General features: G+C 40.1%; 38 protein-coding genes, 1 pseudogene and 1 riboswitch. Of the genes and pseudogenes, 24 read left to right on the forward strand and 15 right to left on the reverse strand.

Features of this window, described 5'->3' with window-relative positions; translation table 11 throughout:
* The 7 genes from HMPREF9455_RS21660 to HMPREF9455_RS13965 all read left to right on the forward strand — a co-directional run.
* Positions 1-478, forward strand: a 478-nt coding sequence (locus HMPREF9455_RS21660; RefSeq protein WP_006800356.1) for a hypothetical protein, incomplete at its 5' end; no start/stop codon positions are given.
* Complete coding sequence (locus tag HMPREF9455_RS13935) at positions 475-1,686, forward strand: hypothetical protein (RefSeq protein ID WP_006800357.1); 1,212 nt, start codon at positions 475-477, stop codon at positions 1,684-1,686. The genes HMPREF9455_RS21660 and HMPREF9455_RS13935, both read left to right, overlap by 4 nt.
* Before the next feature lie 14 nt (positions 1,687-1,700).
* Positions 1,701-2,858, forward strand: coding sequence for a hypothetical protein (locus tag HMPREF9455_RS13940; protein ID WP_006800358.1), 1,158 nt, complete (start codon positions 1,701-1,703; stop codon positions 2,856-2,858).
* 131 nt (positions 2,859-2,989) lie between these two features.
* Complete coding sequence (locus HMPREF9455_RS13945) at positions 2,990-4,117, forward strand: hypothetical protein (protein ID WP_006800359.1); 1,128 nt, start codon at positions 2,990-2,992, stop codon at positions 4,115-4,117.
* A 215-nt stretch (positions 4,118-4,332) separates the two neighbouring features.
* A riboswitch (cobalamin riboswitch) is annotated at positions 4,333-4,508 on the forward strand.
* 111 nt (positions 4,509-4,619) lie between these two features.
* Positions 4,620-6,611: a TonB-dependent receptor plug domain-containing protein gene (locus HMPREF9455_RS13955; RefSeq protein ID WP_006800360.1), complete on the forward strand. Its 1,992-nt coding sequence runs from the start codon at positions 4,620-4,622 to the stop codon at positions 6,609-6,611.
* 83 nt (positions 6,612-6,694) lie between these two features.
* A complete protein-coding gene (locus HMPREF9455_RS20765) occupies positions 6,695-8,374 on the forward strand; it encodes a YncE family protein (protein WP_006800361.1) in 1,680 nt (559 codons plus the stop codon).
* Positions 8,375-8,377: 3 nt separating this feature from the next.
* Positions 8,378-9,511 carry an ABC transporter substrate-binding protein gene (locus HMPREF9455_RS13965; RefSeq protein WP_006800362.1) on the forward strand — a complete coding sequence of 378 codons (1,134 nt, stop codon included), beginning with the start codon at positions 8,378-8,380 and terminating at the stop codon, positions 9,509-9,511.
* A 63-nt stretch (positions 9,512-9,574) separates the two neighbouring features.
* Here the strand turns inward: HMPREF9455_RS13965 and HMPREF9455_RS13970 are convergent, their stop codons facing one another.
* From HMPREF9455_RS13970 to HMPREF9455_RS13990, 5 genes are all read right to left on the reverse strand, one after another.
* Positions 9,575-10,210 (reverse strand): YiiX/YebB-like N1pC/P60 family cysteine hydrolase, encoded by a 636-nt coding sequence (locus HMPREF9455_RS13970; RefSeq protein ID WP_006800363.1) that lies wholly within the window; start codon positions 10,208-10,210, stop codon positions 9,575-9,577.
* Positions 10,211-10,251: 41 nt separating this feature from the next.
* Positions 10,252-12,279, reverse strand: coding sequence for a TonB-dependent receptor plug domain-containing protein (locus HMPREF9455_RS13975; RefSeq protein WP_006800364.1), 2,028 nt, complete (start codon positions 12,277-12,279; stop codon positions 10,252-10,254).
* Between the two features lie 132 nt (positions 12,280-12,411).
* Positions 12,412-13,020 carry a hypothetical protein gene (locus HMPREF9455_RS13980; protein WP_006800365.1) on the reverse strand — a complete coding sequence of 203 codons (609 nt, stop codon included), beginning with the start codon at positions 13,018-13,020 and terminating at the stop codon, positions 12,412-12,414.
* A gap of 98 nt (positions 13,021-13,118) precedes the next feature.
* Positions 13,119-15,530, reverse strand: coding sequence for a TonB-dependent receptor (locus tag HMPREF9455_RS13985; RefSeq protein WP_044216360.1), 2,412 nt, complete (start codon positions 15,528-15,530; stop codon positions 13,119-13,121).
* Between the two features lie 76 nt (positions 15,531-15,606).
* Positions 15,607-16,008, reverse strand: a complete 402-nt coding sequence (locus HMPREF9455_RS13990) for a Fur family transcriptional regulator (protein ID WP_006800367.1) — start codon at positions 16,006-16,008, stop codon at positions 15,607-15,609.
* 347 nt (positions 16,009-16,355) lie between these two features.
* Between HMPREF9455_RS13990 and mgtE the strand changes: the two genes are divergently transcribed.
* Positions 16,356-17,747 (forward strand): magnesium transporter, encoded by a 1,392-nt coding sequence (gene mgtE / locus HMPREF9455_RS13995; protein WP_006800368.1) that lies wholly within the window; start codon positions 16,356-16,358, stop codon positions 17,745-17,747.
* 116 nt (positions 17,748-17,863) lie between these two features.
* On the opposite strand, the gene HMPREF9455_RS14000 is transcribed toward mgtE, so the two are convergent.
* Entirely contained in the window at positions 17,864-19,438 is a 1,575-nt protein-coding gene (locus tag HMPREF9455_RS14000) for an NAD(P)/FAD-dependent oxidoreductase (protein ID WP_006800369.1), read from the reverse strand.
* Positions 19,439-19,591: 153 nt separating this feature from the next.
* Positions 19,592-20,887, reverse strand: coding sequence for an MFS transporter (locus HMPREF9455_RS14005; RefSeq protein ID WP_006800370.1), 1,296 nt, complete (start codon positions 20,885-20,887; stop codon positions 19,592-19,594).
* Positions 20,888-21,485: 598 nt separating this feature from the next.
* Here HMPREF9455_RS14005 and HMPREF9455_RS14010 point away from each other — a divergent pair.
* From HMPREF9455_RS14010 to HMPREF9455_RS14020, 3 genes are all read left to right on the forward strand, one after another.
* On the forward strand, positions 21,486-22,676 hold the full coding sequence (locus HMPREF9455_RS14010; protein WP_006800371.1) for an L-serine ammonia-lyase: 1,191 nt from the start codon (positions 21,486-21,488) through the stop codon (positions 22,674-22,676).
* Between the two features lie 223 nt (positions 22,677-22,899).
* On the forward strand, positions 22,900-24,927 hold the full coding sequence (locus HMPREF9455_RS14015; RefSeq protein ID WP_006800372.1) for a transketolase family protein: 2,028 nt from the start codon (positions 22,900-22,902) through the stop codon (positions 24,925-24,927).
* Positions 24,928-25,042: 115 nt separating this feature from the next.
* Positions 25,043-25,495 (forward strand): RpiB/LacA/LacB family sugar-phosphate isomerase, encoded by a 453-nt coding sequence (locus tag HMPREF9455_RS14020; protein ID WP_044216366.1) that lies wholly within the window; start codon positions 25,043-25,045, stop codon positions 25,493-25,495.
* A 201-nt stretch (positions 25,496-25,696) separates the two neighbouring features.
* Here the strand turns inward: HMPREF9455_RS14020 and HMPREF9455_RS14025 are convergent, their stop codons facing one another.
* Positions 25,697-27,031: a deoxyguanosinetriphosphate triphosphohydrolase gene (locus tag HMPREF9455_RS14025; protein WP_006800374.1), complete on the reverse strand. Its 1,335-nt coding sequence runs from the start codon at positions 27,029-27,031 to the stop codon at positions 25,697-25,699.
* A 936-nt stretch (positions 27,032-27,967) separates the two neighbouring features.
* Between HMPREF9455_RS14025 and HMPREF9455_RS14030 the strand changes: the two genes are divergently transcribed.
* A complete protein-coding gene (locus HMPREF9455_RS14030; RefSeq protein WP_006800375.1) occupies positions 27,968-28,441 on the forward strand; it encodes a carboxypeptidase regulatory-like domain-containing protein in 474 nt (157 codons plus the stop codon).
* Between the two features lie 63 nt (positions 28,442-28,504).
* Positions 28,505-29,920 (forward strand): DHA2 family efflux MFS transporter permease subunit, encoded by a 1,416-nt coding sequence (locus HMPREF9455_RS14035; protein WP_006800376.1) that lies wholly within the window; start codon positions 28,505-28,507, stop codon positions 29,918-29,920.
* A 23-nt stretch (positions 29,921-29,943) separates the two neighbouring features.
* Here the strand turns inward: HMPREF9455_RS14035 and HMPREF9455_RS14040 are convergent, their stop codons facing one another.
* Both HMPREF9455_RS14040 and corA read right to left on the reverse strand, forming a co-directional pair.
* Entirely contained in the window at positions 29,944-31,104 is a 1,161-nt protein-coding gene (locus tag HMPREF9455_RS14040; protein ID WP_006800377.1) for a tetratricopeptide repeat protein, read from the reverse strand.
* Between the two features lie 68 nt (positions 31,105-31,172).
* Entirely contained in the window at positions 31,173-32,249 is a 1,077-nt protein-coding gene (gene corA, locus HMPREF9455_RS14045) for a magnesium/cobalt transporter CorA (protein ID WP_006800378.1), read from the reverse strand.
* Positions 32,250-32,472: 223 nt separating this feature from the next.
* Between corA and HMPREF9455_RS14050 the strand changes: the two genes are divergently transcribed.
* Positions 32,473-34,119 (forward strand): sulfatase-like hydrolase/transferase, encoded by a 1,647-nt coding sequence (locus HMPREF9455_RS14050; protein ID WP_006800379.1) that lies wholly within the window; start codon positions 32,473-32,475, stop codon positions 34,117-34,119.
* 60 nt (positions 34,120-34,179) lie between these two features.
* On the opposite strand, the gene HMPREF9455_RS14055 is transcribed toward HMPREF9455_RS14050, so the two are convergent.
* Both HMPREF9455_RS14055 and lgt read right to left on the reverse strand, forming a co-directional pair.
* Entirely contained in the window at positions 34,180-35,382 is a 1,203-nt protein-coding gene (locus tag HMPREF9455_RS14055) for an FprA family A-type flavoprotein (protein WP_006800380.1), read from the reverse strand.
* Between the two features lie 80 nt (positions 35,383-35,462).
* Positions 35,463-36,518: a prolipoprotein diacylglyceryl transferase gene (gene lgt, locus HMPREF9455_RS14060; protein WP_044216408.1), complete on the reverse strand. Its 1,056-nt coding sequence runs from the start codon at positions 36,516-36,518 to the stop codon at positions 35,463-35,465.
* Between the two features lie 469 nt (positions 36,519-36,987).
* Here lgt and HMPREF9455_RS14065 point away from each other — a divergent pair, with 469 nt between their 5' ends.
* The 4 genes from HMPREF9455_RS14065 (at position 36,988) to HMPREF9455_RS14080 (ending at position 42,159) form a co-directional block, all read left to right on the forward strand.
* Positions 36,988-38,955: a glycogen debranching enzyme N-terminal domain-containing protein gene (locus tag HMPREF9455_RS14065; RefSeq protein WP_006800382.1), complete on the forward strand. Its 1,968-nt coding sequence runs from the start codon at positions 36,988-36,990 to the stop codon at positions 38,953-38,955.
* 94 nt (positions 38,956-39,049) lie between these two features.
* Positions 39,050-40,309 carry a glycosyltransferase gene (locus tag HMPREF9455_RS14070; RefSeq protein ID WP_006800383.1) on the forward strand — a complete coding sequence of 420 codons (1,260 nt, stop codon included), beginning with the start codon at positions 39,050-39,052 and terminating at the stop codon, positions 40,307-40,309.
* 16 nt (positions 40,310-40,325) lie between these two features.
* Positions 40,326-41,867 carry a polysaccharide deacetylase family protein gene (locus HMPREF9455_RS14075; protein WP_006800384.1) on the forward strand — a complete coding sequence of 514 codons (1,542 nt, stop codon included), beginning with the start codon at positions 40,326-40,328 and terminating at the stop codon, positions 41,865-41,867.
* Positions 41,868-41,961: 94 nt separating this feature from the next.
* Complete coding sequence (locus HMPREF9455_RS14080) at positions 41,962-42,159, forward strand: hypothetical protein (protein ID WP_006800385.1); 198 nt, start codon at positions 41,962-41,964, stop codon at positions 42,157-42,159.
* Between the two features lie 63 nt (positions 42,160-42,222).
* On the opposite strand, the gene HMPREF9455_RS14085 is transcribed toward HMPREF9455_RS14080, so the two are convergent.
* Entirely contained in the window at positions 42,223-42,972 is a 750-nt protein-coding gene (locus tag HMPREF9455_RS14085) for an RDD family protein (protein WP_006800386.1), read from the reverse strand.
* A 211-nt stretch (positions 42,973-43,183) separates the two neighbouring features.
* Between HMPREF9455_RS14085 and HMPREF9455_RS14090 the strand changes: the two genes are divergently transcribed.
* Genes HMPREF9455_RS14090 through HMPREF9455_RS14115 form a run of 6 tightly spaced genes read left to right on the forward strand, consistent with a single transcriptional unit; the run spans position 43,184 to position 49,465 of the window.
* Positions 43,184-44,146: a stage II sporulation protein M gene (locus HMPREF9455_RS14090; RefSeq protein ID WP_006800387.1), complete on the forward strand. Its 963-nt coding sequence runs from the start codon at positions 43,184-43,186 to the stop codon at positions 44,144-44,146.
* The gene (locus HMPREF9455_RS14095) at positions 44,133-45,020 is read left to right on the forward strand and encodes a DUF7847 domain-containing protein (RefSeq protein WP_006800388.1); all 888 of its coding nucleotides are present in this window, start codon (positions 44,133-44,135) and stop codon (positions 45,018-45,020) included. Before HMPREF9455_RS14090 ends, HMPREF9455_RS14095 begins: the two co-directional genes overlap by 14 nt.
* A 31-nt stretch (positions 45,021-45,051) precedes the next feature.
* Positions 45,052-45,780, forward strand: a complete 729-nt coding sequence (locus HMPREF9455_RS14100) for a hypothetical protein (protein WP_006800389.1) — start codon at positions 45,052-45,054, stop codon at positions 45,778-45,780.
* Positions 45,770-47,149 (forward strand): DUF4350 domain-containing protein, encoded by a 1,380-nt coding sequence (locus tag HMPREF9455_RS14105; RefSeq protein WP_006800390.1) that lies wholly within the window; start codon positions 45,770-45,772, stop codon positions 47,147-47,149. The genes HMPREF9455_RS14100 and HMPREF9455_RS14105 overlap by 11 nt, the downstream gene beginning before the upstream one ends.
* 10 nt (positions 47,150-47,159) lie before the next feature.
* Entirely contained in the window at positions 47,160-48,134 is a 975-nt protein-coding gene (locus HMPREF9455_RS14110) for an AAA family ATPase (RefSeq protein ID WP_006800391.1), read from the forward strand.
* The gene (locus tag HMPREF9455_RS14115; protein WP_006800392.1) at positions 48,098-49,465 is read left to right on the forward strand and encodes a DUF58 domain-containing protein; all 1,368 of its coding nucleotides are present in this window, start codon (positions 48,098-48,100) and stop codon (positions 49,463-49,465) included. Before HMPREF9455_RS14110 ends, HMPREF9455_RS14115 begins: the two co-directional genes overlap by 37 nt.
* 59 nt (positions 49,466-49,524) lie before the next feature.
* On the opposite strand, the gene HMPREF9455_RS14120 is transcribed toward HMPREF9455_RS14115, so the two are convergent.
* Positions 49,525-51,813 carry an NADP-dependent malic enzyme gene (locus HMPREF9455_RS14120; protein ID WP_006800393.1) on the reverse strand — a complete coding sequence of 763 codons (2,289 nt, stop codon included), beginning with the start codon at positions 51,811-51,813 and terminating at the stop codon, positions 49,525-49,527.
* Between the two features lie 942 nt (positions 51,814-52,755).
* A pseudogene (locus HMPREF9455_RS14125) lies at positions 52,756-53,370 on the reverse strand (S41 family peptidase); the annotation flags it as partial.
* Positions 53,371-53,797 lie beyond the last annotated feature (427 nt).

Raw genomic sequence — 53,797 nt, forward strand, 5'->3', positions numbered from 1 at the left:
AGAGAGAGAGAGAGAGCTTTCCGGCTTAACCCTTAATACAGAAAAACTCACATTTCTTGTTTCCCATTTTAAGCAAGCGGTATTATCATGCGCGTACAACACCAGCATGTGTATGTATACGCATATTCTAACTTATTTCTCATATAAAAACAAACATTTTATATTTTATTTTACTTCTAAATTTTCTTTTTTAGTCGCAAAAAGGAGAACCAGCCAACCTGTAACCATCAATATATTTAAAATCCGATGCATGGTCAAAGATCAAGATAGATTTTCAAGAAAAATCTTCGATAAGTCTTTGTCTTTATTCTTATTGTCTTCAACCTATATTAAATCGCTTGGGAAAGTAATTTATATACCCCTTATCGCTTTATCAAGATCGTACATCGGATTTTTAACACACATTACATACTCAAAACAATATTATCACACAAATATCGATGAAACAACAATTTCAAATAATAGAAACGACAGATGAAAACAAATTTTACAACAAAACTAATATTACTATGCACCTCTGCTCTTCTATGTGTAAAATCACATGCTCAGGTTACAATTGGTTCAAATACATATCCTGAACCATATGAAATATTGAGAATAGATGGCAACGATGACAAAGGACTACGTCTATCACGACTAACCCAAACAGAACGGGACGACTTAACGAATACAACAATAAGCATTTCTTCTCAAAAGAAAGATGCAGCTAAAGGGCTTACCATATACAACATCACATATAACAGGATCGAGTTCTGGGATGGAAATGAATGGCGTATACTATCCGGTTCTTTCTCATTTTCCAATGGATTAAATCTTTTAGATACGGCCAATCCCCAAAAAGCCCGATTGGGCGGAACTCTTATCGAAGAAACCCTTATCAACCAACAAAGCCACACTCTGACATTCAAAACCGAAAAAGGAGCGTTATCTATAAACACAGATGCTTTTTTTGTAGATAGCCTAAGTGTAAAAGCTAACAACATCGACAGATTCTATATAGATACCGTATTAACGGTAGATAACAGAAATGAAATATCCATAAATACGGGGAAATCGGGACTATATGTAAACAACAGTGTATTGAATATAATAAACGATCAAACAAAAATAAACGGGCACTTACAATATAAAGACGGTAACGAAAACTTAGCCATAGCCGGAAAAGATATAATACTGAGGGCGAAAGATAATACAGGGAAAGCCAATTGGGAGCAGATGGAGCCATCCGTTTTAAATAAACCTTTTACTATAAACAGGGTATCCGGAAGCCCGAATGGCCCATCCGGCACAAAGTTTACAGTTGACACATGGACTGAGATTACCGACAACCAAATTTTACCTGCAGGAAAATGGCTTATATTCGGTCGTTTTGCAGCATATTCCAACAGGAGGACGGATGCTAGTAGTGGTGATAACGCAAATTATATGAGTTTTCTTCGTTTGGTCCGAGAAGATTCCGGTGGAGATGTAGTTTTGTACTCTTCTATGACCTTGCCGGAACGAAAGACTACTGGCGGCAATGAAAACTACGGGTCATACAGTGTACCTCAAATGGTTTATTTTCTGGATGCGGCAAATGCGGCTTCTTATCGTATAGATTTTAAAACAAAGAAACCTGACACATGGCACTCAACCCATTCAATGTTAGGCGATCAGTACTTTTATGCAATAAGATTAAATGATTAAAACAAACTATCATTATGAAACTACAGATATACACATCTTTTTTACTATCACTCTTTTTTGTAACAATAACATGCCAGGGACAAGTTACCGTTGGTTCAACAGCAAAGCCTGAAGATTTCTCATCTCTTCAACTTAACAGCAGCAATGGAGGTCTGCGCTTACCCCAATTATCGGTAGGGCAGAGAGACGCTCTTGTTATAGATGGAACTAGCGCCGGCCTGATAATATATAATGAGACAAGCAAAGCCATTGAATATTGGGATGGCCTAAAATGGTCGATGCTGGGAGATACGATACGAGTATATAATGGAATTCATAAAGATGGAGACATTGTGAAACTCGGCGGAAACCTAGAGAAAGCCACGATGGTAAATCTGAACAGGAAAAATCTGGAATTTGCTACCGGCGCGGGTAACCCCGGAGGATTCTCCGTAAATGATACGGTTTTTGTTGTAAATGGTAGGATTGTCGGGTCCAAACCATCTTCATATACAATAAACAAATCAGCTCTAAAGGTCAAGGAGACAGGCAGCAAAGTATCGATAGAAAATCAATTGAAAGTAAAAGTAAAAAATGATAGTATGCTTGTCCGAAACGACAGTGTAAATATACATGGCCAGCTATATTATGATAACAACAAAAGCGACATCAACGGAAAGGTACTTATTTCCAAAGCATCCGGTGTTGCTTTTTGGGGTAAGCTAAAACCGGATCTGATATTGGGTAAAACTTATCTTAAAGGCAAAATTAAAAAGGCGGGAACAGGTACAAGCACTGTCTGGGTCCAAAATACAAGTCAAAATATAAGTGGCCCATGCATTTCCGACACACTGACACTCACTCCGGGAAAATGGCTTATATTCTCTAAATTTGCAACAAAGACGAACTATGCATCTCAGAAGATGTTTACCTGGTCCCATATATTTATTCCGGGCCAAACAGTGCCGACAGCAACTATCGGCGCCGATGTAGAAGACGCAACGTCAACATCGTCACCTGAACTAACTTATCTGATCGATGTATCTGCTAATACAAAAATCTGTGTTGTAGCCAGTTCATCCAACAATCAGACATGGCTGGTAGAAGAAGATGGTACCGGAGCAGCCAAGGTAGAGTTCGGAGAACCTTATTTTTTTGCTATTATGATAGAAGATTATAATGAAGACGAATAACACCTTATTATATATAATAGAAAATAAAATCTTTTAAAGAAGATATACATATATAAAATGAATATATATGATCTTTGAAAAATAAGCCATAGTATTTTGATATAATTTACAAACACAAAACTATTTACATTATGAAACATAGATATATCCTTATTCCCATTTTTACAATATTAGCCATAGGTTCTACCAAAGGACAAATAGTTATAGGGACGGATAAAGAACCCGAGAAATTCTGTATTGTAGAAGTAGAAAGTAAAAAAGGAGGTATACGTCTACCGAGAATACCAGATACCAATAAAAATAATATGATAACAACACACTCATTAACGAGTAATCCTGAGTCTGCGGGGCTGGTTATCTATAATTCAACGAATAATATTATCGAATTCTGGGACGGTAACAAATGGGTAGCTTTGTCAAATAAGATATCAGGGGCAAACGGCTTAACAGATACCAATGGCAAAGAGCTATGGCTAGGAGGTAAGCTCGATGATAACACAACTGTACAACTGAATAACAACGAATTGAAGATACAGCATAATCCTGCTGCAAAATTTATTATCAATGATACAATGGTTGTAGTAAACAATAAGATTGTGGACATACGCGTCGCCCGGGAATTTATGGTTAACGATACGGTTATAAGTATAAAAGGAAAGTATGTAGATATGCGACCGGCCATCTTATCTATTAATAACAATACATTCAGTATGAATGAAAGCGGAAGAACCAGAATGACCGGAACGTTCCAGTATACAGATGGCACCCAGGATCAAGGACATCTGCTTACAGCCAATAATAAAGGTGATGCATACTGGGGAGCATTAAGGCCTTTAGGGACTGTAAAGTCAACTTCAATTAACAACAACAAAGGTTTTGCCAGTAGCACAGTACAGGTATCTGACGGTATGCTTGAATTGCCTGCCGGACAATGGCTGATATTTGCTAAATTCAATTCGAACATGAATGCCTCACTTACAGGAATGTATCATTGGATATTATTATCTTCAAAAACACCGAGTCAAAGCAGTTACACCACCATATCCAGAGCCGGAGCCAATCCAGAGAAGAAGACTGCCGGAACGGGTATAAAGTCATATGCCACTCCATTTATATTACATTATGTAAACATAAAGGAGAAAACTCAATATATTATACAGGCTGGCACCAGTAACGCAGGCAATTCGGCTACTGTATCCGAAACATGGATAGGTAATTCTTATTTTTATGCACTGCGAATTGATATTCCGACCGACTAATAAACAGAAGTTGAAATATAGATAAAAAAACATTTCAATTTTAGTTTTGCTTTTTCAAAACAATCTTCCATCTCAAATATAAGAGAGGTTGCCTTTCTTATGTTTGAGATTTTTATGAGTTCTTCCTCTATATCACATTCTCTCTTATTCCTGATAAGCTCTATAATACTCCTCACAAATAATTATCGCAAAAAAGTAAATCTTCTATAATATTGTGTATCTTTGCACTACTTTGTTCCATTAAGGATGAAAAGGGAATCAGGTGCAAATCCTGAACAGACCCGCTGCTGTAAGCTCTGGGAATGTTTGTATCAAAATACCACTGTTGCAAAATGGGAAGGTGATATAAGCAAGAGTAAGTCAGAAGACCTGCAAAGTAAATATTTTCGACAGCTTTCGAGGAATAAGGCTTAAGAAACATGCGTAAAAGAATTCAATTACCCTTCTTTTTCTTTGTTCTTATCGGATGCTGCAATTATACTAAAAGATATATTTTGCATAGATGAGAATTTTATTTTCTGCCTTTTTATTTTTTTGTTCTTTCGCTTGTACATCCTTACTGGCCCAAACAAATGATAGTATCAAGACACAAAAACTATCGGAGGTAGAAGTATCTGCACATATAAAGCCATCGGCTGCCCGTTCAACCACACCGCTGCAAGTGATAGACAACGCCGAAATGGAACGGATCGGCATACTATCCGTATCGGATGCTGTACGCAGATTCTCGGGCGTCAGCATAAAAGATTATGGAGGTATAGGTGGCATGAAAACGGTATCTATCAGAGGTATGGGGGCACAGCATACAGCAGTAAGTTATGATGGAATAACAATGAGTAATGTACAATCCGGACAAATAGACATAAGCCGTTTTTCTCTGGATAATGTCTCTATGATTTCTTTATCGATAGGACAATCCGATGATATTTTTCAATCCGCAAGGTCTTATGCTTCCGCCGGAGTACTCCAGATAACAACATTACAACCTACTTTCGACACTAAGCGGAATACATTAAACACAGGGGTCAAAACGGGATCATTCGGACTATTAAATCCAATGGTTTACTATGCCCATAAAATTAACGAACAATTTTCTATTTCCGTTAACAGCGGATGGGAACGGGCAGACGGCAGATATAAATTCACATATAAAAATGCAGAACAGACCGAGGAACGAAAAAGAAGAAATTCTGACGTAAGTATCTGGCGTACGGAGCTTAATTTATATGGCAATTTGGGTAAAGGTGGAAATTTAAATTTCAAGGTGAATTATCTGGATTCGGAAAGAGGCCTGCCAGGATCGGTAATTTTTTACAAAGACGATAATGATGAACGAGTATGGAATAAGGATCTTTTTGCCCAGGCCTATTACAAGAATACGCTTTCGCATAAGATGGAACTAAAGGCACAGGTCAGATTTAGCCGTACATATTACAAATATTTTGCTCTAAATAACAATATATCAGGCAGCAAACAAGAAGACCGCATTACCCAGTTTGAATATTATGCCTCTGCAGGGATTTTATATAAGCCAATAGAGGATATCTCCATAAGCCTTTTCGAAGATGTATTTCAAAACCGTCTTAACAGTAATTTTACTGATATAGACAGTCCCTCCCGAAATTCATCCCTAACCGCATTAGCCGCACAATATAATAATAAACATATCACTATTACCGGTAGCCTGTTGGCTACATATGTAAAAGAGAATGCCAAATCAGGAGACGTCCCTGATAATAAGAAGAAAATAACTCCATCTATCAGCCTCTCTTATTTACCTTTCTTAAAGACAAACATAAGATTACGTGCATCTTATAAAAAAATATTCAGAGTGCCTACATTCGACGATATGTATTATATCAGAATGGGAAATATCAACCTAAAACCAGAATATGCTACTCAATACAATGCCGGATTGACATGGGTTGGGAAAATATCAAACAAAGTTGATCTTATAAGTATATCTGCTGATGGATATAAAAACAAGGTAGACGATAAGATTGTACCCTTCCCGACTATGAATATTTTCAAAATGCGTAATTATGGAAAAGTAGACATGACCGGATTAGATATTAATACACGCCTGCATAGTGAGCTTTGCAGAAAGTTATCTATCGAATTAACCGGAAATTACAGCTACCAGAAAGTTATCGACATTACTGACCAAGAAAGTAAAAATTATAGAGACCAGATACCGTATACTCCGCGACACTATGGTTCAGGTGCTATAAGCCTGGAGAACCCATGGATAAATATAGCTTATACTTTAATCGTATCGGGCAAGAGATATGCATTGGATCAGAATATACCTGATAATGAGATAGAATCATATACAGATCATAGTATTTCTTTAAATAAGTCTTTTGATATAAATAAAAGTAGATTACGGGTGCAGCTCAATCTGATTAATTTATCTAATAAAAACTATCAGATCATTAAGTATTACCCTATGCCGGGACGTTCATTCACTTTATCAGCTAACTATCGTTTTTAAATTATATAGAACAGTAGCATACTGTTAAGTTGTAATAACATATTATTAAATACATTCTTTTACTTAATAAAATATTATCTATTATGAAAATGAATAAATTATTCAATGTTCTCTGTTTAATCTCGCTACTAACTTTTTCTTTTATATCATGTAGTGATGATGACAATGATTTTTTTAATTCTGTTGAAACTCTCCCTACGGATATAGCTTTTCTGGACGTAAATTTGAAAGGTGGCGAAATTAGTGGTGATTTAACATGGAAAAAGCCAATCAATACATCTGAACTTTCGTCCATTGTTATTTATGCCTCAAATGACGGCACTACAAAAGAAGCAAGAATAGATGAAGTATCGATTGATAAAGAGAAATATACTATAGAAGCAAGAAACTATACTAAATATCTCCTGCTCGTCCCTAAAAACAAAAAAGATGTAGAAGGATCTACCTTTGCCAAGGTAGAAATAAAGGACGAAACCGGTAATAACGTTGTCACTGATCTGACATTTGAGGATACAGATTATACAAAAGACAAAATAGCAGGAAAGTTATCATGGACCAAGGCTTCCGGACACATTAATCTTTCAAAACTGATAATCTATACCTCCGAAGATGGCACTATCAAAAAAGATAAACTGGCTGAAGTAAATCCGGATATTGAAGAATATACTATAGCAAGCCGTGATTTGAGCAAATACTTCATAGTCGTTGCTACTGATGCAGCAAATACAGAAGTTGAAGACTTTGCCAAAATTGAAGTAAAAGATGCTTATGAAGTTTCGGGAGTATATATTCTAAACAGCGGAAAGATGGGAAATAACAACTCAAACATCTCATTCTACAATTTCCTTACAACAGAATTTAAAACTAAAGTATTCGAAAGCGCAAACGGAACAAGTCTGGGAGATACAGGCCAGGATATGGTAGTATACGGATCTAAAATGTATATCGCCGTTTATGGCTCCGGAGTTATCTACGTAACAGATAAGCAAGGAAAGAAACTGGCGGCTATCGAATCTGTAAAAGGAGACAAAAAGCAGCAACCTCGCGGACTAACCTCATATGAAGGGAAAGTATATGCGACTCTCTATGATGGTTATCTTGCAAAAATAGACACCACTAAACTGGAAATTGAAAGCCAAGTAGCTGTAGGACGTAATCCCGAATATGTACGTGCGGCAAATAATAAACTATATGTCGCCAATTCAGGAGGCTTGGATTATAATACTCCTTTAGGGTACGACAAAACAGTTTCGGTTGTAGATGTTGCTACATTCAGAGAGACTGACCAAATTCCTGTAGTTATTAATCCTGATAAAATGGCGGTTGATAGCGAAGGAGATATATATGTAATTTCGAACGGAAATTATAGTAATGTACCTAATACTCTGCAAAGAATTGATGCAACCACGCATAAAGTAACCAGTGTTGGTAATGCAACATGGATGAGTATGAATAACGATAAGTTATATATCATTTATTCGCAATACGATGCCAATTGGAATCAGGTAGTGAGCTACCATGTTTTTGATGCCAAGACAGAGAAGATGCTGACAGATAAATTCATAACAGACGGAACACCAGTAAATAAGCCGTTTTCTATCAACACCGACCCTGTTAATAACTATATATATATCGGTACATCGGACTATACCAATAATGGAGACATGTACATCTTCACCACTGATGGTAAATTAGTTAAAAAATTAGATACCGGAGGTCTTAATCCGGCAGGTGCATATTTTGCAAGCTGGATAATCAGATAATATATGAAACTCTTAAATATCACACTACTCTTTTCTATTATCCTCATTCTGGCGGGCTGCAATAAACCCAAGCCTGCCGGACAGGATAATATTAAGCCGCAAACGGGATACACTGTCTATTATGCCAAAGGCTTTCAGGTAAAAAAGTATGATGAATATACTACCGTGTCGGTGCGTGATCCCTGGGATACCACGCGCATGCTGCAAACATATGTGCTGGTGGCAAAGAATAAAGATTTACCCGCAAATCTTCCTAAAGGCACAATTGTAAGAATACCTTTGGAAACTGTGGCAACATATTCCACCATCCATTGCTCTACGCTGAACGAACTGGATGCAGTGAACCTGATAAAAGGTGTATGTGAACCTCAGTATATAAAGCTATCCAATATACAGGACGGTGTAAAGAGGGGGGCAATAGTAGATTTGGGGATGGCCAGCAAACCCGATACCGAAAGATTGATCATGCTCAGCCCTGATGCTATCTTTGCCACTCCCATACAAGGCTGGACATACGGTAGCATAGAAAAAGCAGGAATTCCCATTTTGGAAACGACCGATTATACCGAATCGCATCCGCTTGGACGTGCCGAATGGATACGCTACTATTCTTTATTTATCGGGAAGGAGCAATTGGCTGATTCGCTGTTCGCCATTACCGAAAAGAATTATAATGCCGTTAAAGACGCTGTGGCCGGAACGGCAAACCGACCTTCCGTATTTACGGATATGCGTTATCAGAACAAATGGAACATGCCCGGAGGAAAAAGTTTTATGGCAAATATGTTATCCGATTCGGGGGCATCGTATTGCTGGTCTGATGATAACTCGACAACTTACATGCCTTTGGCATTCGAATCGGTGTTAGACAAGGCGGGTGAAGCAGATTTCTGGATAATCAAATATAACTGGCCTAAAGATATGACATATCAAAGCCTGGAAAAAGAATATAAACCTTATTCCCATTTCAAGGCATTCAAAGGAAAAAATATATACGGATGCAATACGGCATATTCAAGTTATTATGAAGATTTACCTATCCATCCGGATTATATATTAAAAGATATGGCGTATATATTCCATCCGGAACTCTTCGCCGGATATACGCCGAAATATTATAAGAAAATCGGAGAGTAAATGTATATAGGTTTGTAAAAAGACTGTGGTCAGAAATTCTGCCACAGTCTTTTTCTTTATGTATCAATAATAATGAACGATATCGATCACATATGAGCTTGACATAGCCCCCGGATTAATACCCGGTTCACCCTCGGGAATTGATAAGTTGTACTTCCCGAAATACTCCTTCCAGCCGTCCGTCACCTCTTCGGTATCAGCAGATTTGAAAGTCATCGTATTCAATGGGAATACAGGAATACCGTGATTTGCCCTGAGCAGAATTTCATAAATAAGCTCCGAACAATAATACTTATCATTACCCAGGATAAATCCATCATCATAATCTTTGCCTATAAGGGCTAACCCTTCACTTAATGCATCAGGAATACTGTGCCTGTATTCTTCTTTCAGCCGCCCCACGACCGATTTGGGATAACAGCCTTTTCCCTTAGGATACAGATAATCATTCAGAGGTGTCTTAGCTACCTTAGGACGGGTCGCCTCCAGCACATAAATACTATCATTATCATCGATATAGACAATACCTACATGCGTAAACTGATAATCTCCAATACTGGCAGTTACAGCTTTAATCGTACTGTCAGTCCCACTTGCGCAATCTTCCTGAAAAATCAGGTCTCCACTCTGGAGCTTGAAATCTTCGGCACACAGGGTCATGCCTGATAAAAAGAGAACCATTAATAATATTGCTTTCATATAATTATATAGAAGAAAGTTCTAACTATTCTTTGGCATTACTATCTGAAAGTATAACTGATACCTCCCATTAGCCAGAAACCTGCCTGAGGTATATTTCCCCTATCGAAGTAATGCGTATCATAGAGATTATTCAAATTCAGATTGAATACCACATCTTTGTATTCATAGTTCAATTTTAGGTCAAGAGTTGAAAATGCAGGATAATGCTCATCACCCACTTTTACCAAATTTTCATATTTTTCGTAAGTGCCCATCCGCTTTTGGAAGCGAAAATACCAGCCGGCCGAAAGCCCTTTATATATCTGATGATTGAATTTTGCCGTAAACTTATCCCGCAAATAGTTCAGCGAATAGATGGATATGAGGCCTTTCGTGTCTCCATCCTGATGCATACGGGTGTAATCCAAAGCAAGGGACGATTCTTCTCCCAATGCGGGAAGTATATCTCCGATACGGAATTTAGCTCCCATTTCCACACCTTTAGTATCTATCTTACTCAAATTCCAGGAAGTCCATTTTTCGTCTGTTGGCTTCTCCTTCACCCAGTCTATAACATCACGTCCCCACAAAAGAAATCCTGTGACATAAACGCTAAAGAAAGATTCATTATACTTCACGCCAAGCTCCAATGATTCAGATTTTTCAGGTCTCAGGTCGTTACTTACATCATGTGTCTCGGTTTCATAATATAGATCTGTAAATGTGGGCATACGTGTTGACTTACTCCACGACGACGATACATTTATCTTATCCGAAGGACGATAAGTAACGCTCACCGATGGATAGAACTTATATTGATTGTCTCGTAATGTATTATGATTCATCAGTGCCCCGGCAGATAACACAAACCGTTCTATACTATATGTGTGTTCCAGTGATACACTGGTATTAGTCCGGTCATCATATTTCGTATACTTGCGGTGTGGCTCAACCATAAGTGTCCCTAGCTTAGTACTCATAATATCTTCCCTGCGTATTTCACCCCCAAGGCTGGTATTCCCAAACTTCGACTTGTATGAGAAGATAAGGTTAGCCCCGTAAGTATCGCTGCGGTGATAATTCCGCCCGTAATCTGTATCTTTCACCAGATCGAATTGGTCGTGATGCCTGTTCCAATAAATTATAGGAACTATTTTTAACTTGGAACCGAACTCTCCTTTCAACGAGCCCATATATGTACTGGTGCGTTCGTACTGATTTGGAAACTTAGGAGAATAGAATGTATTGGCCCCATACTTTTTATCATTATAACCCAGCTGCAGATCCAGTTTAGATTCATTTTTCAGTCTGAAGCGTGTTTGCCACAATACATTGTATATATCATAATCACTATTCGTAATATAGCCGTCCGAAGAATTATAACCTACCGACAGGCTATTGGTTGCCATCCCCGTTTTTGCCGTACCACGCACTTCCATTCCCCGAAGTTTGTGCATACCCGATTCCACACCGGCATAAGCTTTATAATCTGCATTCTTTTTGGTAATGATGTTGATTCCTCCTGAGAAGGCACTTGAACCGTAAATGAGAGCCGATGGACCATGAATGATCTCAATACGTTCAATGTCGGAGAGGTTGATGGGAATATCGAAACTGTAGTGCCCTGTCTGGGCGTTTGAAAGGTTTACTCCATTGAGGAGTACTGCATTTTGGTCAAATGATCCGCCACGGATCGAAATATCGGCTTGTACACCGTGCCCGCCTCTTTGAATTACGTCTATGTTAGCGGCGTAAACTAACAGATCCTGAATACTTCGGACGGGTGACTGCTCAATTTGCTCTTTTGTGATTACTGTAACAAGTTTAGCAGTCTGGTTGACTGGAGTCTCTACCCGGGATGCCGTGACCATTACTTCATCGAGTTCCTTTTCCAATACTTTTTGCTGCTGCTCACCATCAGAGGTAGTTTGCGCGGTAATTGTAGATACAGTGAGGAATGAAATAGCACAGCCTCTCACCACTCCGATGTTTACAATCCGGTGCATACTATTAAATGCACTGTAGGCCTTCCGGACAAAGCGTTTGAAACGGTAGACCGGTCTTTCCTTAAAATGTTTTCGATTCATTTTTTTAGAATTTGTTAATAAAATAAATTGTCGCCGCAAAAGTACGGATTATAGATAAAGTTACCGAGCATAAATGCATAAAAAAAGCATGAATCTGAATAAGATTCATGCTTTCAATCATTTAATATATTGTTATTCCTGTCCTACTCTTACATCATACAATGTCTTCCGGTTCATCAGTACAACTTTGTAATCCATAATAGAATCTCCATTCCCAGCTTTATCTATCACTGCCACTTTCAGATCATAAATCTTTTGAGTTAAGACCAGCGTGTCCATTACCAGCTTATCTCCATCTTTACGGGTTCGGGTAATGGTATCGGGTATCTGAACCAACCTGTTACGATATACTGTTATATCTTTTTGATTAAATATCATTTGTCCCAGTCTGACTACCGGCATAATGGAGTCCTTTACACTTTCCCGTCCTCTCTTATCTTTATATTCAGGATTTATTTCCACTTTAAAGGTAGATAATAGGCTCCCCCCCTTATCCGTAAATCGGGCATATATATACATCCATTTAGTGGCTATTACCGTATCCATTCTATTTGGATTCTCATTGAGGCTATCATTTATCCTGACTACCAGATTACCGTACATCAGCGTATCATTCTTATTAATCCGTACATCTGATATTGCAGGTGGTTCTGTCTCATCATCTTCAACCTTTGCACATGATGAAAAATACAGACCGGTCAGCAGAATAAGCGAAACGATAAACAAGCAAAAATTTCTCATTATATATTAAGTGAATTTGTAACCACGAAAATACGATAAAGTTACGAGTTACAGGTCACCGTCAACCGTTTTTTTAGATTATTGACAATCCGGGATTATCAGCCATTGAAGGGAATACGTAAAAAGACTTGTATGTTCCTGCCCGGCTCGGGTATATTCAACCGGCGATAAAGGCTCATATGATTGAGATAACGGGTATTGAATATATTTTGTACCTGCAAATTGAAATTGACCGCAAACTTAGGAGTAAAACGATAATCGAATCCCGCGCCTGCATTGAATAAACTGGCACCCTCTGTTTTTGCTTCATCAAAACCTACCCGGCTTTGCTTCGCATACCATTGATGGGACGCCGATAATTGATAATATGTCAGCCCTTTCCTTTTACCTGTATCCTTTAAGTATTTTATCTCATTAGTCATGCTTAAAGGCGGAGTGAAAGGCAGGGGATTATGGTCATCCAGATTCTTATTCAGCACAAAACTGCCTGCTGACGATAATTCCAATTGCCTCAACAATAACCATGTGACCTTATACTCTGCTCCTGTGAATATTGCTTTTGCCTGTGAATATTGAAAAGGCTTATCATCATAAAGCGATACAGGCGTTTCCTCCACAGGCTGTAAAAAGATAAAATTGGAGTAATAATTTACAAAGGGACTAAATTCAACGGAGAAGTCCGCCTTATTATCATAGCTTAAACCTAAATCCAAAGTATAACCATTCTCTGCTTTCAGATCAGGATTGCCTATCTCGTAACGGAATGCGGCGTGGTGCACACCATTTGCTGCAAGCTCATTCGCCGCAGGAAACCTGAAAGTTTTGGAAATATTTGCCTTATATGTAAAACCTTCTGATGAACGTGGTGTATATACCAGCCCTGCACTTGCCGACCAGCTACCAAAGTTACGGTCTACATCGTAAGCCCGTTGGGCATATTGTTTCACTATATCTTCGCCGTATCCCTGTTCTTCAAGGTAGGTAGCTAAGGTATTATCATAAAATCCTGTGACGTCCATGTTTCCGTAATCGTATCTGGCTCCGGCCGAGAGCAGCCATTCATTTGTAAAACGGAATGTATTTATGAAAGATAATCCGCCTGATATCTGATTGTAACGCGGCAGGAAATACTCAAAGCCCCCTACCCTGTTTTGTTGATATTCTACGCTCGCGCCGACTGTTTTTGTCCAATTCTCCTTTTCATCCAGGAAAAGACGGGCATTGGACGAACATGTTCTCAATTTGAAATCTACTGCAATATCATCATCTGCCTCCGGTTCGGCCTGCCCTTCATAATGCTCGTGAAAATGTTCGTACTCACGCCGATGATTATATTGATAGCCTGTATTTACAGACAAGCGGAATGCCGATGTTTTCCACTCTGTGTTATTCGTTACCGCAAAATGATTTGCAGTAGCATATGGCAATGCTATATTCCGGTGCGAATTATCTATATCGTGATCATGGTCGTGGTCGTGGTCGTCATGGTCACCGTCTTCGTGATCATGATCAGAATGATCTTCCTCCAATTCAAAAAGTCCGGTCTTTTGGTAGTTGTTACTTACATTCATATAAGTGGTCACATTCTTTTTCCTGAAACCGACCGTTCCCGAAAGAGAATATTCCTTTCCTGCAGAATTGGGTAAACGCTTGTCCGGAAAAGCAATTTCCTGCGATTCATAGTCCGCTTTTTCGGCGGGCAGCCTGTAGTCTGCATAATCTTTATAATTGTAAGCACCTTGCAAAAACCAGTTGCCTTTCTGCCACCTGACAGTAAGCCCTGCACCATACAAATCATTGTTTGAAGCACCATACAATTGAGCTTCACCTTTGAAGAAATCAGTATTCTCAAATCCATAAGGCTGGATTTCGATTGCTGTTGTAGTACCCGAGCCTAACAATAATGAGCTTGGCCCCTTATAAATAGTTGCATTATACATATCCAACTGACTCACATCTATGCCATGGTCGGCACCCCATTGCTGATTCTGTAGTCCGATACCTCTGTTTATTACAGTTACCCTATTGCCACTCAGCCCTCTTATCACAGGTTTTGACAAACCTCCGCCTATATTCATCGTAGTCACACCCGGTAAAATACTTAGCATCTTATTGAACGACGTAGATGGTTTATCGTAATCTGTACGCCTGGCTATGACTCGACTTCTTACCCCGGCAAATACCTCTATTTCGCTCAATTCTACGACCAAAGGTCTTAAGCGAATATTGAGAAGTGTATCATTATGCAATGCTACATATACCGTATCTGTTTTATATCCTATATAGTTTACAAGGAGGGTATATTCATCACCTCTTAAATGACAGAAATTGAAAATACCGAGACTATCGGTCAGCTCGCCTACAGGCGTATTTATTATCGAAACGGCAGCTCCTTCTATAGGGTTTCCTGTATTTCGGTTTGTCACCTTTCCTGATATTGCACAGGTTGATTGAGCTGAAAGCTGAAGATAAACGATAGAGAAGAATAGTATAAATAAAATCTTTTTCATGAGAGTCATTCGACTTTTTTATTACTGTGTAAATATTTTTTTTGATTCCCTTATAATTTAATTGCCGGCTAAAGCCTTACCTTTTACAATCGGGACATGTGCCTTCAAGCAAGACCCCTACAGAATCTACAGAAAATCCTTTTGGCATAGTAACAGGTGCCTGAACCTCTGCCTCGAGACATGTTACCGCATCACATTTTATACAATGAAAGTGAGCATGCTCTCCTTTGGGCAAAGCCTCATTATTAAGAGCATATTTAACCGTAGAATCGTGTAAGACAATACGATGGATAATACTTTTCTCCTCCAGTGTCTTCAATGAACGGTAAAATGTAACCCTATCGAATAAATCCGGTAAAGCTTTTTTAATTTCATTCTCCGACAAAGCAGAATCATTATTAAGTAACTCACTGATTATAAATTTACGGCAACCTGTATTCTTCAGATTGTGAAGTTTTAATATTTGTTCGGCATCCATATATGCAATATTTTTACAAATGAAACAACGTTGCAAATATAACACTATTTCATTTAAAAACATTCGAAAGAATAGAAAAAATTCAAAAAATCTCAATCCGAACCACTAACTACTTCACATAGATAGATAAAAATATTTCACGGAAATAAACAATTTCTTATAAAAAATCCGCCTTCGGGTTTTGATACTGCAAAAAAACATTATCTTTGCAGCCGCATTTCGCAAGCGGAAAATGACGTTGCTGATAATATCAATAATACTACAGCTTGTGAAAACCAATTCATCCCAAAAACAGAATCGTTGACAGAACTGTTTTTGTATTATCCACCTTATAATTTATCTTATGGATGAAGGAGAATATCGAACAACTAACAGAACAAACCAAGCTTCTGATTGAAGCAGGTGATGTAGCCATGCTGCGCATCTATCTTGACGATCTGAACATCTCGGATGTAGAAGATCTGATTGATGAACTACCTGAGTATGCTCCATTGATTATTACGACTTTAAGTATCAACAGAGCAGTAAATGTATTCAGAATATTAGATGTCCCCACCCAGGAACGTATTATCATAAAACTTCCGGGACAGAAAATATCAGAAATTATTAACGGCCTCCCGCCGGATGACCGCACGGCATTCTTTGGAGAACTAAAAGATCAGGAATTACAGCACCGCCTGATATCTCTACTCCCTCCCGAAGATAGAAAAGAAGTATTTACGCTCCTTTCATATCCGGAGGACAGTATAGGGCGTATGATGACACCTGACTTTCTTGCGATATCCAAAGATTATACGGTAGAAGAGGCATTGCAGTATATTCGTAAGAATGGAAAAAACTCTGAAACAATTGATGTAATCTATATCCTCGATGATAAGGGTGTATTGATTGATGACTTACGGATAAAAGAACTACTTATCAGCGATCCCAAAACACCGATTACCGACCTTATGGATGGGCGGCTTATTTCGCTGAATGCCCCCGACCCAGTGGAAGAAGGTATTAAGATATTTAAGATGAACAACCGCGTAGCCCTTCCGGTAATAGATTCGGGTGGTATTTTACTAGGTATTGTCACCATCGATGATATCCTCTGGGTTGCTGATGAAGAATATTCAGAAGACATGCAGCGAATGGGGGGTATATCGGCTCTGGACGAACCTTATCTGGATTTACCCGTCCACAAACTGGTATGGAAGCGCGCCGGCTGGTTGGTTATATTATTCATAGGGGAGTTACTCACAGCCTCGGTAATGCAATATTATGAAGAGCAATTGGCACAAATGATTGTACTGGCATTGTTCCTTCCATTGATGATTTCGAGCGGCGGTAATAGCGGCTCTCAGGCTTCTACCCTCGTTATACAGGCTATGGCTACCGGAGAAGTAAAAGTCCGGGACTGGTGGAGAGTGTTCCGTCGCGAAGTAGTATCGGGCCTCAGCTTGGGTATTATACTGGGCGTTATAGGCTTTTGCCGTATCTATATCTGGCATCTTATATTCCCAAATCTTTACGGAGAGCACTGGATTATGGTAGGTTCTACTGTATCTCTCGCTCTGATAGGCATTGTACTTTGGGGCTCGCTGATAGGCTCTATGCTGCCATTTATCCTCCGGCGTCTTGGCGCCGATCCGGCAACATCATCCGCTCCATTTGTGGCCACAATAGTGGATGTAACGGGGCTGATGATATATCTGACCATCGCCAGCTGGATATTTGGCCCATTAATGAATGGTTAGACTAAGCGTGTCATAGTTTAAAAACATACCTATACCATTAAGAGTCTGCTTAAATTTTATAACTCGCAGCATGAAAATAGCTGCGAGTTATAAATTTATATGGTTTAGTTATATCTTCAGGCAGGGTTATTACCTCCGTTCATTTTCTCGGCTAATGCCTCTGCGCAACGTTCCCCATCCATAGCTGCGGAGACAATGCCCCCTGCATAACCAGCCCCTTCACCACAAGGATAAAGGCCCTCTATTCCCACATGCTGCATTGTCTCTCTATCACGCAGAATACGGACAGGCGAAGAAGTCCGGCTCTCTACTCCTAAAAGTATAGCTTCATTTGTCAGATAACCTTTGTAACTATTCCCCACTTTCCTAAATGCTTCTTGCAAACGCACAGAGACAAATTTTGGCATCCATTCGTGCATCGGTGATGATACTACTCCGGGAGCATAAGATGTATCGGGCAGAGATTCGCTTTTCTTGCCATTCACAAAATCATATAGTCTTTGTGCTGGAGCTACCTGCGTTTTTCCACCATGCAACCATGCCAGTTCTTCCAAATCTTCTACAAATTTCAATAAGGACAACTCATCGTATTTTGCATATTCCGGAAAATCTTCGGGATGAATTTCAACCACAACACCTGAATTAGACCAGCGGGAGCCGCGGTTAGATGGCGACATACCATTTACAACCACTTGTTTAGGACCACTAGCCGATGGAACTACAGTCCCCCCAGGACACATACAGAAAGAATATACACCACGGCCTCCGGCCTGAACAACAAAACTATATTCGGCCGCAGGTAAAAACTCTCCTCTTCCCTCCTGACAATGATATTGTATCTGATCTATCAGATGTGACGAATGTTCGACACGGAATCCAACGGCCAAACCCTTAGCCTCTATTTTTATTTTTTGGTCATACAACATATAATATACATCGCGTGCCGAATGACCTGTGGCAAGAATAACTTGCCCAAAAAATGCTTTTCCATTATTCGTTTCTACTCCTTTTACCGTATTATTATCAATTATGAGTTTATCCATACGGGTTTCGAAGTGCACTTCGCCTCCAGATAATATAATCTGTACACGCATTTTTTCTATAATACCCGGTAATCTATCTGTTCCTATATGCGGATGTGCATCAACAAGTATAGACGGCTCTGCACCATGCTGACAAAAAACATTTAAAATCTTTTCTACACTACCCCTTTTTTTACTACGGGTATATAATTTTCCATCAGAGTATGCTCCTGCTCCGCCTTCTCCAAAACAGTAGTTAGACTCGGGATTTACGACATGCTCTCTATTCATTAATGCCGTATCTCGTTTCCGGTCCCGGACATTCTTTCCTCTCTCGATTACAACAGGACGCACCCCCAATTCGATCAACCTCAGTGCAGCAAACAAACCGGCAGGCCCTGCCCCAACAACGATAGCCTGCGGACAGTCCTTTACATTCGGATAATATGTACTTACAAAAGCCGGATCATTTTGCACTTCATCCACATATCCCCTAACCCTGAGATTTACAAAAATACTCCGCTGCCGGGCATCTATCGAACGGCGGAGAATACGTACCGAGTTTATATCTTTAAGAGGAATACCGGATTGAGAAGAAAAAATGCGTCTTACTTTTTCAATATCTGACGCCTGTTCTGGCGTAATGCGTAAGTCTATATCTTTTTGCATGAATCATTTATTAATTTGAGAGTACAAAGGTATATTTTTTAATGATGAGTTATAAACTCTAATTTATTAATTATATCAAGTAATTATAAAAGAATCGGCAGCAAACATTTCTGCCTGCTGCCGCTCTATATTTTAGTAAGTCTTCCTGAAATATTATTCTACAGGAATATCTTTATTTACATTCTTACTTCCGATAGCTGAATAATACAACATATAAGCCAATCCGGCGAATACAACCCAGTAACTGGTCATGTATCCTGCACCGTCAGCAATTGCATTTTGAAGAAGTGGCAAGAAACCTCCACCACAAACCAGCATCATAAAGATACCTGATGCCTTGGCAACATATTTGCCCAATCCTTCTACTGCCAGGTTGAAGATACCACCCCACATCACAGATGTACAAAGTCCGCACAATACTAAGAACATAGCATTGATAGGCACCTGAGTCATACCAAATGAAAGAGCTCCTGTGGCAGGGTCTGTCATAAATACAGGCATGGAAATATTTTGAGTTGTAGGTAAAATGATTGCTGATAGCACCAATACTAAGCCCACTGCCGAAGCAATAGTAAGCATCACTTTACTGGACACTTTCCCTCCGATAACGCCACCTAAGAAACGACCAATCAACATCAGGAACCAGTAAGTACCAGTCACAAATCCGGCTGTAGTTCCATCAAGACCACCACCCTGAGTAGCATCAGCTAAGAATAAATTCAATGTTCCCGGAATACCAACTTCGATACCTACATAAACAAAAATCGCTATAGCACCTAATTTGAAGTGACGAAACGATAATGCACTATATTGATCCTTAACTCCTTTGTTCTCTTCTTTTGCCATGTGAGGCTCAGGTATCTGAACCATAGACAATACGATGAATGCAAGAGCAAAAATAGCCATTGCCACATACATCACAGGATACACATCTGTGATATTAGCTTTTGCTACTTCACCGACTAAAGCACCTACCAATATAGGTACCAATGTAGCACTTAACGAATTGAATGTCCCACCGATCTGTATCAACTGGTTACCTTTCTTTCCACCGCCACCGAGCGTATTCAACATCGGGTTTACAACAGTATTCAGCATACACATTGAAAATCCGGCAACGAATGCACCTAACAGATACACAACGAAACTTCCGGCACCACCTGAAAGATATTGGATTCCGACTCCTACAAAGCCAACAGCGACAGCAATCAGGGCAGTTTTCTTATATCCGATTTTTGATAACAAAATACCGGCAGGAATACCCATAAAGGCATATGCTATAAAGTTTGCGAAGTTACCCAACATACCCATGGCATTAGAAACTCCGAATTGATTTTTCAATACAACCCCCATCGGTGCTGCAAGATTCGTTACAAATGAGATCATCGCAAACAGGAAGATCATCATAATAATAGGTAACAAATAATTCTTTTTCTCAGTACTACTCATAATATCACTTTAGTTATTAATTTAAATTATTCTTTATTAAATCGCTTTTAGTGTTCAGACCTCACTTCAGGAGTTGTCAGGGAGTAATTAAATCATAAAAAATCAATTACCCCCTGATTAACTCCAAGATACAATTTCGGAATGTATCTCAATTCATGGTTATAAAGGCTAAGTGAAGATTGTTTTCGCAAAAACGTTGTAAAAATACTTATACATTTTGAGCTTCTGTTGTCAAAAAACGTGTTGTACAACATAGAAATTTATATTTAGATATCACTTCTTTTTATTAGCAAACATTTTCTTTTTTTATTAAGGTAAATTTGACTATTTTTATTACTTCAAATGGATAAAAAATAATCATTTGGATATTAATGAATTAATACATTTTTACTATCAAATAATCATAGATAAAAAATATTAAAAATAATAAATCATAGAATTCATTAAAGTTTGTATTAAATTGGTAGTACTTTATTTATAAAGAAACCAGCCGGAATATGTTTAACAATATTTAATACGACACTTTCTCTATCAGGAATTCAGTTTGACAATATGAGTACGATCAACTAAAATATATTATACAAAATAAAGTAAACCAATGGAATCTATTCGCAATTTGTACAAGATCGGTCACGGCCCTTCGAGTAGTCACACAATGGCTCCTCAAAAAGCAGCTCAGAAATTTAGAGACGAAAACCAATATGCCGACTCATTCAGGGTCACATTATACGGAAGCCTTGCTGCAACTGGTAAAGGACATATGACAGATATTGCGATAATAAATACACTACTACCTTTTTCGACCGAAATAGTATGGAAGCCCGAAATAGTTCTGCCTTACCATACAAACGGAATGAAATTCGAAGCTATCGTTAAAAAGCAGCCGGTAAAGGAATGGATAGTATATAGTATAGGCGGCGGAGACTTATCAGACGGCACATCCGAAACCAAGAAAGAGATTTTGTACGACAAAAGCACCATGAAAACAATATTGGAATGGTGTCAGCAAACCGGCAAAACATTCTGGGAATATGTCGAAGATACTGAAGGTAAAAACATTTACGACTACTTGCTGACTGTATGGAAAACGATGGAAGCTGCTATACACCGAGGAATGGATGCCGAAGGCCTTCTTCCCGGAGGTTTAGGACTGCAACGCAAATCGTCCATGTACAGCATAAAAGCGAAAGGCTATCAGGGCTCTATGAGAAGCCGCGCCTTAATATACTCCTATGCACTTGCCGTATCGGAAGAGAATGCCGGTGGCAATATCATTGTGACAGCGCCTACATGCGGTTCCTGCGGTGTACTCCCTTCTGTTTTATACCATCTGAAAATGAATCACGACTTCAGTGATCAAAAGATAATCAGAGCACTGGCTACAGCCGGATTGATAGGTAACATCGTAAAAACAAACGCCTCTGTGTCAGGAGCCGAAGTCGGTTGCCAGGGAGAGGTGGGCGTCGCTTGCGCTATGGCCGCCGGAGCAGCTTGCCAACTATTCGGAGGCTCTCCGCAACAAGTCGAGTATGCTGCTGAGATGGGACTGGAACATCACCTGGGACTTACCTGCGACCCTATATGCGGACTAGTTCAGGTACCTTGTATCGAACGTAATGCCTTTGCTGCTGCACGGGCTTTGGACTCTTGTTCATTTGCCATGCTATCGGACGGAAAGCATCTTATCAGTTTCGATAAGGTTGTTCGCACGATGCAGCAGACCGGGCATGATTTACCTAGTCTTTACAAGGAAACGTCCACAGGCGGTCTTGCTGTAAATCTGGAGTAACTAAATAGCAGAACCAGTAGTTGTGTATATCTTCAATAAAACTGATTAATAGCATTTTACAGAAGATAAAAACCGTAATCTCCTTTATATCTTATTGTAGACCGGGCACAATATAAATATCTGTATAGCTTATATTTATATAACATTTCATATACTTTAGTTTCAATATACAGGCTTATTTCCTACTTTTGTACATATGTAAATTAATTACCTTATATAACCAATGACACCAATCAAATTATTAAACAAAGCAGCGGACAATATCCGCATCCTATCGGCCTCTATGGTCGAGAAAGCTAAATCGGGCCATCCCGGAGGCGCCATGGGCGGCGCCGATTTTATCAATGTGCTTTTTTCTGAGTTTCTGGTCTATGACCCGAAGAATCCGCAGTGGGAAGGCCGTGACCGCTTCTTTTTAGACCCCGGGCATATGTCCCCGATGCTGTACTCCACCCTTGCCCTGGCCGGTAAGTTCAGCATGGAAGACCTCCAGGGCTTCCGCCAGTGGGGCAGCGTAACACCGGGCCATCCCGAAAGAGATATCCTGCGTGGCATCGAGAATACCTCCGGCCCGCTCGGACAAGGCCATACCTTTGCCGTGGGAGCAGCCATCGCCGCCAAGTTCCTCAAACAACGCTTCGGTGAATGTATGGACCAGACCATCTACGCCTTTATCTCCGACGGAGGCGTACAGGAAGAGATCTCACAGGGAGCAGGCCGTACAGCGGGCCACCTCGGACTCGACAACCTGATCATGTTCTACGACTCCAACGGCATCCAGCTCTCTACCAAGACCCGCGAAGTGACCGAAGAAGATGTAGCCGCCAAATATACGGCATGGGGCTGGCGTGTGATCACCATCACAGGCAACGACGCCACCGAGATCCGTGCCGCCCTGACAGAAGCCAAACTCGAGAAAGAACGCCCTACCCTGATCATCGGTAAGACCATCATGGGAAAAGGAGCCGTAAAAGCAGACGGCAGCAGCTTCGAAGACGAAACAGAAACGCACGGACAACCGTTAAGTGCAGCCGGAGCCTCTTATGAGAAGACCATCGGGAACTTAGGCGGTGACCCTGCTAATCCGTTCGTTATCTTCCCTGAAGTCAAAGAACTTTACGAAAAACGTGCTGCCGAACTGGCAGAGATCGTAGCTAAGAAATACGCAGCCAAAGAAGCCTGGGCAAAACAAAACCCTGAACTGGCACAAAAGATGCAGCAGTGGTTCGACGGTTATGTACCGGCTATCGACTGGGCAGCCATCGAACAGAAGCCGAATCAGGCCACCCGTGCCGCCTCGGCTACCGTACTGGGAGTATTGGCCAAACAGGTAGAGAATATGATCGTATCCTCGGCCGACCTGTCCAACTCGGACAAGACTGACGGCTTCCTCAAGCATACCCACAGCATGAAGAAAGGCGACTTCTCCGGAGCCTTCCTGCAGGCAGGCGTATCGGAGCTTACCATGGCCTGCCTGTGTATCGGTATGACCCTGCATGGAGGAGTCACAGCAGCCTGTGCCACCTTCTTCGTATTCTCCGACTATATGAAACCTGCCATCCGCCTTGCGGCGCTGATGGAACTGCCCGTTAAGTTTATCTGGACACACGACGCCTTCCGGGTAGGTGAAGACGGCCCTACCCACGAGCCTGTGGAACAGGAAGCCCAGATACGCCTGATGGAGAAACTACAGAACCACCACAGACATAACTCGATGCTGGTGCTTCGTCCTGCCGACGTGCAGGAAGCTACCGTAGCCTGGAAGATGGCCATGGAGAACAAGACCACCCCGACAGGCCTTATCTTCTCACGGCAGAATATCAACGACCTGCCTGCCAGGACAAGCCGCTACACGGAAGCCTTACAGGCCGAAAAGGGGGCTTACATTGTAGAAGAAGACGAGAACTATGACATTATCCTGTTGGCTTCGGGCTCGGAAGTATCGACTCTTGTAGAGGGAGCTAAGCTGCTGAAAGCAGAAGGAATAAAAACAAGGATCGTTAGTGTACCATCCGAAGGATTGTTCCGTGCGCAAAGCGAAGCCTACCAGCAAAGTGTACTGCCAAGAGATAAAAGGAAGTTCGGCCTTACCGCAGGCCTTCCTGTTACCCTTCAGGGTCTTGTAGGCGATACAGGTAAGATCTGGGGTATGAACTCCTTCGGATTCTCTGCCCCTTACAAGGTGTTGGATGAGAAGCTGGGCTTTACTCCTGAGAATGTATATAACCAGGTGAAGGAATACCTGAAATAACAGTAGACAGTTAGCAGTTAACAGTTAACAATAAACAAAGAATAAACAGTTGCAGGTTGTGGAAGGAAAGCAGCCTGCAACTTATCATTCATCATTCATAACTCATCACTATCCCATGAGCTTATTTCCCATCCCCTCAAAACCCATCGGCCTTGCCAGCGACCATGCCGGCTACCCGGTGAAAGAATATATCATCAGCCTGTTTAAGGAACAGGGCATCCCTTATACCGACTTTGGTACTTATGGTACACAGAGTGTCGATTATCCCGACTTCGGCCATAAGCTCGGAGAAGCCATCGACAGTGGAGACTGCGACAAGGGCATTGCCATTTGCGGTACGGGCAACGGTATCAATATGACTTTAAATCATCATAAGCATGTAAGAAGTGCTCTTTGCTGGAACACAGAAATTGCCAAACTGGTCAGGATGCATAACGATGCCAATGTATTGACTCTGCCGGGCAGGTTTATCACAGAGAAAGAAGCATATGATATGATCGAAGTCTTCTTTAATACCGATTTTGAAGGGGGGAGGCATCAGGGAAGGATTGATAAGATTAACTGCTGAATAAAGAAATATCAAAGAGCTTGTTATATTTTTAATAACAAGCTCTTTTTATTTTCCTACAATCTTATTATCTAAAGTTAGTTTCTTTATTCTTCAACTATTTAAAGGACATTGAAGTTTTACCTTTAACTATTTAGAAGTTTAAATAGCCCTTCAAAATTTAGAAATAATGCAGATTCGCTGTATTTTCTTCAAAAGAAATTACACAGAAGGCAGACTCATACCCGTCAACTTACGATATAGATCAAGTGCATATACGTCTGTCATTCCTGAAATAAAATCCAATATAGCCAAAATACGCCCATAGAGAGTAGGTGCATCGGTTTCGAATTGTTCCGATACGCGACTCAATACTAACTCCGAATATTTACCTTTTGGATTATCATCAGTAGCAGCCGTAATGAACGTATCGAGCAGAAACCCGATGATACGGTGCCCTGCAAGTTCTATATCTACAACATCCTTTGCTTTATATATCTTTCTATAGCTAATATCATTCGCTACTTGATTTGCCTCCTTTGGCAAAGCTGATATATGATCGATCAACGCGCCGTCAAACTGCCCCTCCAATATTATATCTTCATTATTCAGAAACACGGTTGTACATTCATCTACCAACAATCCGATAAGAGTTGAACGTAAGTAAGCTATCTGCTCGTTAATATCACTTACACGCTCCATTGTACGGAGCATCTTTCCCTGTTTCTCTTCGGAAAAGAAGTTCATAAAAAGACTCTTTGTCTGTTCGGTAGAAAGCAGCCCTAACTTATGAGCATCCTCAATATCCATAGTCCTGTAACAAATGTCATCGGCAGCCTCGACAAGATATACAAGCGGATGACGAGCATACTTCAACGGGGACTCTTGCAAGCAAAGCATTCCCAATCCATCGGCAATCTTTCTGAAATCGTCTTCCTCGGCCTGGAAAAAGCCGAATTTTCCCTTCTTGCCGGCAGCAAGTGCAGAGTAAGGATATTTAGCAATGGATGCCAATGTAGAATATGTCATTACAAACCCGCCGGGACGACGTCCTTTGAACTGATGTATCAGCATTCTGATCGAATTGGCATTCCCTTCAAAGTTGGTGAAATCTTCCCATCGTCCTTCTTCTTCCCGCACTTTCTGTTCGAGATGCCTGCCGTTCCCTTCTCTAAAATAGCTGGTAATAGCCCTTTCTCCGGAATGTCCGAACGGAGGGTTCCCTAAATCGTGCGCCAGACATGCAGCAGCCACGATGGAGCTTATCTCTTCGAAATGAGCCGGAGAATCAGGATATTTTTTTCTCTGTTCCCTGCCTATTATTTCTCCTAACGAACGCCCCACACACGATACCTCAATACTATGTGTCAGACGGTTGTGTACGAAAACGCTGCCCGGAAGGGGGAAAACCTGCGTCTTATTTTGCAAGCGCCGAAATGGTGACGAGAATATAAGCCTGTCGTAATCACGCTGAAAATCAGTACGGTCATGATGCTTGTCATCATGATATTTTTCCATTCCAAAACGTTTTGCAGAGAGGAGTTGTTGCCAGTTCATAGAGTTTCCTTTTTTATCGTAGCCAAAGATAACGAATTTAGTCAGGATAACATATTCTGCTTATGTCAATTATAAATATTATCAGTTAGGTTACCCTCCTGTTTTTCATTTATTAACCTTATATTGTTAAAATGTAAGGAAAACCGGAAATTAATTAAGAATGCGAATAAGTAATTGAAGCTACTAATTCACATTATCAAAAACTAAATCATTTATCTATATATTTAGCCGGTAGCCTTTAGCTGTTAGCTGATAGCTCTTTGAAATTTTGATAGGCCCCCGATCCCCAAAGGGGACTTACAGAGAGGAAAAAAGTGACAGATAAAAAATAGTGGAAAATGTGTCTAGTTTGTCAAGTTTTGTACATAAGCTATTGACTGACAACTATCAACTAATAGCTAAAAAGGTGTTACTTTTGTTACTTTTTAACAAGTAATGAGTTTTAAGTAATAAGTAAAAAGGTACGAGTAGACAAGATACGAGATACAAGTTGTTAATTGTAAAAGGTGTAACCTTTGTTACCTTTTTGAGTCTTTGCGTCTTTGCGAGAGAATATTGTTAACTGTTTACTGATGACTGTTTACTGATATATCTGTTACCTCTGTTACCTTTGTTACCTTTTGGGGAAGTTACGAGTAGACAAGACACGAGACACAAGTTGTTAACTGATGACTGCTAACTGTTCACTGATTTCTTGTTACCTTTTAACCATATATAGTTAACGGATGTAAAAGATGTAAGATAAAAATAATGAAAAACGTGTCAGATGTGTCAGATTTTAACTAAACATGGTTAATAAAAACTAAAAAATCATTCTCCATTGATTAGAATCGATAATTTCTTTGCATTTATCCTGTCCATTATACCTCCGTATAGAAAAAGAAACTATCTTTAATAAGTCATTTGTATTTTATCCAAACTAAAAACCCAGGAACCATGAAACCTCTAAAAGCCCTCTTTGTCATAAGTTTACTACTTATAATCTGTACATCCTGCAATAAATATGGATCTATAGAAGGATTTATTTACTACCCCAGCGATTATGTGCCGGCAATGAATGTTTGCCTGAAAAACATAGAAACAGGCAGCACTATAACCTTATTGACTGATGAGTCGGAAGAAGGGGAAACAGTAAAATACAAGTTTGAGAATGTGATTCCGGGAAAATACATTGTATATGCTATACCGCAGGATGATATCGACGGCGAATCGGCAGGAGGTTATACATATGCTGTTCCCTGCGGATTGGATATTACATGTACCGACCATAATTTCATCCAATTAGATATAGAAGGAGGCGCTGTACTTACAGGGATAGATATAGCCGACTGGTATGATGAAGATATCAGGTATAATGCCGAAAATTTAGGAAAATATAACAACAGAAACTTGTTTAATATAGAGGTTTAACCAAAGCTTTCTCCCTGAAAAGTAGTACCTTTGCACCCGAATTTTAAGATTCGGTATTCACAAATGAAGATTTTAAACAAGTCCTACACAGTTTCCCTCATTGTTGCTATTGCCTTCTTTATGCAAGGGCTTGATACTACTGCTGTGAATACGGCTGTGCCTGCCATGGCCAAGTCGTTTGGGACGGATGTCGTGCACCTGAGTGCCGGAGTAACATCTTACCTGATTGCATTGGCCATATTCATCCCTGTCAGCGGATGGATTGCCGACCGTTTCGGAACACGCAAGGTATTCTGCTTGTCTATAATTCTTTTTATACTGGCTTCTACCCTTTGCGGTACATCGCAGAACCTGACTCAGTTCGTTATCTTTCGCATATTTCAAGGGATGGCCGGGGCTATGATGACGCCCGTAGGCCGTTTGGCTGTACTGAAAACCACACCCAAGGAGAACCTGGTGACCGCTATGGCTTATATCACATGGCCTGCACTGGTTGCCCCTATACTCGGACCGCTGGTGGGAGGTTACCTTACTACATACTGGCACTGGCACTGGATATTTTACCTGAATATACCAATCAGTATTGTCTGTGTTGTTCTTGCATGGCATCATATCCCCGAAGAAAAAGACGACACTCCTGTAAAACGGCATTTCGACTTTGTGGGATTCGTCCTCAGCGGGCTTGCCTTAGCCGGATTTATGTATGGAGTGGAATTACTAAGCCGCACCGAAGTGCCATACTACGTTTCGGGGATAGTCATTTTGTTCAGTATTGGTCTGCTGGCTTTTAATATCCGGTATTCACGGCATATATCCAACCCATTGATAGACTATTCGGTAATCAGGATACCAACATACAGGGTTACGATATTCACGGGATCAATATCACGCATGGTAATCGGGGTAGCACCTTACCTTGTTCCTTTGATGTTTCAGGAAGGATTTGGCCTAAGCCCTTTCGAATCGGGAACGCTGTTTCTTGCCACCATGGCCGGAAACCTTGTTATGAAGCCTGCTACGATATGGATCATGCGCCATTATAATTTCCGCACAGTACTTATCAGCAACGGATTTATGGTTGCCGTATTTACATTCTTCACGGCACTCCTGCTACCGACTACGCCAGTCGTATTAATCGTGGTGGTCATGTTCCTGTCGGGGATGTTCCGTTCCATGCAGTTCAGCGCCATTACCACACTTGCCTTCGCAGACATACCACAACCACGGATGACAGCCGCCAATACGCTATACAGCACAGTACAGCAAATGTCGACCGGTATGGGTATAGCTATGGGCGCAGTATTCCTCCGGTTCTCAAATATGATAAACGGCAGTACCGGCCATTATTCGGTTGCGGATTTTCGTCTGGCATTCATCTTTGTTGCCATATTAGGTATAGTCTCCCTATATGGATATACGAAATTAACCCCTGATGCCGGAGATGTGGTGAGAGTGAAGAAAAGGGATAGAAATGAGTAAACAGTATATCATCTTCTCGTAATTTACTTCACATAAGGTTTCGGATCAACTTTACCATCTATAATATCTTTTACAACCGATTGCAGTGTAGTATAAGCCAGATTGCCGTCATACACGACATTAAAGCCATATTTATCCGCTCCTTTCTGCATCACAGGATCGAAACGTCCGGACTTACCTTCCTCTTCGGCAGGAGTGAACTCGAGAGTAATCGTGGAATCGATGCGGCCATCTTTGTCCGCTACGTAGAATATATATTTGGTAATAGTACGGCATGGTGATACTTCGAAGCGTTCATATGCCGATACGTCTCTATCAGCTACGGTAAAATGGTCGACACAGAACATATCCGCAATGCTGGTATTCCAAAGTTCGCCCTGCTCGTACGCAGTATATAATCTCGCCTTCGACACATCTGCACGGCTGTAATAACCTAAAGCATTGTAACATTCAACCAGTTTTTCGAGAGAATAGTAATCATCGGGAAAGTATTCGGTCAGTTCCCTGTATGCCTCAGATGCATCCTTGTAATTTTTATTATCGAACTCAATCTTTCCGATATTATTCAGTACAGTAACGTATAATTCTTTGTCTTTCTCTATTTTCGACTTAGCCACATAAAAAGTATCCAATGCCTGTTTTACATTGTCCTGATTAGCATATACTGCACCTATCATATAAAAGGCTTTCTCCGATGGATTAGGCAGATTTACCGCCTTTCTGTAATTAGTCAAAGCTTTTGTATAATCATCCTGAGCAAAATAAATATCACCAAGGCCGGTATAGTATTCAGCCTGTTTCGGAGCGAGACTTATAGCCTTTTGTATATCAGTTATACCCTGTGTATGATTTCCATTTGCACTGCTGATAGAGCCTTTTACATAGAGTGCACGTGCAGATTTCGCATCTTTTTGGATTGCCATATCAGCATACCGGGAAGCATTGGGGAAGTCGTTCAGCCTTATATAAGATTCTGCAACGTACGATAATTCTTCAGCCGATGATGTACGGGGCGTATTTCCATATTCTTCTATTATTTCGGTATAGAGTCCCTTCTCAAACATTTTCTTTATGTCGTCTTTTGGCTTTACAACCTGACTTTCATGTGAAAACAGAGTATTACCTGAATGGCTTAAAGGAAGTATAAATAATGAAATTAATAATATACAAGCTGTTTTTTTCATCGTTATTTATATATTAGTTACGAGTTTTTTAGTTTACGAATATTTTACTGCTAACTGTTAGCAGGCTTTTAAAACCATTTTTGTTTCCTCATCCACAGATAGGTACACAAGGCAACCAAAGCCAAAACTATCCACGAAAAGAAATAACCGTACTCCCACTCTATCTCAGGCATAAACTTAAAATTCATCCCCCATACGCCGACCATAAAGGTGAGAGGGATAAATATAGTAGATACAATCGTCAGACGCTTTATTATTTCATTCATCTTCAGATTATTATTGTTATAATATAAATCCAGCAACGAAGTCAGGGATTCATGGAATGAAGCCAGATCGCCCAATGTCGTACGCATACGGTCGTCAAAGTCATTGAAGTAGACGATATTCTCTTCTTTTATCAACTTATTGGTATTATGCAGCAGGTTGCTATATTCTTCCCTGAGTGCTATCACCGTACGCTTGATATGCATATAATTGACCCTGCACCGGTGCATAAACTGGAGGATATCGACAGAATCTTTCCTCATTATCAGCTGGTCTTCGATATCGGCCAGTTTATCCTCCACTGTCATCAGAGTGTTGATATTGGACAAGTTTACGGCATTCAGAAGGATATAAAGCAAAAAGTCCGTACTCTTCTGGCGTATCATTCCATTATTTTCTTCAATATCCTGTTTTACCTCTTCAAAGATAGGAACAAGAGCTTCCTGAAAACTAATGACAAAGTTTTCACCAAAAATAAATGCAACCTGCATATCATCTATATTGGAAGTATCGCTTTCCAGATAAAAAGAGGACATCAGTATAAAGGTTACCTTATCATAAGCTACGATTTTCACAACCCTTTGGTCGGCCAGTAAATCTTTCACATCGAATCCATGAAGATCAAATTCCCGGCAGATACGGTTCACTTCTGCCGCATCAGAAATACCCTGGACCCTGAACCAATTTACTTTTGAGTTGTCAATGCTACTTTTCAAAGGGGTCTGTAAAGATATATTCTTTACTTCCATCCTCATAGAATCGTATTGCAACAACTCTACCGACATAGGAATATCTTTATCTCCCAGATATGCAGGTTTTGTTAACAGATAGTTATTCCTGGGTAACTTATTTTTGAGTCTTTTTGGTGTTCGTTTACTCATATTTATTTATACGATATTACCAATTTTTAGCTGTATCAAAAGTAAGAATAAAATACTATATTTGTACTCTTTGAAGAGGTATTTAAGGTCGTAAGCGTACTTATTGTATATACAAGTACAACAATGACTGACTGTTATATTTTCGGATACATATAAATGCTCTTTCATATATAGAACTATAACTAACTATTAAAAGATTTAAACCTAATAAACTGTACAATTAATGGGGGAGGTATTAAATATACTGAAACGAAAGAAAATACAATTCTTTTTCTTGTTTTACATCTTGCTTCTGGTGCCAATATTATGTCCTCTTGCTCAAAACTTTACCTTCATAGACAAAGTGGCTGTATTTGTGGTTTGCGGATTACTATTTGCAGCGATATGGGTATTATCACTCTTTCTAAGTTCCAAATCGGAGAAGATTGTATATTCGGTAATGCTGGCTATATCGGTTATTCCGGGTTCTATCTTTCTGGCATACCTTCTTTTTGCCCGGGTGATGCTGGAACAAAACAGTGTAACCAGCCTGTTCGAAACCAATCCCGAAGAAAGTAAAGAATTTGTCGCTCATTATTTAAGTATATGGGTCATTGCCGGCGTATTGATTTATGCAGCAATCCCAATTGTGATGATTTGTACGATGAAATCGTTCAAAAAATTAAAAATAGCAGATAATAAACTGCTTTTCTCTTTAAGCATTGTCATTATCTTATGTATTGTCGGCATCAACAGGGTTTCCCGTTCGGTTTACTTTGTCAACTTCTATAAAACATTTGTCAGTTACAAACTAAGGACCAGCTATGAAATAAAAACAATAAAAGAGCGGCAGAAGGAAGATTATATAGTAGAGACTCTTCGGAAAGATACTGTTCCGCTTACAATTGTGGTTGTGATAGGCGAGTCGCTGAACAAACATCATATGTCGCTGTATGGCTACCCGCGTAATACCAATCCGTTGCTATCCCAGCTTGGTGACAGCCTCATCGTATATCAGGACGTTGTTGCGCCACAAGTACACACCATTCCGGTCATGCGTTCCGTGTTGTCTATGTCCGAACTGAAGCATCCGGAATACTTCACAGAAAAACCATCTCTTTACGAGTTGTTTAACCGCAGCGGATACGATACCTATCTGGTAAGCAATCAGGAATTCAGTGAAGACTGCAAATCCAGCTACGATATTCTGCTAACTCTGGCGAAAAAGAAATACAATGTAGCTACATATAAGCAACATGACGATATTGTGTTGCCTGTATTGGACAAAATATTCGATGAAAGTGCTAATAACAGAAATAACAAGCTGATACTCATACACCTGATAGGCAATCATATGGCCTACGAATTCAGATACCCTAAAGAATATATTGTATACAATAATAAAAAGGACAATCTGGTTGCGGATGCACCCTACAGAGATGACAAAGCTAAAAAGACAATTGACAAATTCGACAATTCTGTTCTATACAACGATTACATAATAAGCAGCATCATAAATACACTGAAAGGCCGCCAGAAAGAAGATGCAGTGATGATATACTTCTCCGACCACGGGGAAGAATTATACGACTATCGTGAATTTGCCGGGCACGCATATGAGAAGGTATCACCAACCATGAGCGAAATACCTTTTATGATATGGATGTCGCCATCGTACAGAAAAAAACATGCTGATCTTATATTTGACGATAAACGCCCCTATTCTACCGAAGATTTCATCTATTCCCTTTCAGATCTGGCGGGCTTAGACTATAAGGACTATAACGATTCCAGAAGTTTATTTTCCAAAGAATTTAAAGCTAAAGAACGCTATGTGGGTGAAAAAAGATACGAGGAAATAATGGAGAAATTTAAAGAGTATAAAGAATAAAAAATGAGCTACGAGTACGAGACTCATAACTCATCATTTATAACTTATAATTTAAAGACTTTATCTGTCTTGTTTCAGCCTGTCAGCCATTGCTTTCCCTAACGAAATACAGGCATCATAGGTATCGTGGCGCATTGCCTGACGCATCTCTACAGGTTCGCCAATCACTTCGAACTTAGTATCCAAAGCAAACTGAGCCAAACGTTTCACGGCAGCCCCGGCCCATGTGAATGAGCCGAAATATCCGAAATAACGATGTTTCATATCGCGTCCTTCTACTTTCGACAACAGGTATTCCACTTCGGGAAACAGCTTATTGTTATATGTAGGTGAACCTACAATCAGCCCTTTATACTTAAAGATATCACGGATGATATAAGAATGCGAACGTTTGGATACATTGTGCAGGATAATTTCCTTTATACCCTGCTGAGCCAGCTCATAAGCAACCGTTTCGGCCATTTGCTCGGTGTTTCCGTACATACTTCCATAAGCTATCACTACACCTTCGTCTCCGTCATAACGGCTGAGTTTATCATAGATAGAGATCACTTTTTTAATCTGCTCATCGATAGTCCATACTGGCCCGTGAGTAGAACAAATCATTTTTATATCCAGTGATCCCAGTTTTTCCAAAGCTTTCTGCACCGGAGAACCGAACTTACCTACCACATTAGAGTAGTAACGTATCATTTCGTCATAATAGCGTTCCGGATGCAGTTGTGTATCGGTTATCCCCCCGTCCAGCGTACCGAATGTACCGAAAGCATCTCCTGAGAAGATAATCTTGTCGGTAGTATCGTATGTCATCATTGTTTCCGGCCAGTGTACCATGGGGGTGAGATTAAAGACCAGGTTATGTTTACCCAAAGATAACTGGTCTCCATCGTCAATCACCATCACACCGTCAGTTATACCGTAAAAGCCTTGCACCATGTCGGCCGTACGCTTGTTACCTACAACCTTTACATTGGGATATCTGTTTCTCAGCAGACCGAGAGAACCGGAATGATCCGGCTCCATATGATTGATAATCACATAGTCGAGCGACTTTCCGTTCAAAGCTATTTCCAGTTTATGAAAGAAAATATCGGAATAGCAAATATCAACAGTATCGAACAATGCTGTTTTTTCATCCGAAATAAGATAGGAGTTGTAAGAAACTCCTTTAGGCAGTGGCCAGAGATTTTCAAAAAGATGCTTTGTCCGGTCATTTACACCGATATAGAATAAGTCATCTTTTATTGGAATTGGTTTTAACATACTATCTTGATTAAGTAGTGTAGTGTATTATAATTAAACTATTTTCTTGTAAATACCTGTTGTTCCGAAACCCCTCTATGCTATTTCTTTTTCACATTACTGTTTTTGGGTATAGCGCCCGCCTCCGGTTCTTTCTTTGTCAGAGCACTATACAATAGCCATATACCCCAGATTACAAACGGAATACTGAGCAGCTGCCCCATATTAATACCGAATGTATCTATCATTTCCATCTCAAACGGTTCCTGAATATTTTTAATAAACTCTATACAGAACCTTGAAAAGAAAATACCGATAAGCGATATCCCCAGAATAAGTCCTGTTCTGTTTCTTGCATTGGTCTTATAATACAAATACAAACCTAACCCGAATAAAAACAAATAAAAAAGTGCTTCGTATATTTGTGTAGGATGGCAAGGCAATTCACCCGATCCTCCCATATTGAGAGGCTGATGCCATTTAGGATCCCTGATAAAATTGAAACCCCAAGGCAAAGTCGTAGGTCCCCCGTATATTTCGGAATTCATGAGATTGCCCAGACGGATCGACGTTGCCCCTATGGCTACCCCAACCACAAGACGGTCCAGAGTCTTTACAGTCATTTCTCTTGTTGTATACACCATAGATACACAAATCCCGATAAGGAAGCCCATAAAAGCGGACTCACCAAAACCCAGAGAAGGAGAAGAACTGGCTGTCAGCCCATAGATATATTGGCATAGACCACCTAAAACCAGACCGATGAGAGCAAATACACCCAGATGTTTCCAGTTCATCTTTTGCCCGGTTATCTTGAGCGAATACAAGCATACACCAATAGTCATACCTATCGCCCCGCCATGGCTTGCCAGTCCGCCTTCCCACACCATCAGTATCTTAAGGGGATTGGACAGGTAATACACCGGATCATAAAACAGGCAATGTCCCAGCCGGGCACCTATAACCAGGCCTGTAAGCACATACAAGAACAGTGAATCGAACCATTTCTCCGGAAGTTTTTCCGACTTATACATCCTTTGCACCACTATCGTTGTGCAAAGAACTCCCGCTGCCCATAAAATGCCATACCAACGAATTTCCCTACCAAAGAGAGAAAAAGCTTCAGGGTTTACATCCCATGTTATAAATGAAAGCATGTCCAGCATAAAAAATTATATTAGGATTCTATATATATAAATACAAGAATATATTTAATGACACATTGTTTCAATTCTGCTACCTCTTGTATATAAACTTAACAAAGCAACAATTAATTCCGCCACCTTAAGCTACCTTGTTTTTTCGGATTACAAAGATATAAAAATACTATTCATTTAAAACCTGTTTAAATAATAAGTTGCACTAAACACCTCAATTCTGCTTTATTAAAAAACTGAAAGTTAATATCTTTTGTTATAAATAAAAATACGCATCTAATATAAAATAATTCTAAATAAGTACAACTAAGTAACGTACATTTTCGTATTTGTTTTTATGTTAATAAACATTATGCGCAATTTGGAATATTCATTAACATTTTTGCTATCTTTAAGATCAGAAATAGGTTCTGGATAAAGTATCCTGACTTATTCAGTTATGTATAAACAGTATAACTGTTAAAAAATTATGGATTATAGCAAAACTAATACTTATCTCAAATTCGACAAGTCACGGATGGTCAACCTTGAATATTCTCTGCGCAGGGAAATACTCAGGACAAACCGCCGTGGAGCTTATCATTGTACTACACTGGTAGAATGCAACACACGCAAACAGCACGGATTACTCGTTATGCCGGTACCCAAACTGGACAATTCGAATCATGTATTACTTTCCTCTTTTGATGAAACAGTCATACAACACGGAGCCGATTTCAATCTGGGAATACATAAATACGACGGGGATAATTACAGCCCTATGGGACACAAATATATCCGCGAGTTTAGTTGCGACTCATTGCCGCGTACCATATACAGGGTTGGCGGAGTAATCCTGTCGAAGGAGAAAATGTTTTCACTCGAAGACAATACTATTTTCATCCGGTATACTCTCCTTGATGCACATTCTCCTACAACCATACGTTTCAAACCATTTCTTGCATTCCGTGAGATCAACACCCTAACGGTAGAAAACACGGTGGCCGAGCATGGCTATAAAGAAGTAGAAAACGGCATCAGTATGTGTATGTATAGCGGTTATCCAGAATTGTACATGCAATTTAACAAAGAGGTGAACTTTGTTTTCGATCCCAATTGGTATAAAGGTATAGAATATGATAGAGATAAGGAAGAAGGCCTGCCGTATAAAGAAGATTTATACGTTCCGGGGTATTTCGAACTACCTATAACAAAAGGTGAATCCATTATTTTTTCAGCTAGTGACGTCCATGCCGATACAGGCAGATTATCAGCATTATTCGATGAGGGTGTAAAAGAACGTACTCCACGTTCTTCCTTCTACAATTGCCTCAAGAATTCCGGCCACCAATTCTATTTCCGTCCGTCTAAAGACGAATTATATCTACTGAATGGATATCCTTGGGGTAACGTTACCGCACGAGAACAATTTATGTCTCTCCCAGGTCTTACTCTCGGTCTTGGCAAGCTCGATGCATTCGAAGAAGTGATGGATACTGCCATACCTACCATAGAGGCATTTATGCAAGGGAAACCTCTGACGGGTTTTCTCAAAGATATAAATAATGCAGATGTACTGCTTTGGGTACTTTGGGGATTGAAACGGTTTTCGGATACAGAAAAAGAACGTTTTTATAGCAAATACGCATCTCTAGTCAACAAAATCGTAGCTTTTATACAAGAAGGGAAACACCCTAATCTTACCCCGTTGACAAACGGATTGCTAAGCGTAGACAATCGCGTAGGGTTCCCGAGCTGGATGAACAATGCTGCAGGAGCAGGCAACTATGCCCTACCCCGTACCGGCTGTCTGGTGGAAGTCAATGCTTTCTGGTATAACGCCTTAATGTTTAATCAGGATATCGCCCGTCATCAGGAAGACGCCAAACTAGAAAAGAAGATGGGCTTATTAGCCGAAATAGTAAAAACTTCATTTGTGGAAGTATTTTATAACGATGGCGGTTACCTGTACGACTATGTAGTAGGCAATTATGTAGACTGGAGTGTAAGACCCAATATGCTTCTGGCTATATCACAGGATTACCCGCTTCTGGACAAACGGCAAAGTAAATCCATAATAGACATTGTCACCAAAGAGTTGCTGACAGCTAAAGGCATACGATCGCTCAGTCCAAAGAGTATCGGGTTCAGACCGCGCTGTGAAGGTTCCATAACCGACAAACTTCATAGTGCCTACAACGGAGCCTCATGGCCTTGGCTGCTTGGTCCCTATATGGAAGCATACCTGAAAATATTCCAACGGAGCGGCTATTCATTTCTCGACCGTCTGCTCATCGGGATAGAAGATGAGATGTCGAACGATTGTATCGCCTCACTCTCGGCTCTCTATGATGGCAGTATCCCATATTTTGGGCACGGACCTATATCGTACTCCATCAGTGTGGCAGGGGTTATCAGGGCATTAAACCTACAAAAAGCGTTTGCAGATGAATATTAAGAAAAGTATTAACCGTATAAAAAATATTAATGAGAGAAGGAAAATTGACACTTGCTATTTTCTCTGTTTCATTAATGCTTAATTTTGAAACTATATGAAAGCATTAATGTTTGGATGGGAGTTTCCTCCTCATATATTAGGAGGGCTCGGAACTGCAAGCTATGGCCTTACCAAAGGTATGGCTATGCAGCCTGATATGGATATCACATTTGTAATACCCAAGCCAAGGGGGGATGAAGACCAGAGTTTTCTGAAAATCATCGGGGCATGCAATACCCCTGTTGTATGGAAAGATGTTTATTGGGATTATGTAAGCGAAAGGCTTTCAAAATATATGGATCCTCAGGAATATTATAACATGCGGGATCACATTTATGCCGATTTCAGTTATATGTACACCAATGATCTGGGTTGTATCGAATTCTCGGGACGTTATCCCGACAATCTCCTTGAAGAGATAAATAACTATTCGATTATGGCCGGAGTTATAGCCCGCACCCACGATTATGACATTATTCATTCTCACGACTGGCTTACATATCCAGCAGGCATACATGCCAAAAACATCTTGGGCAAACCATTGGTTATACATGTACATGCGACAGACTTCGACCGTAGTCGCGGGAATGTAAATCCACAGGTATACCAAATGGAGAAAAACGGGATGGATCATGCCGACCATATTATTTGTGTAAGTAATCTTACCCGGCAGACGGTAATTGAAAAATACTATCAGGACCCGGCAAAAGTAACCACAGTACACAATGCCGTAGAACCTTTAAGTCCTGAAATACTCGCCATTAACACCGAAAAAGGGATAAAAGACAAAGTCGTTACTTTCCTCGGACGCATAACCATGCAAAAAGGTCCGGAATACTTTGTGGAAGCAGCTGCCCGCGTACTGGAAAGAGCCAAGCACATACAGTTTGTTATGGCAGGCAGTGGCGACATGATGGAACGCATGCTGTATCTGGCTGCCGAAAAGGGTATATCGGACCGGTTCCATTTCACAGGATTCCTAAAAGGAAAACAAGTATATGAAATGTTGAAACGCAGCGATGTATATGTAATGCCATCAGTGTCCGAGCCTTTCGGTATTTCCCCGCTGGAGGCCATGCAGTGCGGCATTCCTACCATTATATCCAAACAGTCAGGTTGTGCCGAAATACTGGACAAAGCCATAAAAACAGATTATTGGGATGTAGATGCCATGGCTGACGCCATATATTCTATTTGTACATATGATGCCATGGCTGATTTCCTCAGCAAAGAGGGGAAAGCCGAGGTGGATAATATCAAATGGGAATATGCCGGACAGAAAGTACGGGATATATATAATAACTTGTGTAAATAAAACAACAATATAAATTATGAAAAATATTTGTTTCTACTTCCAGATACATCAACCGCACCGCCTGAAAAGGTACAGGTTTTTCAATATCGGAGGCGACCACTATTATTATGACGATTTCGCCAATGAAGATTTCATTCAACGGGTAGCTGAAGTTTCCTTTGTTCCGGCCAACAGATTGCTACTGGAAATGATAAAGGAATATAATGGCAAATTTAAGGCTTCATTCTCAATTTCGGGCGTGGCATTAGACCAAATGGAAATATATGCACCGGAAGTAATCGACGGATTCAAAGAACTGGCCGATACCGGATGTGTCGAATTCTTATCCGAAACACAAGGACATTCACTGGCTTCCCTTATCGACCCCGAAGGGTTTAAAAAGCAAGTAAAAGAACACGACGATAAAATTGAAAGCCTGTTCGGGCAACGTCCAAGAATATTCCGTAATACGGAACTGATTTACTCGGACGACATTGCTGAACTTGTCTACGATATGGGGTTCGCAGGGATGATAACTCCCGGCGCAAAAAGGACATTGGGTTGGAAAAGCCCTAACTATGTATATAAATCGGCAGTGCAACCGAAACTGAAACTGTTGATGCGTAATCCTCGATTCAGTGACGATATCGCGACCCGCTTCTCTAACTACAATTGGAGTGAATACCCGCTTACCGCCGATAAATTTATCAACTGGATTGCCGCCACTCCTAAGGAAGAGCAGATAGTTAACCTGTTTATGAATTACGAGGCACTGGGTAATTTCCAGAAGAAAAGCTCGGGTATATTCGATTTTATGAGAGCATTACCTCGATTTGCAGCAGAAAAGAATATCGGATTTGCCACCCCTTCCGAAGTGCTTAATATGCTGAAACCCGTAGACAGCATCTCGTCTATGCACCCGATATCATGGGTAGGTGAAGAAAGGGATATATCGGCATGGTTGGGTAATACATTGCAACAGGAAGCTTTTCATAAGCTATACGAAGTAGCTGAACGTGTGGGTATGAGTCAATCCAGAAGGTTGCTACAAGACTGGAATTATCTACAATCGAGTGACCACTTCTACTATATGGGAACAAAACATGACCTTCCGTTCAGCCCTTATGGCTCTCCATACGAAGCATTTAACACCTATATGAATGTACTGAGTGACTTCAAGGAAAGAGTCGATGCTGAATTCCCTAGCTCGATCGAAAACGAAGAATTGAACGCCCTGCTGACAACTATTCACAATCAGGCAGACGAAATAGACAGGCTGGAAGATAAAATAAAGAAACTGGAAGCAAAGAAAAAAGTTTTAGCACCCGAAGCTACAGATAAACCTCCTCTAAAACCTGCACCTGCGAAAAAAGAAGCGAAAGTAAAAACTACTGTTGCAGACGTCAAAGCAGAGGATAAGGCTGAACAGGCAACCAACGTGAATACTGAACCTGATAAAGCTATGCCTATAGCTAAAAAAACGACAGAAAAACCTGCAGTAAAGGCAAAAACGGAAGCTAAGCCAAAAGCCGCAGAAAAGAAACCTGCACCAGCGACTAAAGTGAAAACGAAAAAATAAATAAATAATATTTCATACCCTTGCAACTTTTGGAAACCAGAATGCATCTTTATAAATAGGAACGTATTAGTCACAGTAACAAACTATTCCAGCTATGAAAACAAAGATGCATTCTGTTTATTCAATGGTACGCTTTTCTGTACTATCTCTAGCCGACGAATTTTCAGGCACAACAGTCAATTCAGAAGAAAAAGGTTGGATGAAAAGGGTTGTTTCAGGGTTAAAGCCTGAAGAACATATAGTAAAGAATAATATAATAATAGCGAAAATTCCAAAGATCGACGCTTTATAAATAGATCCAGAAACGGGATAAGGTATGTTTGCCCACTCTGCCTACATCATACAGTCTTATCTTTTACATTTCCTGCACCGCCAGATAATTGTAATCACTTACCACTTTACGAAGAAATACCCTGTCGGGGCCATTATAAGTATATCCTGTAATGGACTTTATGCGTTCGGCCAACCGTTGGTTGAAGTAATCACTGTCGCGCATGCGCTGATCTTCTATTATAGAACTGATAGTCTGAATATCCTTATCGGATAGTCTATCCAGAACGTCTATATAAGTCACTTTATAATCTTCATGGAAATCGAGATCAGTAATAGATAATTCTCTGTTACGGTTATTCAATTTCAGGTCTATCACAGTAGTTCCGGCCAAGAGGTCGCCCAAACGTTGCGATTTTTTAGTCACAGCTACCATGATTACCGCCAGAAAACCTTCTGTCATGGAAAAGTCTATCAAACGAAAAAGCCACCTTATGAGGAAAGAACTCGAAGTAGGAGCTGTACCATCAACATTGACAACCCTTATTTTCATGACCATTTTACCGGGGCTCTGTCCGTTATTTAACGTTTCGAAAAGTAAATCGTAAAATATTACAGGAAAAAAGATAATGATAACAAAAAAAACGGCAAAAATATCCCCGTTGAAAGCCTGATTTATACCAAAAGAAGCCACCGTTCCCAAAATCCAAAACCAACCGATGACCCACACAACAATAGCAATAAGATCGAGTAGATAAGCCAGTATACGCTGTCCTACGCCAGCAGTTTCATAATCTATAGTTACATTTTGTGTTGTTTGAACTTCAATAATCATCTCGATAAATAAAATAAAGTGTCAAGCTGTTGGTACCAGTATCTATTTTGTGTTCTATTTATAACAGCCAGAAACCATAACACCAGATACCCTCTATCATTTATAATTGACAAATTTAATTTTTTTGTATGATTATTACGGTATTTCTTTCTTTCTTTTTAGGCAAAGACTTATATTTGCGATAATAATTCAAAATACGAACTACAAACTAATGAGAGAAGCCGCCTTTGTTAAGGAAAACAGGAATAAGTGGCAGCAGATAGACAGTCAGACCAAAAATAAAGATATTCCGGCTGAAACACTTGCTGACAATTTTATAGAACTTACAGACGACCTCTCGTATGCACGCACTTTCTATCCCAAATCGCAGACGGTAAGATATCTCAATCAGCTAGCCGGCCGATATTTTATTAATATATACCAATACCGCAAAAAAGAGAACGGCCGTTTCCTTCGTTTTTGGAAAACCGAATTGCCGCTTATCATGTACAGGTACAGAAAGAATATGCTCTATGCGTTCTTGTTCATGTTCGCAGGTGTACTGCTAGGAATCTTCTCCCTGCAACAGGAATCTAACTTTGCAAGCGTAGTACTCGGGCAGGGATACGTGAACATGACTCTCGAAAACATAGAAAACGGTGATCCGATGGCCGTATATAAAGATGATGCTAAAGGGTGGATGTTTTTTGGCATAGGAACCAATAATATCAGAGTAGCATTCTATGCTTTCATTTTCGGCATACTTTGTTCGGTGGGTACAGTTTACATAATGTTTTCTAATGGAGTAATGCTGGGTGTTTTTCAGTACTTCTTCTACCAATACGGGTTACTTGGCGAATCAGCGTCTATCATATGGTTGCATGGCACGTTGGAAATATCGGCTATTATTATCGCCGGAGGCGCAGGTATGGTTTTGGGAAACAGTATCCTGTTCCCCGGCACCTACAAACGGATAGATGCCGTGCAGAAAGCAGTAAAAGATGCAGTAAAAATAGTTGTAGGTTTAGTTCCTGTCTTTGTAGTAGCTGCCTTTATAGAAAGCTATATTACCCGCTTGACAGATATGCCTGTATATCTTAAACTGACAATAATATGCCTGTCGGCTTTATTTATTATATGGTATTTTATTTATTATCCTTACCTCGTAAACAAAAAAGTGAATGGAGACACATGAAAAAATCAGATTGAACGGAAACCGCGATTTTAGCGGCAATTTCGATATGGCAATAAAATTTATTAAGCAGAATTTTGGGCCTATTGCCAGAGGGCTGGTCTATCTGATACCAGTATTGCTAATAGCGGTATTTATGCTTCCGAACCTGTTCAAAATATATTATGCGATGGGAGCCGGTAGTTATAATACGAGAGCGATGGATATGCTCTTCGATGAATATTCTTTCCTCTCTGTCGTTGGCGGAATAATAGCCTATATATTATTACTAGTTACTATGTTCCTCATGGGACTATTTACCATAACCTATATAGCATACTATGTAAAGTCGGAAGACGGGGTGGTCAACAACGCAGAAGTATGGAGACAGGTAGCCAAAACAGCACTGCCTGCTTTCGGCGCTTCAATTCTTTTTGGGCTGGCGTTCTTGATAGGTTTCGTTCTGTGCATTATACCATGTATTATTGTTATGGTTTATCTGGGATTTTATCTATATGCATATATCAACGAAGAACTAGGTATTATGGATAGTTTCCAACGAAGCATCGAATTAGTAAGGAATAATTTCTGGATAACATTAGGTTATGGCTTGGTGTTTGTCATTATACTCTCTTTAATTAGTTCTGTATTTGCCATACCCTATTATATAGGGTTGATAGCAAGTACGTTTCAGGTTCAATTTTTTGCCAACGATTTTTTCTTCATCTTATCCATGATGATTCTCTTTGTGGGATCTATATTCTCATATATAATCATGTATACAGCTATGGGGGTGATGTATTACAGCCATCGCAATAAAATAGAAGGTAATGATCTGGAATTTGAGATAGACAGTATAGGAAACCAGAACGATACACCTCCAAGCATCCCATATTAATCCGGTCTCTGTGTTGAATAATAAGATAGATATGACATTAATAAAGAGTATATTATTTATATTCTTCGTATGCCTGTTCTCATATCTTCCGGCGCAGACCGACACTATACAAGCCTTTACAGCATCACCTCCTGCACAGGAAGCTGTAGATTTCAGAATCCCCGATGAAGCTAAAATAAAAGAATACCAGAACGATAATCGCTTCCAGTACAAAAGAATAGAAAAAGCTCCATCATGGTGGGATAAAGTTAAAAATTGGTTTTTCAACCTCTTTGCCGATATATTCTCAGCTGTAGCAAGATCTGGCTTTCCGGGAGTTATAGTCCTGATAGCGCTGATTGTTATCATATGCCTGATTATATTGAAGCTTGCCGGCGTGGATTTCAGAACAGTGTTTGGGAAGAAAAAGATGGATACGCCCGAAATCGACATTTATACTGAGAATGTACACAACATGGATTTCGATTCGCTGATAGCGAATGCGTTGAAAAATAAAGATTACCGTCTTGTTATACGCTTCCTATATCTGAAAAATCTGAAACTTCTGACAGATAAGGAAATTATAGAGTGGAAACCAAATAAGACCAATTATAGTTACCAGTATGAGATAGAAAATCAGACTGTACGTTCCCTCTTTATCGAAACAACACTCATTTTCGACTATATATGGTACGGCGAATTTATTCCTGATGAAAGAAACTTTCCTGTAATATATAACCGGATGGAGTCTTTCTCTAAAACGATAGCCAATGAAAGATAAGAAGATGATAACACTTATTGTGGTGATTGTCCTCTTACTATTCGGACTCTCATTCGCAAGGTCTAAGGCTCCGAAGCCTGTAGATTGGTCTCCTACTTTCATTAATTCTAAAACAGGACCTTACGGCACATATATTACATACCAGTTACTGAGTGATATCTTCGATAAAAAGAATATACGTGTCACCCGTATGCCAGTTTATAACAATCTGAATAAAAATGTGGGAGAATACCTTACTTATGATGATTCATACTCATACGAAGACAATGATTATTCTGACACATACGAGGAATCAACAGTCTCGGATTATCCGGACTATGAGACCGACTCCACAACAGGTCATATAGAAGAGCAAGTGGGAATCAACAGTACACCCGAGGTAGAATATGACCCCACTTCATGGTATGCCGATCTGGATAATATATCTGACACCACTTCATATATATTCATAAATACAAGTTTTACGCTTGATAAACTTGACATGGAGTATATGCTGGACTTTGTAGGATTGGGTAATAATGTCTTTATTTCTGCCGAAACAATAGACAGAAAGCTAATGGATACATTGAAAATAAAGACGGATGCTAAATATTTCCAGACAGATACAGTCTACAACCTTACCGATCACTCCGCAAAAAAATACAGTTTCGGCAGTATTCAGGGACAGGTAAAATTCAATACAGATAGCTGTAAACTCTCTGTCAGACCTTTGGCCTTTAACAATAAGAAAGATACCGTATTCATCGATGTTAAGTATGGCAAAGGCCATATTTATCTGCATTCCGTGCCTTCAGCTTTTGCAAATGTGAACATGCTTCAAACCGGAAAGTACGATTTTGGGTTCCGGTGTTTATCGTACCTGCCCAAAAACAGCAAGATAATCTGGGACGAATACCAGAAGCAGGGTTCACTGGGTGAAGGAAGCGATTTTAAGGTAATGTTAAATAATCCGCCTTTACGTGTGGCATTGTATGTTATCCTTATCGGATTTCTGCTGTTCATGTTATTCCGGTCGAAGCGCATCCAACGAGCTATTCCAATTATTAAGCCCCCGGTAAATTCATCCTTAGAGTTTTTGGGTACAATAAGTAATCTATATTACCGAAAGAAGGATTTCAATACAATATTGGCGAAGCGGCATGCATATTTTCTCGATTACATCAGGAAACACTATTACATGCCAACCGAAAATATCGATAACGAATTTGTAAATGTATTAAGCGCGAAATCGGGAATGAATAAAGACAAACTTAGTGAATTATTCCATATCTATAAGGATCTATCCACTTTAGCCTTTATTGAAACGCAGCCCTTCCTGAGATACAATAACTTGTTGGAAGAGTTTTACAGAACCGTAAAAAACAAATAAACAGAAATATATGTCAGATTTAGAATTCCAGTCGAGAATAGATTTCTCCGAATTGAGCCAAAGCGTTCAAAGCATAAAAAACGAAATCGGGCGGGTTGTTGTCGGCCAGCATCAGTTGATAGAACAAATGATTGTTGCTATTCTGGCTAACGGCCATGTGCTGGTAGAAGGCGTGCCCGGTGTTGCAAAAACATTATCGGCAAAGCTTTTAGCCAAGACAATCGATGTAGGATTCAGCCGTATCCAGTTTACCCCCGACCTGATGCCGTCAGATGTATTGGGCACGAGTATTTTCATGCCGGGAGCCGCTAAGTTCGAATTCAAGAAAGGGCCTATATTCTCCAATATAGTCCTGATAGACGAGATTAACCGTTCTCCTGCCAAGACTCAGGCCGCTTTGTTCGAAGTGATGGAAGAACGTCAGGTTACAAATGACGGTACCACATATAAGATGGATTATCCGTTCCTCGTAATAGCCACACAAAACCCTATCGAACAAGAAGGTACTTATCGCCTGCCGGAAGCACAGCTAGACCGTTTCCTCTTCAAGATAGTAGTGGATTATCCGAACATCGTCGATGAAATCGCTATTCTAGACCGCCAGAACAAAGGTGAACTAACTATAGATGTAGGTATAAACGCCGTGTTAGATGCTGCAAAGCTCAACCGCTTGCGTCAGGCTGTGGAAAAAGTATTGGTTGAACATCATTTACTCGAATACATCGCACAAATAGTGTCTGCCACCCGTCAGAGTCCATGGATAACATTAGGTGCTTCGCCTCGTGCTTCCCTGGCCATACTGAATGCGTCAAAAGCATTGGCTGCGATCAGAGGCCGTGATTTTATTACGCCTGACGATATAAAAGAAATGGCAGTGCCTGTGCTTCGTCACAGAGTATTATTAACACCCGAAAAAGAAATGGACGGTACATCTACCGATACAATCATATGGCAATTGATAGACAAAGCGGAGGTTCCCCGGTAATACGGTTTATTAAGAGTCTCTATCTTACAAACCTGCTCTTTATTACACTGGCATTATGTGTGATAGGACTTTTCGCATGCTTTATTTTCGATGAATATTTCTACCTGATGCAGCTCGTATTGGGTGTATTCTGCGTATTCATCCTGCTGGATATATTCACCGTCTTTCGTCAAAAGAAAGGAATAATAGGTTCGCGTAATTGTCCCGACAGGCTATCAAATGGTGACCAAAATACAATATCTTTCTCTATTACAAACAGATATCCGTTCAAAGTCAGGATAAAAATAGTAGAGGAAGTACCTTTCCAATTTCAGAAAAGAGATCTGATATTCAGAACTTCCCTGGGAGTAGACAAAGCAGAGGTCTTTTATTACGACTTACGCCCTACCCGGCGGGGAGTATATCAATTTGGCGCTCTGAATGTTTATGTGTCAGGTTTGTTCGGCTTCGTCAGCAGACGTTATATCTTCGACAACCATAAGGATGTGGCGGTATATCCTTCGTTTATCGAGATGCATAAATATGAATTGCTGGCTGCATCGCACCGCCTTACCGATTACGGGGTGAAAAGGATCAGGCGGATAGGACATGCTACGGAGTTCGACCATATAAAACATTATACACTCGGAGACGACCCCCGCACAATCAACTATAAAGCTACAGCCCGTATGAACCAACTCATGGTGAATACATATCAGGAAGAGAAGTCTCAGCCTGTATATTGCCTTATAGATAAAGGGCGTACAATGAAAATGCCGTTTAATGGGCTTACATTGCTCGATTATGCTATCAATTCGACCTTAATGGTATGCAGTACAGCACTTAACAAAGGCGATAAAGCAGGGCTGATAACATTCTCGAAAGGAATAGACGAAATACTGCCTGCCGATAAGCATCGCCGTCAACGAAACAAGATACTGGAAACACTGTACGCACAGCAAACCGACTTCAAGGAAGCCGACTATGAACGCCTGTATGTCACCGTACGCCGTAAACTGACACAGCGAAGCCTGATAATCCTATATACCAACTTCGAAACAGTAAACAGCATGCGCCGCCAATTGAAATACCTGAGCAGTATGGCCAAAGATCACCTGGTACTGGTTGCTTTCTTCCTCAACTCGGAGTTTAACGAAGTTTTGGATACCTCACCTTCCAATCTGGAAGAAACTTTCCGCAAAGGGATGGCTGAAAAACTGTCGTATGACAAACTGCTTATTGTAAAAGAACTGAACAGGTACGGGATTTATACAATATTGTCAAAGCCCGAGAATCTGACAATCGACTCCATCAATAAATATCTGGAGTTCAAATCGAGAGGCCTGATATGAGTAGTAAGTATTGAGTAATAAGTCGTAAGTCATTACCCAATACTTAGTACCTACTACTTCTACTCCTGCAATTCTCCGCCCTGAGACGCAATCGCATCCACCACAGCAATAGTGGTAAGATTTATAATATCCCGTACAGAACTTTCAATATCGGTGAAATGTACAGGTTTGCGCAGTCCCATCTGGATAGGCCCGATACTTTCGCCGGCAATACCGAGTTCCATAAGCAGCTTACTGGATATATTCGCAGAGCTCAGATTCGGGAATATCAATGTATTTACATCCTTACCTCTTAGTGCATTGAAAGGGAAAGTCCTGTCCCTTAGCTCCTTGTTCATTGCAAAGTTCAGTTGCATTTCGCCGTCAATCTTGAATTCAGGATAATTCTCATGGAAGTACCGTACAGCATTTGCAATACTCTTAGGGCTACCATTATCATCAGCACCATAATTTGAGAATGACAACATGGCCATTACCGGCTCTGTAGCAAAATATTTTACAGCGTCGTGAGTCAGTTTCACTATTTCGATCAGAGTATCCTCTTCCGGCCAGCGATTAATCAATGTATCGGCCAGAAAATAAGGGCCTCTCTTTGTTTGTACAATATGCATTGCTCCAAAGTGCTTATAATTCGGCCGCAATCCGATAACTTCCAGAGCAGTACGGGCAAATTCACGATAATGGCTGTAAATTCCTGTTATCACAGCATCAGCGTCACCTGTTTCCACCATCATCATACCAAAGTAGTTACGGTCGCTCATTTTCTCAAAGGCTTCCTGATAACGGATACCTTCTCTCGACTTCTTTTCACTTAATATCTTTGCATAACGGCTACGCCTCACATCTTCCGATATATTACGATGATCTATAATCTGTATTCCATTCAGTTCAAGTCCGTTTTCACCGGCAATATTCCTGATACGATCTTCACTTCCCAACAGGATAGGATGGCACAAACCATCTTTATGTGCGAAAATTGCAGCCTTTATCATATTGATATGGTTACCCTCGCAATATACAACCCGTTTAGGATCACTCTTAGCCAAATGAGTAAGACGGTGTATAAGCTTATTGCTGTAACCCAGCATCTCCGATAGCTTATTCGCATATGTATCCCAGTCGGTAATCTGTTTACGTGCAACACCGCTTTCGATAGCCGCTTTGGCTACTGCAACAGAGACGGTAGTCAGCAAACGCGGATCAAGGGGCTTAGGTATAATGTATTCTTTGCCGAAAGACAGACGCTTCAACTCATAGGCTGTATTAATAACATCCGGAACAGGTTCCTTTGCCAGATCGGCAATAGCACGTGCCGCAGCTAATTTCATTTCTTCATTGATACCTGTAGCCCTCACATCAAGTGCTCCACGGAATATATAAGGAAATCCCAGCACATTGTTTACCTGATTAGGATAATCTGAACGGCCTGTGGCAAAAACAATATCATCGCGGGAAGCCATTGCTTCTTCGTATGAAATCTCGGGATTAGGATTCGCCAGAGCAAATACAATCGAATCGGGACCCATTTTGCGAATCATCTCCTTTGTCAATACATCAGCTTTAGATAAACCTAAAAACACATCGGCACCTTCTAAGGCTTCAGTCAGCGTTGTTATATCTCTATCGGTCGCAAAACATTTCTTTATATCACTCAGATCATTACGTCTTGTAGTAAGTACCCCCTTACTATCGCACATAATTATATTTTCCTTCCTTACTCCGAATTTCATATAGAGGTTGGTACAGGCAACTGCCGAAGCTCCTGCTCCGTTCACAACCAGCTTTATTTTCGAAATGTCCTTATTTGTTACATCCAGTGCATTCAGCAACGCCGCCGCCGATATAATAGCCGTGCCATGCTGATCGTCATGCATTACCGGAATATCGAGCTCTTCGCGCAGGCGTCGCTCTATCTCGAAGCATTCCGGAGCTTTTATGTCTTCCAGATTGATTCCTCCGAATGTAGGGGAAATTGCTTTTACTGTCTGTATAAATTTTTCCGGATCTTTTTCATCCACCTCAATATCAAAGACATCGATTCCTCCATATATCTTAAATAGCAATCCCTTACCTTCCATTACCGGCTTGCCCGCCAGAGCACCGATATCTCCCAATCCCAGAACGGCCGTACCATTAGATATAACAGCTACGAGATTCCCTTTAGCTGTGTAATCATAAGCTGTCTGAGGATATTTTTCTATCTCCAGACATGGCTCGGCTACACCGGGCGAATATGCCAAAGCTAAATCGGTTTGAGTACTGTGGGGTTTTGAGGGAATAACTTCAATTTTTCCCGGTCTGCCTGATGAGTGATACTTTAAAGCAGCTTCTCTTGTAACTTTAGGCATAATCTTAAGATTTTTATAAGTTTTACTAATTATATCAACTAGCATGATTTAGAAACAAAGTTACAAAAAAGGAATCTGATACAGGCAGATTTTAGGTTAATCGTTATGACAATAAAAAGTGTTTTTCAACATAAAAATGACATAAAATACAGTCTAAGAACAAACCTTTTCAACTTCGTTAACATCATAAAGTCAAAACACAATATAATAAAATTAGATATTTAGCTTTAATACAATAATTTGACACAGGATGATGAAGAAAGTATAATAATAGGTAACAGCTCAATTTTTACACAGTTTTCATTTTAACGATAAAAGCATTATAAGCGACACTCAACATTTACAGTTAGCAGTCATCAGTTAACAGAAACACAGGTCTTTCAACTTATTATTTAAAACTTATAATCCATCACCTCTCACCACATTTAAGTTTATTAACTATGTTTAGTTAAAACCTGACACATCTGACAGCTTTTTCATTATTTTCACCTTGTGTATTTCACACTTATTAACTATATATAGTTAAAAGGTAACAATGAAAACAATTAATAATTAAGAATGAAAAATTAATAATTAATAATTATCTTGTCATGCTGAGCAGAGCGAAGCATTCCGTTAACAAAAAAACTCCGTGTTACTCCTTTTACTTCGTGGTTAAAAAACTCAACAAAGACACTAAGGAGCAAAAAGGTAACAAAAGTAACACCTTTTTAGCTATTAGCTGATAGTTGCCAGTCAATAACTTATGTACAAAACTTGACAAACTAGACACATTTTCCACTATTTTTTATCTGTCACTTTTTCCCTCTCTGTAAGTCCCCTTTGGGGATCGGGGGGCCTATCAAAATTTCAAAGAACTATAAGTTATCAGCTAACTACATAGATAAAGTATTTTGCAAAAAGTGATTTTTGATTCAAGATTATTTCAATCTTTAATTCATGCTATTTATTAGCCTTCAGTAATTCTCTGGCCTTTTCTATCATTGTATCTAATCCCTTGGCCATATCTTCATCTGTCATGTCCTGAGATATATCGGGGTCGATACCAAATTCTATATGGTTCTTCTCTGCATCCAGAATGGGTGATGCTGAAAATCGTACCGACCAGCCATTCGGCAATTCGGAAGAGAAAGGCAATCCGGAGCCTCCTCCCGTCTTGTCCCCCATAAGTATGGCATTAGGTGCATAGCGCATCATATTCACAAAGTCATTAGCTGCACTATAACATCTGCGGTTGGTCAGCACAACGACTTTTTTCTGAAAACGCAATCCATTAGCCGGCTCTACATATATTTCGTACGGTTTCGAAAAATCGTCATGTCCCTTGCCTGTTTTGTGTAGCATATAAGCCACCAGCGTTTTATCATTAAAGAAATATGATGCCAGTTTTTCACTGTTTGTCAACTCTCCGCCTCCATTATTCCTTACATCGAGGATGACACCATCACATACCGCAAATCGGTCGAATACCTGCGACAAGTTGCCATCACCTATCCCACTCGAAAAACTGCCATAATAAATATAACCAATATTATCGTCCAGTATTTCCCATTTTAAATCCAAATTTTTTAATGATTAATTTTTATTTTTTATCTTTATGTCAGGATGTTAAGAGGAAACAGGCACTGCTGGGGAGCAACCTGTCAGCAATAAACATCCTGACGATATGCAGTAATGCTATTGGGGGAGATGGATTTTCTATCTCCCTTTTCAGTATTACTGATATTGTCTATATGGCTCGAAAAACCCAATCTTTAATCCTATAGTAAACAGACTTCCCACAGCAGACTTCCAATAGTTTGGGAGCTGCAAATCCCTGTATTAGTTTACATAGGCGAGAGTCACAGATTTTGCAAAGCAGACTTTAAAGCTGCACGAGGACGATAGTGTTATCTCTCATGTGAAAAGCTGTTTACATTATAGGATCGTATATTTTCAGACGACGCAGTTGACATATTCTTGTTTACGTTTAAGAACGAAAAAT

It is taken from the genome of Dysgonomonas gadei ATCC BAA-286, assembly GCF_000213555.1.
Taxonomy (GTDB): Bacteria; Bacteroidota; Bacteroidia; order Bacteroidales; family Dysgonomonadaceae; genus Dysgonomonas; species Dysgonomonas gadei.

Coding starts and splice junctions, on each gene's coding strand:
- HMPREF9455_RS13935 (WP_006800357.1), top strand. CDS start 475: ATGAAAACAAATTTTACAACAAAACTAATATTACTATGCACCTCTGCT.
- HMPREF9455_RS13940 (WP_006800358.1), top strand. CDS start 1,701: ATGAAACTACAGATATACACATCTTTTTTACTATCACTCTTTTTTGTA.
- HMPREF9455_RS13945 (WP_006800359.1), top strand. CDS start 2,990: ATGAAACATAGATATATCCTTATTCCCATTTTTACAATATTAGCCATA.
- HMPREF9455_RS13955 (WP_006800360.1), top strand. CDS start 4,620: ATGAGAATTTTATTTTCTGCCTTTTTATTTTTTTGTTCTTTCGCTTGT.
- HMPREF9455_RS20765 (WP_006800361.1), top strand. CDS start 6,695: ATGAAAATGAATAAATTATTCAATGTTCTCTGTTTAATCTCGCTACTA.
- HMPREF9455_RS13965 (WP_006800362.1), top strand. CDS start 8,378: ATGAAACTCTTAAATATCACACTACTCTTTTCTATTATCCTCATTCTG.
- HMPREF9455_RS13970 (WP_006800363.1), bottom strand. CDS start 10,210: ATGAAAGCAATATTATTAATGGTTCTCTTTTTATCAGGCATGACCCTG.
- HMPREF9455_RS13975 (WP_006800364.1), bottom strand. CDS start 12,279: ATGAATCGAAAACATTTTAAGGAAAGACCGGTCTACCGTTTCAAACGC.
- HMPREF9455_RS13980 (WP_006800365.1), bottom strand. CDS start 13,020: ATGAGAAATTTTTGCTTGTTTATCGTTTCGCTTATTCTGCTGACCGGT.
- HMPREF9455_RS13985 (WP_044216360.1), bottom strand. CDS start 15,530: ATGAAAAAGATTTTATTTATACTATTCTTCTCTATCGTTTATCTTCAG.
- HMPREF9455_RS13990 (WP_006800367.1), bottom strand. CDS start 16,008: ATGGATGCCGAACAAATATTAAAACTTCACAATCTGAAGAATACAGGT.
- mgtE (WP_006800368.1), top strand. CDS start 16,356: ATGAAGGAGAATATCGAACAACTAACAGAACAAACCAAGCTTCTGATT.
- HMPREF9455_RS14000 (WP_006800369.1), bottom strand. CDS start 19,438: ATGCAAAAAGATATAGACTTACGCATTACGCCAGAACAGGCGTCAGAT.
- HMPREF9455_RS14005 (WP_006800370.1), bottom strand. CDS start 20,887: ATGAGTAGTACTGAGAAAAAGAATTATTTGTTACCTATTATTATGATG.
- HMPREF9455_RS14010 (WP_006800371.1), top strand. CDS start 21,486: ATGGAATCTATTCGCAATTTGTACAAGATCGGTCACGGCCCTTCGAGT.
- HMPREF9455_RS14015 (WP_006800372.1), top strand. CDS start 22,900: ATGACACCAATCAAATTATTAAACAAAGCAGCGGACAATATCCGCATC.
- HMPREF9455_RS14020 (WP_044216366.1), top strand. CDS start 25,043: ATGAGCTTATTTCCCATCCCCTCAAAACCCATCGGCCTTGCCAGCGAC.
- HMPREF9455_RS14025 (WP_006800374.1), bottom strand. CDS start 27,031: ATGAACTGGCAACAACTCCTCTCTGCAAAACGTTTTGGAATGGAAAAA.
- HMPREF9455_RS14030 (WP_006800375.1), top strand. CDS start 27,968: ATGAAACCTCTAAAAGCCCTCTTTGTCATAAGTTTACTACTTATAATC.
- HMPREF9455_RS14035 (WP_006800376.1), top strand. CDS start 28,505: ATGAAGATTTTAAACAAGTCCTACACAGTTTCCCTCATTGTTGCTATT.
- HMPREF9455_RS14040 (WP_006800377.1), bottom strand. CDS start 31,104: ATGAAAAAAACAGCTTGTATATTATTAATTTCATTATTTATACTTCCT.
- corA (WP_006800378.1), bottom strand. CDS start 32,249: ATGAGTAAACGAACACCAAAAAGACTCAAAAATAAGTTACCCAGGAAT.
- HMPREF9455_RS14050 (WP_006800379.1), top strand. CDS start 32,473: ATGGGGGAGGTATTAAATATACTGAAACGAAAGAAAATACAATTCTTT.
- HMPREF9455_RS14055 (WP_006800380.1), bottom strand. CDS start 35,382: ATGTTAAAACCAATTCCAATAAAAGATGACTTATTCTATATCGGTGTA.
- lgt (WP_044216408.1), bottom strand. CDS start 36,518: ATGCTTTCATTTATAACATGGGATGTAAACCCTGAAGCTTTTTCTCTC.
- HMPREF9455_RS14065 (WP_006800382.1), top strand. CDS start 36,988: ATGGATTATAGCAAAACTAATACTTATCTCAAATTCGACAAGTCACGG.
- HMPREF9455_RS14070 (WP_006800383.1), top strand. CDS start 39,050: ATGAAAGCATTAATGTTTGGATGGGAGTTTCCTCCTCATATATTAGGA.
- HMPREF9455_RS14075 (WP_006800384.1), top strand. CDS start 40,326: ATGAAAAATATTTGTTTCTACTTCCAGATACATCAACCGCACCGCCTG.
- HMPREF9455_RS14080 (WP_006800385.1), top strand. CDS start 41,962: ATGAAAACAAAGATGCATTCTGTTTATTCAATGGTACGCTTTTCTGTA.
- HMPREF9455_RS14085 (WP_006800386.1), bottom strand. CDS start 42,972: ATGATTATTGAAGTTCAAACAACACAAAATGTAACTATAGATTATGAA.
- HMPREF9455_RS14090 (WP_006800387.1), top strand. CDS start 43,184: ATGAGAGAAGCCGCCTTTGTTAAGGAAAACAGGAATAAGTGGCAGCAG.
- HMPREF9455_RS14095 (WP_006800388.1), top strand. CDS start 44,133: ATGGAGACACATGAAAAAATCAGATTGAACGGAAACCGCGATTTTAGC.
- HMPREF9455_RS14100 (WP_006800389.1), top strand. CDS start 45,052: ATGACATTAATAAAGAGTATATTATTTATATTCTTCGTATGCCTGTTC.
- HMPREF9455_RS14105 (WP_006800390.1), top strand. CDS start 45,770: ATGAAAGATAAGAAGATGATAACACTTATTGTGGTGATTGTCCTCTTA.
- HMPREF9455_RS14110 (WP_006800391.1), top strand. CDS start 47,160: ATGTCAGATTTAGAATTCCAGTCGAGAATAGATTTCTCCGAATTGAGC.
- HMPREF9455_RS14115 (WP_006800392.1), top strand. CDS start 48,098: ATGGCAATTGATAGACAAAGCGGAGGTTCCCCGGTAATACGGTTTATT.
- HMPREF9455_RS14120 (WP_006800393.1), bottom strand. CDS start 51,813: ATGCCTAAAGTTACAAGAGAAGCTGCTTTAAAGTATCACTCATCAGGC.